Below are 57,671 nucleotides of genomic sequence, written 5' to 3' on the forward strand. Positions count from 1 at the left end.
CACCGATGACATGCATGGGGAAACCGATCACGTCATCAAAGACCATCGCCAGGATGGTGAGCACCAGCACACCCAACGCCAGGTACTGCTTCCAAAGCGGGGCCATGGTCGGTTGCTCGTCATACATCTCGACCCCATCGCCGCCGGGACGATCCGGCAGGAGCTTGTAGCCGATGGTCAGGAAGTACAGCAGGCCGAAGATCATCATCGGAATGCCGATCATCGCAAAGGAGAAGAAACCGAAGGACTGAGCGCCATCGGTCATCTTGCTCAAGGTGCTGTCGACGATCAGGTTGCCCGGTGCCCCGATCAAGGACAGATTACCGCCCATTGCCGAAGCGAAGGCGAGCGGCATCAGAAGCTTGGAGCGGCGAATCCCGGAGCGACTGGCGATGCCGACCACCGCAGGAATCAAGACGGCAGCCGTGCCGGTATTGGACAGAAAGCCGGACAGAATCGCTGTCACCAGCATGATGGCCAGCAGCAGCTGTCGCTCTGTCTTGGCGAAATGCGTCACGATGCCACCGATACGATTGGCCATGCCGGTTTCGAACAAGGCACCGCCGACGACGAACATCGCGCAGAAGAGAATCACGTTCTTGTTGATGAACCCGGAAAAGGCTTCCTCTGGCGTGAGGATGTCGCCCAGCACGAGACTGATCAGTACCAGCATGGCAGTCAGGGCAAGCGGAATCTTTTCCGAGACGAACAGTACGATCTCGACCATGAGAATGGCCAGCGTCAGAAGTTGCGCGTCCATTTTATTATCCTTGTGGTTGGAACCTTCACGCGCAGGGGGCAGGCATGGCGTTCCTGCCCCCTGGATGCTGCAAGGACTGCGTCAGGCGATGGCGGCGCTCTGACGAGTCGCGCGAACCCGTTCACAGACGGCATCGGTGATCTCGCGCGTGGTGGCGCTGCCGCCCAGATCTGGCGCATGCAGACCCGAAGCGACCACTTCTTCAATGGCGGTCATGAGGCGCTTGGCCAGAGCCGTCTCACCCAGATGCTCCAGCATCATGACGGCCGTCCAGAAGGCGCCCACCGGATTGGCGATGCCCTTGCCGGTGATATCGAAGGCAGAGCCGTGGATAGGCTCGAACATGGAGGGGAAGGTGCCTTCCGGATTGAGGTTGGCGGTCGGGGCAATCCCCAGGCTGCCGCTCAGAGCCGCAGCGAGATCGGAAATGATATCGGCATGCAGGTTGGTCGCGACGATGACGTCCAGCATGTGGGGCTTGAGGACCATGCGTGTCGTGATGGCGTCGACCAGTTCACGCGTGATCGTGACGTCCGGGTAGTCCTTGGCGACTTCGAAGAAGATCTCGTCCCACAACACCATACCGTGGCGCTGGGCATTGGACTTGGTCACCAGCGTGAGATGCTTGCGCGGACGGGACTGCGCCATTTCAAAGGCGAAGCGGTGAATGCGCTCGATGCCCTTGCGAGTGAAGATCGAGACTTCAGTCCCCACCTCCTCCGGAAGCCCCTGGTGGACACGGCCGCCATTCCCGGAGTATTCCCCTTCACTGTTTTCGCGAATGATGACCCAGTCGATATCCTCCGCCTGCTGAAGACGGCTGGTGATCCCCGGGAAAACACGGGCGGGGCGCACATTGGCGTACTGATCGAACCCCTGACAGATCTTGAGGCGCAGGTCCCACAGCGAGATGTGATCCGGCACCTTTTCGCTGCCTACGGCGCCGAAATAGATGGCATCGAAGGTCTTGAGCTCCTCGATGCCGCCATCCGGAATGTACTGGCCAGTCTTGAGGTACCGCTCGGAGCTCCAGTCGAAGTCGACGAAGTCGAAGGTGACGTCGGTATTGTCTTCCGCCAGCACTTCCAGCACACGCTTGCCGGCTTCGATGACTTCAAGACCGATACCATCGCCCGGGATGACTGCAATACGGTGGCTATTCATGATGTAGGCTCTCTTGTCATTGGGGTGGGTGAATCAAGGCGTGATCACACACTAGCCAGCGAGCAACCGAGCCGACAATGCACTAGCATTCACAACACCTTTAACCAGGAAGTTGAAAATGCAATCGCTCACAGAACTCGATTTCTTCCTGACGCTCTGTCGGGAAGGCAGCATGTCCAACGCCGCCCGCGTGCTGGACATCAGTCCGGCAGCCGTCAGCAAGCGACTGGCAAACATTGAAAAAAGACTCAAGATTCAATTATTTAACCGCAGCACGCGCTCCATGAGCCTCACGCCCGAAGGCCAGATATATCAGCGCCATGCGGAACAGACCTTGAGCCAGGTGCTGGAGATGGAAGAGCAGCTTTCCCGCCATGAGGGGCAGGTAAGAGGAAGACTAAAGGTGAACGCCCCGCTGGGCTTCGGGCGCAAGTACATGGCGCCCATCATCTCGGACTTCGTTCAGGCGTATCCGCAGGTCGAGGTGACATTGCATCTTTCCGACATCCCGCACGCCATGGTCGATGGTGCCTTTGACGTCGCCATTCGATTCGGCGAGCTGCCCGATTCCAATCTACATGCGCGCAAGATCGCCTCACACCGCCGCATCGTCTGTGCCTCTCCGCATTACCTTGCCCGCCATGGGTGCCCGCAGCATCCCGATGAACTGGCCAACCACGAATGCATCACCCTGCATCAGAATCGGGACTCATGGAGCATCTGGAAATTTCAGGGAAGTGAGGAAACCTGTAGCGTCAAGGTGGGCGGCAGCCTGTCCACCAATGATGGGGAAAGCGCCCTCCGCTGGGCCCTGGATGGCCGCGGAATCGTGCTGCGAGCGGAATGGGATGTGGCGCCTTATGTCGAGGCAGGAGAGCTCAAGATACTGTTCGAGGAGTATCAATTGCCCAATGCCGACATCCATCTGGTCTATCAACATCATGCCGTGCTGCCGCTTCGGATCCGCCATTTCATTGAGCACACCCAGGATTATCTGGCCCGCCATCCCTTCAAGTGACACCGCAATCCCTTCAAATGACGCACGGCTTTCTGCAGGGCCTGGGCTTCATTGCGACAACGAAATGCCCTGATGCAGGCGTGCATCAGGGCATTGGGGAAAAGCAGCTCATTCACTTGCTCAGGGACCTCAAGGCGATCACAGAGGTGGCGTGATCACGCTCCTTCCGCCTCTGCATCCTGCTGCTTGGCCAGCTTGTGGCCATCTTCTGACTGACCGATCTTCCAGTAACTGGACACATAGAAATGTGACTTGGGAATCTCGTAGGCCTGCTTGAGATGAGCACGTAGCGCACGCATGCTGCCGAATTCACAGGCCGCCCAGACAGAGATCTGACCTTCCAGTCTCGGCAACGAGGCAACCTTCTCCAGCAGCGGCCGGCCTTCCGGGTCTGGATGCGGGTTGAACAGCCAGTGCAGCTCGATTCCCGGCGGGTGCTCCAGCGCCTGGATGTCAGCCGCATCCGGCACTTCAATAATGGCGTGTCCTCGGGCATCCGCTGGCAGCTCGGCCAGATTGACACTGATCGCCGGCAACGCCGTCATGTCACCCGCCAGCAGGAAGCTGTCGGCCGCCATGTTGATCAACTTCCTAGGCCCCGGGCCGCCAATGGTGATGCTGTCACCCGGCCTGGCACTGGCCGCCCAGACAGACGCCGAGCCTGCCTCTTCATGCAGCACGAAATCGACATCGATCTCGGTCGCGCGCTGATGACGAATGGTGTAGGTGCGCATCATCGGTCGCTCACCTTCCCCACGCGCGAAGACCAGCTTGATGTAGGCACTCTCCTGGCCTTCGGGAAGGGAGCCGATATTCTCGCCCCCCAGCGTCACGCGCAACATGTGTTCGGTGACACGCTGGGTACGAATCACCTCGAGGTCTCGCATCGCGGGCTTGGCCATCTCACGCACTCCTGCCGTCATTGCCATTGGTCACATCAGTGCTGAAATCCCCGCATGCGGAGACGTTGTCCATCATGCGAGTCGCCGTGCTCAGAAAGGCCGCGATCTCCTCATCACCGAGATCACCGGCCATGCGCTGCGCCGTTTCCTGTTCCAACACCTTGACTCGCTCCAGCATGTCACTTCCCGCCGCGGATACCTGCAGCAGCTGACTGCGCCGGTCCTGCGGGTTCTGGTGTCGTGACACCAGCCCGCGGGCCTCCAGCTCGTTCAGGACGCGAGTGACACGCCCCTTGTCCTGCCCGAGCAGCTGCCCGACCTTGTGGGCGGTGCATTCGGGAACCCGGACGATGCTCTTCAACATCCGGATGTGCAGGACAGGCAAGTCGATGCCGTGCTGCTGGATGCCATCGCGGAGCTGCTTGCGATAGACGTGCATCAGACGATGCAGCACTTCATGCAAAGCGGTCGTTGCCATGGTCTTCCATCAGTTGGTTGCTAAAGGGCAACTATATGGGCAGTTGGTTGACACTGTCAACAAATATCCAAAGAAGACGCATTCTCATTGGCTCGCCCAACTCAGTCCCGCCTGGCAACTCCGCCACCAGGACGCATTTCGCGCGCCATGAGAGGCGTGAATTCAACGACTTGTCCCATGGCCGCCACCCTCAGGAAACTGCTAATGTCGTGACTATCACTTCCGACACTCCACGAGGCATCAATGGCCGAACTCTGCCTGCTGTTTGACTCCGACGGGACTCTGGTAGACAGCGAAGTCCTGCTGGCAGAAGCGCTTGCCAGCACGTTACCCGGCTACGGCCTGCCCTTCACGGCCGCCCGGTATCTGGATCATTTCCGGGGCGTACGTTTTCGCAGCATCGTCGCGGAACTCGAGGCACATCATGGCGCGCTGGCCCCCGAGCGGCTGGATGAGATGGAGGCCCACATGCGTGCCACCCTCGAGGACCTGATGACGGCTCGCCTCACGGCCATGCCCGGCATGCCTCAGGCACTGGCGGAGCTCTCCGGCTACCCCTGCGGCGTGGTCACCAACGGGCCGGAACGCAAGGTACGCCTGGCGCTGGATACCACCGGGCTGGCGCGCTTCTTTGACGGCCATATCTTCAGTGCCTACACCCTGGGCGTCTGGAAACCGGACCCACGCCTCTATCGCCTCGCCGCCGAGCAGATGGGGTTCGCGCCGCAGCGCTGTGTGGTGATCGATGACGCCGCCGTCGGCGTGAAAGCCGGGCTGGATGCCGGGATGCATGTCATCCACTTCGCCCACCACGACGACGGCCATGAAACGCCGCATGGTGCATTGCGCATGCATCACGCGCGCGAGCTGCCGAGGCTGGTAGCGCAGATCTCACAACGGCTCGCTGCGCAGACTTGATAGCGAGTGAATTGATAGAGAGTGGGCTGACAAAAGCGTTGGCGGCTTCAGTCCTCAAGTGAGGTAGCGAAAGACGACACAGACAGGACTGGGCGTCTCCAGTTGATGCACCTGCGTGAATTGAGAGACGCCCTGCTCCACGCCGGGTATCCCGCTGACCAGACAATCACTGTCTTCGTTGGCGATATGCAGATGACCATTGAGCGGATCCATACCGAGGTAACGCGGCGTCTTGCCTCCACTTGTCACACTTCCGCGCCACTGCAAGCGCCCCTCATCTTCCAGCAGCACATCATAGATACCGATGCTGTCATCGCCTCGATTGCTGACAAAGACATGTCGGCCAGTGACATCGACGATGACCGCTGCGGCACGATTGTCTCCACACCACGTCTCCTCGACACTGGAAAGCCGCTGGCAGGCCACCATCTCAAGTTCCTTGGCATCGCTTTCGGTGAAATGAAAACGCGTCAGGGTAGCGTCAAGCTCATTGATGACATAGGCCTGATCCAGCCACGGATGAAAGGCGATATGCCGAGGGCCAGCTCCTTCACGCAGGGCAACCCGCTTCATGGCTTCCTCATCGAGACGACCACGCTCTGCATCAAATGGAATCATAAACAGGCAGTCCAGTCCCTTGTCAGGCACCACGACATGACGCCCCTGACAGGTGAAAGGATTGGCATGAGGCTTGGATAACATCTGCTCGACCCGATGCGGGCCTGGAGTTCCCTGAAGCTCCACTAGTTGAACACGCTCCCCCAGCGAGCCATCCTCTTCCAGCGCCATGACGGCCAGTGAACTGGAGAGATGATTCGACACCACGATATAGCGTTGCGTCGGATCAATCGCCAGATGAACGGGATTTGCCCCACCGGTACTCCTTTGATTCAAGAGTGACAGCGTGCCGTCTTCCGCCGAGATGGCAAAGGCGCTGATGTCACTAAGGTCTCCGTGAATGCAATAGAGACGATCTCCCACTTCATTGATAGCCAGATAGGAGGGGTTAGTCAGATCGGTGAACGTCTGGACATGCGACCACTCCCGCCCCTCGCCACTGACGCGATAGACTTCGATTCCCCGGCCCCGTGCAGCGCGTCGTCGGGTAGTGCGACAACCGATATAGGCATACATCACGACTTGCTCCTTCTGCATGAATCCAGCAGTGATGAAAGCCGGGCATTTCTCGTATCAGGCCCGGCCGCATGATGGTCAAGGGCGACCAAAGGTGGCTTCCAGTTCCGCCACCTGCTCTGGTGACAAGCCGCGTGGATTCTTGCCTTGCATCAGCAGGAACAGCTTGGCGGTTTCCTCAAGCTCTTCCGTGGCATAGACCGCCGCCTCAAGCGTCTTACCAGCCACCACCGGGCCATGATTGGCCAGCAACACGGCACAATGCTTGCCGGCCAGGCCATGCACGGCATCGCCCAGCGCTGGGTCACCCGGCATGTAGTAAGGCACCAGCGGCAGCTTGCCGACCCGCATCACGTAATAGGCCGTCAGCGGAGGAATGCACTCGCAGGGATTCACGTCCGGCAGGCAGGACACCGCCACCGAGTGGGTCGAATGCAGGTGCACGATGGCACCGGACTGCGGGCGCTCGTCATACATGGCGCGATGCAGGAAATGCTCCTTGGTCGGGGCATCGCCATCGATCAACACGCCCTGGGCATCCAGCCGTGAGATACGTGCCGGATCCAGACGCCCCAGACAGGCATTGGTCGGTGTCATCAACCAGCCACCATCTTCCAGCCGCTGGCTGATGTTGCCGCTGGAGCCCATGGTCAGGCTACGGTCGAACAGTGACTTGCCGTAGGTGGCGATCTGCTCACGCAACACGTTGATGTCGTGCCGTGACTGACTCATGCGTGCTCCTTGACAGAATGAGGAGTGTCGAGAACCTCAAAGGCTCGGATGAAGAAATCCTCGTCGCCGAAATTTCCTGACTTGAGCGCCAATGACAGGCTGTCACCGGCACGCCACGGATGCGGACTCTGCGTCCAGGGGACGCCTGGTGCCACCTGCATACCGATGCACAATTGCTCGATACCAAGCGCCGATACCACGGCCCCGGAAGTTTCCCCGCCCGCGACCACCAAGCGACCCACTCCCTCGGACACCAGCTGGCAGGCCAATCTCGACAATGCCTGCTCGACAAGTTCTCCGGCCTGCTGAACACCCAGTACCTTCTGTGCTGCCGCGACACGCTCCGGGTCCGCCGAGGCATAGATCAGGAAAGGGCTTGCCGGTTGGCGGGACATCTGCTGACGAGCGAAGGTCAGAGCCTCTTCGAATTGCTCCTCGCTCTGATGCAACGACAGCGGGTCCAGTGCAAAACCGGCGTGATGGGTCAGGAAGTTCTCCACCTGGCGCAAGGTCATGCGTGAACAACTGCCTGACAGCACCATGGCCGCGCCACTCGCGGGCGCCAGACGTGTTGAATCCTTGCCTGCTGATAGCCATTGACGACGCCGGAAGGCAGCAGGCAATGCCTGCCCCAGACCTGAACCACCAGTGACCAACGGTTGATCGGCCAGCGCCTCAGCCAGCACGGCAAGATCATCCTCATCGATGCTGTCACACACCACATGCTTTACCTCGCGCATCGTGAGCGAAGACAACCGCTCCCTTGCCGCACTTTCTCCTCTCTTCAGGGTGGAATGAGGCAACAGCTCTACCCGTGGAGCATGCTCGCCCAGCTGCCGCGTCAGCACTCGAGCGATATCGGCATCAGTCATCGGCGTCAGTGGGTGATGCTGCATCCCGCTGTCATTGAGCAAGCGGTCACCGACGAACAGATGCCCCTGATAGACACTGCGACCATTGGCGGGAAACGCCGGTACATACGGACAGAGCTGCGCCCCGGTCACTTCCATGAGTGCCATGGCTACCGGGCCGATATTGCCGTCAACAGTGGAGTCGAACGTCGAGCAGTACTTGAAGTACAGCTGCCGGATGCCCAGGCACTGCAACCACTCAGCCGCTGCCAGTGACTGGCTCACCGCTTGCTCCGCAGGACATGAACGCGTCTTGAGTGCCACGATCACCGCATCCACACCCTCCAGGTTCGGCATGACGCTCGGCACGCCAATCACTTGCAGAGTGCGCATTCCGGAAAGTGCCAGATTGTTGGCAAGGTCCGTCGCACCGGTGAAATCATCGGCGATACCGCCCAGCAATGGACGATGGACGGGAGGTGAACTGTGCGTTGACGACTGGCGCATGGGGATACCCTCGACGTGTGATGTTGTTTGAATGCTGTCGCAATAGCTGTCACGAGAGATGTCATCGAGGCGGTCATAAGACCAATGGCGAGATCTCGATGTTTGACAGTCAAATCAGCATACGCCTAGATTGTACTTATGAAAACAAAAGAACAATATTGAGATCTTCACCTCAGTCAGGAGCTTTTGATGAGAATCGTGCTGGTACATGCCGTCAACATCGCCATGGCGCCCATCCACTCCGCCTTTGCTCGTCAATGGCCAGAAGCCGAGCTGGTCAATCTGCTTGACGATGCCTTGGGTCGTGATCGAGACAATCAGGACATTCCCCAACAGGCACTGGATGAGCGTATCGCCAGTCTTGGCCGTCATGCCCTGAGCTGTGGAGCGGATGCGGTGCTGTATACCTGCTCCGCTTTCGGCCCCGCCATCGAGCAGGTCGCGAGCCAAAGCCGCATTCCGGTCTACAAGCCCAACGAAGCCATGTTTGAAGCGGCACTGGAGTATGGCGATCGCATCGGCATGATCGGCACTTTTTCTCCCGCCATGCAAAGCATGCATGCCGAATTCGAGGCACTCAGCCGTGCTCGGAATCGTGGCGCCAGCCTCGAGATACGCTGCCTGCCGGAAGCCAACCAGGCACTGCGCGAGGGAGATGAGGTTAAGCACAACCATTTGATCTGTGATGCCCTTCCCAGCCTCGCGCACTGTGACGTCATTCTGCTGGCGCACTTCTCGACCGCGACGGCACTGGACAACGCGCGCCGCGACAGCGCTTGCCCGGTACTGAGCAGCCCGGAAGCTGCCGTCATCGCGCTCCGCCGCGTGCTGACACAGCTCGGCAGTGAATCTTCCGCTCGAGAGAACTCTCTCGAATTTCCCTCCCTCAGCAACACCCACTGAAAAGAGTCAGCCCATGAAATTTCTTGTACTCCCCTGTGATGGTATTGGCCCCGAAATCATCGCGGCCAGCATGTCAGCTCTCGAAGCCGTCAACGAGCAGCACGGACTCGGACTCGAATTCGATTACGAGGACGTCGGCTTCAAGAGCCTGGAATTGCACGGCACCACGCTAAGAGATGAGGTGCTGGAAAAGGCGCGCCACTATGACGGCGTGATTCTGGGCACCCAGTCACATGCCGATTATCCAGCTCCGGAAAAAGGTGGTCGTAATGTCTCGGCGGGTTTCCGCATCGGGCTGGATCTTTATGCCAATGTGCGCCCTGCGCGCACTCGCCCCTTCCTTGAGTCCAATCTCAAGCCTGGCAAGCAGATGGACCTGGTGATCATGCGCGAAGCCACCGAAGGCTTCTATCCGGACCGCAACATGACACGTGGCTGGGCCGAACTGATGCCCTCCCCGGACATGGCGCTTTCCGTGCGCAAGATCACCCGCCATTGCAGCGAGCGCATCGCACGCCGTGCCTTCGAACTGGCCATGACTCGTCGTCGCAAGGTGACGGCCATTCACAAGGCCAACAGCTTCCATATGACGGACGGACTCTTCCTCGATGTGGTCAGGGAAGTAGCCCGCGATTTCCCTGACGTCGCCCTCGATGATCTGCTGGTTGACGCATCGACCGCCCACCTGGTCCGCAACCCAGAGCAGTTCGATGTCGTCGTCGCCACCAACTTCTATGGCGACATCATCAGTGACCTTGCAAGCGAACTCTCGGGCAGCCTGGGGCTGGCAGGTTCCGTCATGGCCAGCGACACCATCTGCTGCGCGCAAGCCCAACATGGCTCCGCTCCTGGCATCCAGGGTCAGGACATCGCCAACCCTACCTCGATGATCCTCTCCATCGCGATGCTGCTGGACTGGATCGGCGATCACCATGCCAAACCTGAGTACACCGCTGCCGCCGCAAGCCTCACTCAGGCGGTTGACCGCTGCCTCGAGAACCCGGAAAGCCGTACGCCAGATCTCGGCGGCACGATGGGCTGTCGCGCCTTCGGTGAAGCTGTGGCACAGCAGCTGACCACCACCGCCTGAGTTCAGTATCGCCATACCCTGAAGCGGGCCCTTGGGCTCGATGATCGCCATCACCATAATTCCAACAAAGGTAGATCCTCATGACTCACGCTACACGCCATGCCAATTCGCGCCTCAAGAACTCTGCCACGACTCTTACAGGTGCTGCATCGAAAGCACTCTCCATCAGCCTGGTCAGCTTGCTATCAGTACCGATGATGGCGCTATCGACCTCCGCCAGCGCCGACGAGTATCCAGAGAAGACGCTCAACTACGTGATCGCCTTCGGCCCCGGCGGCGGCAATGATCTGATGTCACGCACCGTAGTGGAGATACTCAACAAGCACGACCTCTACGGCGACGAGAACATCATCGTCTCCAACCGTGAAGGCGGCAGTGGTGCCGTCGGCTTCAGCTACGTGAAGAACAAGTCCGGCTCGCCGTACTACCTGACGTCCACCAGTGGCAACTTCATTTCCACGCCGCTCGTGTCCAATACCGACTGGAGCTATCAGGACTTCACGCCCGTCGGCCTGCTCGCCAACGATGCCATGATGATGGTGGTACAGGCGGACTCACCGGTGACATCGCTGGATGACTTCGTCAAATTGGCACGCGAAAAACGCATAACCGTCGGCGGTATTGGCGCCGCCGGCCCTGACCGTGTGGTCGCTCGTCTACTCAAGCAGTCGGCGGACGTGGAGTTCGAGTACGTTCCCTCCCAGGATGGCGGCCAGGTCGTGACGTCACTGACCTCCGGCAGTGTCGATGCCATCATCTCCAACCCCTCCGAAGTATCCGGTCAGATCGCTGCGGGCAACTTCCGCGCACTCGCCTATTCCGAACCCCAGCGCAGCAGCGTCTACCCCGATATCCCGACATTCATCGAGCAAGGCTATGACGTGGCTTTCTCATTACCCCGCGGGGTGGTGATGCCGGCTGAAGTACCGAAGGATGTACAGCAGTGGTGGGTCAATACGCTGCAGAAGGTAGTGGAGACCGATGAATGGCAGCAGTACCTGACCACCAACAGCATGTCGGGCAATACCTTGTGGGGTGACGATTTCGGTCGCTACCTGGAAGACACCAACACCAAGTTCGCCGAATCCCTGAAATCCCTGAACTGAATCGGGCTCGGTCATCTCGACTGACAACACTGATGAGTCAAGGGTCACAGGTGGCTCGCGCCTCATCAGACTGCCCCATACTCAACCGTGCCGGGGGCTACCCGCTTCCGGCACTTCCAGGGCACTGCCATGAACATCGCCATGAAAAAAGATTCGCAGCAGGCCACACAAGGCTCTGCCAACACCTCAAGATCGTCCCCTGCGAGGCCCTCGATGATATCGGCCATGAAGTTCTCGATGAAATCAGTCTTCGGTCTCGCGCTGTTCTCACTTTCGGCCTTCTATCTAGGTTACGGACTATGGACGCTCGATATATTCACCAGCTCAGGCCGACCAGGGCCAGGCTTCTTCCCGCTTGTCGTCGGCGGGCTGCTTACCGTGATGACGGCGTATGACCTGCTGAAGGATCTATCGACCGGGGCAAGCCAAGTTTCCACCCCCAGCGTCACCTCAGACGCAGCGGCCGATGAAGAGGCACATGGAAATATCTTCGAGAAGTCGGATGCCAGCGCAACAGCTGCGCCTGCCACCTATACAAGAGATGCCGCCATTCTGTTGGTCTTGATCGCCGGGTTCATCCTGATACTCAAGGCCGTAGGCGCCATTCTTGCCATGATTCTCTTCATGCTGGCGCTCTTGCAGGTCTTCAATCCTGGCAAGCATGTGCAGAACGTGCTGTTCAGCGTGATATTCCCGCTATGTGTCTATGGCCTGTTCGAGTTGTGGTTACGCGCAGGCTTGCCACAAGGGTTGCTGGGCAATTGAGGTTCTTGCATGTGATAGGCAACGAGAGGAGACACGCGGACAGTAGCCAACTGACCATCCCAGCCTTTGATCGTACAAGCCGCCATCACACAAACAACTACGCCCCTTTAGCGTCTTGATAACAACAAGAGACCGGAGCATGCCACAATGATTCATGACCTGTTTGCGAATCTGGGTCTGGGGCTATCAGTAGCCTTCACCATGACCAACCTGTTATTCCTGCTCATCGGTGCCATGGTCGGCATGATCGTGGGCCTGTTCCCGGGGTTCGGCCCTGCTGCAGGTATCGCGATTCTGCTGCCTCTGACCTTCGGGCTGGACCCGACCACCGCCATCATCATGCTGGCAGGTATCTACTATGGCGCCATGTACGGTGGCACCATCACGTCCATTCTGATCAATACCCCCGGCGAGTCTGCCACTGTCGCATCGACACTGGACGGGTACCCGATGGCTCGCAATGGGCGAGCAGGCCCGGCACTGGTCATGCAGGCAGTGGCATCCTTTGTCGGTGGTACCCTCGGTGTACTGTTGATCAGTGCCTTGATTCCGACTCTGGCCAGTTTCGCCTCATCGTTCGGCCCTTCGGAGTACTTCCTGATCATCCTGTTCGGCTTGATCATGCTGACGGCAGTGATGGGTGACAACAAACTCAAGGGAGCCATTTCCGCACTGATCGGCTTCGCCATTGCCATGGTCGGGGTGGATGTCATCAGCGGATCACAGCGCTATACCTTCGGCTCCTCCGAGTTGATCGGCGGCATCTACTTCGTGCCGGTAGCCATCGGCTTGTTCGGTATCGGAGAGCTTCTGTATTGCGTCTACCAGGGGCAGCATCGTCAGGATGTGCAGAAGATGCGCCTGTCCTACAAGAGCGCCGACTTCTGGCCGACCAGAGAGGACTTCAAGAGCTCTCGATTCACCTTCATTCGTGGCTCGCTGATCGGCTTCATTTCCGGGCTGTTGCCGGGCTCCGGCGGCACCCTTGGCTCGATCATGGGCTACTCCGTCGAGAAGAAGATCGCCAAGGATCCCGAGAAATTCGGCAAGGGAGAAATGCGCGGCCTGGTCGCACCGGAATGCGCCAACAATGCCGCCTCGGCAGGCTCGATGGTGCCACTGTTGGCCCTTGGCATCCCCGGTTCAGGTGCCACCGCCGTGCTGCTGGGCGCCTTCATGATGTGGGGGCTGCGTCCGGGGCCACTGATGATCGTCAATGACCCGGAATTCGTCTGGGGGCTTATCGCCAGCATGTATCTGGGCAACATGGTATTGATTGCCCTGTGTATTCTGGCCATCCCGCTGTTCGTGAAGTTCCTCGACATTCCTTATCGTCTGATCGTGCCCATCATCGTGGTGCTGTGCGTCATCGGTACCTATGCGCTGCACTCCAGCATCATTGAAACCTGGATGCTGATCGCAGGCGGGCTATTGGGGCTGGGCATGAAGCTCTACGGCTACTCACCGGCGGCAACCGTTCTGGCACTGGTGCTGGGGTCGATGGCGGAAAACACCTTGCTGCAATCCCTGATTACTTCGGATGGCAGCCTGATGATATTCCTCGAGCGACCGATTTCGCTGGTTCTGACCTGCATGGTGCTGATCGCAGCTCTCGCCCCCATGCTGATTCGTCAGGTACGTCGCTTGTCGTTACGCCATGCCTGAGCCAGCATTGAGGTTGCTCCATTTGCGATGAGACTCTCTTACCACCAGGACGCGTATTCAATGCGGCCAATGCATCTCGCCCCGGGCCACAGTGCCCGGGGCGAGGCCTTTCAGTAGGCACCATATCAATGAGTCTCCCCCGGTAGGTGGCACACTCTCACTTCGATATACTCGACCCAACAGCACGTTCGTCATGAGGTGTCGCGCAAAGCGCTCGTGGACAAGCATTGCTATGCCACGTGTCACGACAGCAACTGACCGCTGTCGGTCTGACCACACTCCTGACCTGACGACACTACACTAGAGAGATTCTCGATGCCGGCTGCCAAATCCAAAGGCGCTTCCTCACGAACATTGGCACTCAAGGCCTGTCATTGCATGCAGCAGTTGGCATTGGCTCAGGAAGAACACCTGCCAGAAAGTCGACTATCCGACATGCTGAAAGTATCACGCACACCCATTCGTAGTGCCCTTGTGTTATTGAGTGAAGAAGGTGTGCTGGAACGCCGTCCCAACCGGGGCTTCTTTCTGAAGGACACGGCAGCCCTACAGCGCTTCATTGTCGAGCATGAAGCGGAAGAATATCGCGAGGCACTGCCGGAGTTGAGCTTCACGCTGGCACTGGATTACCTGAAGGGTGATCTTAATCCCGAACTGCAGGAAACCGAGCTGGCACGCGTTTATGACGTGACGCGAAGTCATGCCCAGCAGGTGTTGCAGGCCATGGAAGCTGAAGGCTGGATAACCCCGCGCCTGGGACATGGCTGGGAGTTCAACACCACCCTGACCTCGCCTCACAGTTATGATCAGTGTTACCGCTATCGCGCCCTGATCGAACCCGCTGCACTGCTGGAGCCTACCTTTCGAGCCGAACCTGGTGAACTCACGCGCCTGATAAGCGACCAGCAGGACCTGCTGGACGGTAAATCCCCACAGCACGCAGGCAGCATGTTCACCAGTGGTACCGACCTGCATGAGTCCCTGGTCGGTTTTGCCCATAACCCCTTCCTGCTGGATGGACTTCAGAAAGCCAATCGTCTTCGACGACTCATCGAATATACCCTGTCCCCCGTTCGCGATACTTCACGTCGTGAGTGTCATGAACACCTGCAATTGCTGGAAATGGTCTCAGCCGGCGAACTGGCGCGTGCCGCGGAGTTCATGGCCTTGCATCTACAACGAGCACGCGAGGAAAAGGTCGAGCTGGTACAGAATATGTTGCAGAAACGGTTCCAGCGTTGAGTCTTGGCGACAGTGCCCTGAAAGCAACCCCTGCCAAGCCCCCGGACTGATACGCAGCCCCTGTACTTTGGACAACTGTCCCTGAACCTTGGACAACAGTCCCAGGACGCTTCCCCCCCTCTTCACTTCACGACTCACTCCATACGTCTCAAAGGCACGAACAGCGGACGTACGACGCTTGTGCTCTCTACCAAGAGAAAACACAAACTCTAAAGAAGTAGCCCGTCGAGAACAGAGATGGCTCGTCGAGAACAGTGATGGCCCGACCAGATCAGCGGGGGGTGGCAGCACACTTCTCCCATGGAAGTCGTATTCGGACGCTGCCCCTTCAGATAACTCTCACCTCATTTCGCGTACCAGAACCGAGTTCAGCACACACTTCAGCTACATTCATCGTCAGTATAGTGGCTTGTGTGAACAGGATACCTGCCCTGTCATACGCCTCTTGCACCCGTGACGTGACAGCACCCTCTCCTCCCTTGATACAAATAGGCAATTTTTAGCGACTAAAGCGCCTATATATCAATCTTCCCGATACCTACAGTGCCTCTACAGCAAACCCGCGCAAGACACGCAAGGCTCGCAGGACACGACCGCACGGACAGCCAGACGCAGCTGTCATGCGCGTCCCTGACGTGATCAGGGCACAACCGCCGAACACCTGATATCAGGATCATGACCATGACTCGCAATACCCCCTTTGGCCCCAAGGGCTGGACCCCGGACAGAATCGGCTCGCTCGTCGGCAAGACCTATGTCATCACCGGCGCCAATAGCGGCGCAGGTTTTCAGGCGACGCGCATTTTGCTGAGCAAGGGGGCGGGCGTCGTGATGTTGAATCGCAACCCGACCAGATCAGAGGCCGCCATCGCGGCGCTGCAAGGGGAGTTTGGCTCCGCGGTGAATGTCAGGCATATCCACATGGATCTGGCGGAGCTGGCCTGCGTGCGCAGCGCGGCCGCGGAAGTGCTGGAGAATGTCCCGCAGATCGATGCTCTCATCTGCAATGGCGCCATCGCTCAGGTTTCCCGACAGCAACTCACCGTCGATGGTTTCGAAAGTCAGCTGGGCGTGAATCATTACGGGCATTTCCTGCTGTGCGGGCTGCTGTTCGAGCGCATCGATGTCTCCCACGGGCGGATCGTCGTGGTCTCCAGTGAAGGCCACAAGATGGGCCTCAAAACCATCCAGTTCGACGACATGAACTGGGAGCACAACTATCACCCGAACAAGGTCTATAGCCACAGCAAGCTGGCACAGATGATGTTCGCCTATGAATTGCAGGACAGGATTGAGGCGGCCGACCGCCAGGTAGAAGTCCTTGTCTGCCATCCAGGCGCGTCCAACACCTCATTGATTCGAGACAACGCCAATCTGGCGACTCGACTCAGCTGGGCATTGATGGTGAAGACAGGGATGGCGCAGACGGCAGAGAAAGGCGCTTACCCGGAAGTCATGTGCGCCACCGAGGAGCCCCTCAAGCAGCGAGCCTACTACGGCCCGACGGGACTCATGAATTTTGGCGGTCCGGTGGGCGAGTGTGAATTGGGGGAATTCGTTCTCGATAAGCGCACCATGACCCGGCTCTGGCAAGTCTCTGAGCAGGCAACGCGGTTTAGCTGGTCAATCTGATCTTTTGCCGACCACCGCCCTCCCCGCCCATCTTCAGGGACGCGTAGTCATAAGCTGTGTACCAATGGGAAGTGACACCCTGGGAGTCGAAACGATGACCGCGGCAATATTCTTGGCAGGAGCCCTCATGTTGCACACGAACCTCTCGCTTGCCGACAGCCTCTACGAGGAAATGCATGCCCCGGAGACGTCCATTCAGGACAGTGAAGGCAATCTCTATCGCACCGTGAAGATCGGCGATCAGACCTGGCTTGCCGACAACCTCAGAACGACTCGTTACCAGGATGGCTCTCTCATCAGGACGGCCTTCATCCCCGAGGATGATCCCGACAATCTGCTGCCATATGGCCGTCTATATGACTGGCACGATGTCAGTGATGAACGCAATCTTTGCCCGGTGGGCTGGAGAGTCGCCTCGGATGAAGACTGGAAGACACTGGAACGCGCCCTTGGCAGTGCGGAGAAGGATATCGAGTCGACGGGATGGCGTGGCGATGACGATATCGCCATCACGCTCAAGGCGGCTCAACCTGACTCCCTGTTGAGGTCCTTTGATCAGGCACGCATCAACCTCACCGGCTTTTCTGCCAGGCCGGCGGGCGTCAAGTGGAAGGGCTGGTATATCACCCAGGGGGCGTACACGGAATTCTGGACCCGCACGGAGGCCACACCGGCGAAAGCGTTTGCCAGAACATTGGCCTACTCCTGGTGGAATACCCACAAGGGCGAGATCCGCCGAGCGACACTGGGCAAGGATGGCATGTTCTCGGTGAGATGCGTAAAGGAGTGATCAGATCGCAGCACCGGGGGTAGGTGGAGGGGCACAGTCGGTAGCGAGATAGGCGCAAGGAGCGCTTGAGCAAGGACTCTGGGCCGCTGAGTCACGCTGATTGAAGACATTCGGGCATCAGCGATTGCAAGCGTGATTCAATGAAAGTCCTTGCTGAAGGGTTCCTGCCGGTTCCGGGCGCAAGATGACATCGTCGTGGTCAAGCGTCTTTCCGCAAATGGCGGGCTTCACGTTATTGTATCGTGCTGATCATTGCAGGCTGGCAGCTAGCGCTCAGAAAGACTCGACCAGGGTGTCACGCACATCCATCCCGGAGGTGATATCGGCTGTCAGGCGCTCTCGCTCAAGGCATGTTCGATGCGGGTAGCAGGGACACTCTTGCCGGCATCATTCACGAAATCCGTCGCGTGATTCTTGTCTTCAATGGCCCACTTGCGAGCATGTCCGCGGCTGCCTTCCTCACTCAAGGCATGCTGCACTCTGCCTGCCGCCACGCTCATGCCGCTTTCCACATAAAATTGCGTGCTACGCTCGGCTGGCTGCGCCTGCCCCATGATACGGCTCTCGCTCAATGCCTCACGGACACGGGTGTCGCTTTCGCCATTGTCGGCAAGCGCCGCATTGCTCGCAGCACACAGGGCAGCTGTCACACACAGTACTTTCATGGCTTTCATGATGTCACTTCTCGTCTTTTTGATGGGTAGGTCAGATCTATCAAACTTGCGATTTTCCAAACGTCAGATTGATGCAACGCCAGATTGATGCAACGCCAGATTGATAGAACGTAGAATTGGTAGAGCGTAAAATTGATGGAATGCGGAATTGATACGTCAGGTTCGTGGCACTAAAAGCCTGTGAGCCAGTTGCGTTGTCAGCCGATAGATTCCCCGAACAGTCTTCACCGGCCAGCCTTGGCCACGCCTTGCCTCACATATTGAACTTCACCAGCGTCACGATACGTGACAGGCCCTGGGCCGCTGCCAATGACTGCGCGGTATTGCCACGCGCATCCTTGATCGAGGGGTCCGCACCGGCCTGCAGCAGCTGCTTGATGATGTCTTCGTTGCCGAACAGGGACGCCATCATCAGTGCCGTCTGGCCACTGTAATTGCGATGATTCACATCACAGTCGGTATTGGCCAGCAGCCACTTGGCTGTCTCGTCAAAGCCGCGAAACGCTACGCCCATGAAGGCATTGCTGCCCTTCTCATCGAGTGCACAGGCATCAGCACCAGCGGTCTTCAGCAGCGCCAGGGTGTCGGTATGCCCGTAATAGGCCGCGAGAATGAACGGCGTATAGCTTCGCGAGTTGGTAACGGAAAGGTCACCGCCCTGCTGAACATATTCCTGGATCGCGGTATTGTCGCCGTCGCGTGCGGCATCAAAGATATCAATGTCGCCGGCCGCGACAGCCTGACCCGCCATGACCATCAGCAGCAGACTGGCCAACACCGCCAGCCATCTTCTGCCCAGGCCGTGTTGCGGCCCGCGGCGGTCTGTGGCTCGCATCGCATGGTGCATCTTGCGCTCCTCTTTGATAATGCTCTGATGTTGCTCTCGTGTTGCGGCCGGCAGAGGAGCGCAAGCTCCCCTGCCGGGTGAAACAGGCCCGGGACTTCCGGGCAGCGGTTGATCGCGATCGCATCACGCTTATCTTCCTGAGCTCTGCTTCCTGAGCTCTGCTTTCTGAGCTCTGCTTTCTGAGCTCTGCTTTCTGGGCTCAGCTTCCTGAGCTCTACCGTCAGCCCGCTGCCTCAGATGCCTCAGTCCTCGATCAGCTCTTCCACGTCGTCCATGTCGACGTCTGCCACCTTGGCCAGACGCTCACCATATTCGTGGTCGGCCTGGTAGAAGTGGCTGACCATGATCTCGCGGATCTCCTCGTTCTTGACCTTGCTCAGGTCAGTCCCCAGCGCCTGGATCAGAGCGTCCTGATCCTGCTCGGAGAAGGAGCGATACAGCTCACCGGCCTGAGCGAAGTTCTGCTGCTTGCCGATCGGCTGCTGCTGGGTGGTGCCATTCAGGGTGTAGCGCTTGTACTCGTACTGGCTGTCATCCACCAGCGAGTCGGCGTTGCGGCTCGGCTGATAGTTGATGGAGCCGGAACGCGGCTTGGAGTAACCCGCGCCGTCCTGGTGGTTGTTGTGCACCTCATTCTTGGGCGCATTCACCGGCAGCTGCATGAAGTTGGCCCCCAGGCGATAACGCTGGGCATCGGCGTAGGCGAACAGACGCCCCTGCAGCATGCGGTCTTCGGACGGCTCGACGCCCGGCACCAGGTTGGCCGGCGACATGGCCGCCTGCTCGGTTTCCTGGAAGAAGTTGTCCGGCGTACGATTCAGCGTCAGCTCACCGACCTTGCGCGCCGGGATCAGGTCTTCCGGCCACATCTTGGTGGTATCGAGCGGATTGAAATCGAAGCTGTTCAGCTTGCTCGGGTCGAGGGTCTGGATGTAGAGATCCCAGACAGGATCATCGCCGGCATCCAGATGGGTGTAGAGATCATCGGTCAGGTGGTTGAAGTCCGTGGACTGCACCTTGGCCGCCTCTTCCGGGGTCATGCCGTGGTTGCCCTGACGCGACTTCCAGGTGAACTTCACGTACTTCCAGTCGCCTTCGGCGTTGACGAACTTGAAGGCATGCACACCGGAACCATCCATCTCACGCAGGCTGGTCGGAATCCCCAGCGGCGAGTAGAGATAGGTCAGCATGTTGGTGCTTTCCGGGATGTGACTGAAGAAATCGAAGTAGCGATTCGGGTCCTGCAGGTTGGTACGCGGGTCCGGCTTCAGCGCATGGATCATGTCCGGGAACTTCATCGCATCGCGGATGAAGAACACCGGGAAGTTGATGCCCACGATGTCCCAGTTGCCCTGCTCGGTGTAGAACTTGACGGCGAAGCCACGCGGGTCGCGCAGGGTCTCGGGCGAGCCCTTGCTGTTGATCACGCTGGAGAAGCGCACGAAGACCGGCGTCACCTGGCCCTCGTCCTGGAAAGGTGCCGCGACGGTCAGGTCGGTCAGGTCCGCGGTGGCACGGAACTCACCGTAGGCACCGGTACCGCGAGCGTGGACGACACGCTCCGGTATGCGCTCGCGCTCGAAGTGCGCCAGCTTCTCCAGCAGGTGGTGGTCCTGCAGGAGTGTCGGCCCGTTCGGGCCGGCGGTCAGGGAGTTCTGGTTGTTGCCGACCGGCGCACCATTGGAGCGAGTCATCACTTCCTGCTGCGCCAGACTGCTTGCAGAAAGCCCCAACGCCATCACGGCTGTCAGGGTCTTCATGGGAAAACGTACGCTCAGCATCTCGGAAATTCCTCGTCAAATCAGGGAGTAACGAGGCGAGGAGTATTCGCGAGAAGTTCCCATAGCAAAAATAAATAATAGCTAACCCTGAAATAGCGAAAAACTAACATGATGCAGAATCAGCACCAATTACTTCCACTCTCAAGCAAGGACTGTGGCGTGGTTTCCTGTTCGCGGGCCAAGCTTGCCGCGTGTGCCTTGAGCCAGATGCCCCGATGACGAGGCTTTCACGCCAGAGGTAAGAATCGCCTGCCTTGAGCGAGAGCTTTCCCATGGCCTGAACGCCAGCAGAGCAGGTCACGATTGTTGCACCCAGCTATCCAATCCAGGCATACAATCCTGGCATACATTCCTGTCATACAAACCCGTCATGCAATCCAGGCATCGCGAAGCCTCAGGCCGTGGCCCACCGTCACCCTGGAGGCGCTCTGATTCGCTCCACTGCCAGAAACGACAACGGCCCCTCATGTTGAGGAGCCGTAAGTGAGGAGCCGTTGTCGTCAAGTCTTGCGACAGATCTTTCAGCGCATCCAGCCACTACGCCTGGCGCTTCGCCTTCTTCGACTTGCGCTGGAACGCCGGCATGTCATCGATGACCAGCACCGGATTCAGCTCTTCCTTGGGGAAGTCATTCTTGAGCCAGCGCAGCATGGAGAGTGCCAGAATCAGCATCACCGGAATCATCGGCAGCGCCACCACTATGGTCGAGGTCTGCACGGTCTGCAAGCCACCCAACTGGATCAGCGCAACCCCGACGGCCGCGATCAGGAAGGCCCAGATCAAGCGGAACGAGCGCTTGGGCTCCTGATACCCGGACAGCTTGCGTGAGGTCACCGAGGCCAGCACGTAGGCCGAGCTGTCCAGCGTGGTCGCCAGGAAGATGAAGCACAGCAGGATGAAGGCCACCGTGACCAGCTTGGCATACGGCAGGGTCTGCAGGATGCCTTCCACCGCCAGCGGGATACCGCCACTGTCCAAGAGCGCCTTGATGTCCAGCGCGCCACTGATCTGCAGGTCCAGCGCGTAACCGCCCCACACCGCGAAGAACACCCAGGTGCCCAGCGAGCCGAACACCAGCTCGGCGATGATCAGTTCACGGATGGTACGGCCGCGCGAGATACGCGCCACGAACAGCCCCACCATCGGCGCGTAGGCGATCCACCAGGCCCAATAGAAGACGGTCCAGTCCTTCCAGAAGGTGGAGTCACCCGCCGGGTCGGTCCACAGGCTCATCGGGATGAAGTTGCCCAGGGTCTTGCCGAGGCTGTTGACGAAGCCTTCGACCATGAACTGCGAGTCACCGACGATGAAGGTGAAGGCCAGCAGGAAGATCGCCAGAATCACGTTGATGTCCGACAGAATCTTGATGCCCTTGGCCAGGCCGAACCAGACACTGGCCGAGAACATCGCCGTCCAGATGCACAGTACCGCGACTTCCAATCCGAAGTTGGCCTCAACGCCCAGGATGCCGCTGACCAGCTGTGACACCAGCGGGACCGCCAGCCCCAGCGAGGTGCCGACGCCGCCGACGATCCCGAACACGACGATGGAATCCAGCAGCACGCCCCAGGCGCCATCCGCATGGCGGCCCAGCACGCCGCGCGAGGCGACGGACAGACGCACGCCATCACGCTTCTTGACGTACATGGAGTAGGCGATCGGCAGGCCCGGCAGGCAATAGAAGGCCCACGGCGTCAGCCCCCAGTGGAACTGACCGAAGGCCAACGCCCACTCCGCGGCCTCACGACTCTTGGCCGCCACGTGATAGGCCGGCGAGGTGTAATAGTAGATCGGCTCGACCCACGCCCAGTTGACGATCGCGATGCCCATCCCGCAGGTGAAGATCATCGCCACCCAGCTGAAGTAGGAGAAATCGGGCGTGTCCTCTGCCCCACCCAGACGGACGTTGCCGTAGCGGCTGAATGCCAGCCAGATGAGAAATCCGACGACGCTCAGACCTGCCACCAGATACAGCCAGCCGAACTTGCCGGTCGCGAAGGCGAAGGCGGCATTGATCAGCGCGGTGCTGGCCTCAGGGAACAGGATGACGGGGCCGATGAAGGCCAGGATGACCAATACGGCGGGAATGAAGACACGGGGGTCCAGATGATCGCCATCACTGGCGGGGGGAACGGCTTCTTGCACGACTACCACCTTAGTGAGAAAGCCCGAGCAAGAGGGGCGAGACGTCGCTCTTGCTCGGGCAGTTCGCTGTGTTCAATAATTTTTCGTAATGAAAAGAGCGCGGTATTATACATTTTTTATTCAACGCGCATTATCCTTTCCCGGCAACCGCGGGGAGCATGAATCACGACACGGTATTTTCTCATGCACACATGATTTCATTCATCAAGCTTGCGCTACACACTCCCCCCTCCTGCACTCTCCTCGCGCCTTCCTTGCGCCCTCTTCGACAAAGTTTCCGCCAGACGCGAACAGGCCGCCGACACGTCAATATAGGCGGCCTGTGGGCCTAAAACGCTCATGAACGGCGACTGTCCCGCAGAAGCCAATACCTGACGCGGCAGTCTTTCCGTACCTTGCATCGCGAGGATCACGCAAGCCGATGCGCCACTCTCATGAGCAGTATCATCAACGTTCACCCCGTGTCACAAGACGCCCAGCGCTTGAGCACTTCTCATGCGCCTGGCTCGAGCTGACCCATGCAAGTTCAGAGTCAGACGAGTCGGCCTTGAGCGATCAGCACTGGCTGACGCATTGGGGACATGCAGGGTCTCGTATCAGTCTCCGCCGACAGCTGACTCCAGAATCCAGCCGGCGGCCTTCTCCGCGATCATCAGCGTCGGCGAGTTGGTATTACCGCTGACGATGGTCGGCATGATGCCGGCATCCGCCACCCGCAATCCCTGGATGCCACGCACTCGCAGGCGGCTGTCGACTACGGCCATCGGGTCATCCGCACGCCCCATGCGCGTGGTGCCCACCGGATGGAAGATGGTGGTGCCGATATCCCCCGCCAGCCTGGCGAGTTCGTCATCACTCTGGTACTCGACCCCCGGCTTGATCTCTTCAGGCTGGTAGCGCGCGAAGGCCGGTTGAGAGGCGATGCGCCGCGTGACCCGCAGCGAGTCAGCCGCGACCTTGCGGTCTTCCTCTGTGCTCAGGTAGTTGGGCGCGATCGCTGGGGCCTGGCGCGGGTCAGCGCTCTGTAGCCGCACCGAGCCACGGCTGGTGGGGTTGAGATTACAGACACTCGCCGTGATCGCCGGGAAGGGATGCAAGGGCTGCCCAAAGGCCTCGAGACTCAGCGGCTGGACGTGATACTGGATATTGGGATGGGCGTAGTCCTCGCTGCTGCGCGTGAAGGCCCCCAATTGCGATGGCGCCATGCTCATGGGTCCGGAACGCTTGAACAGGTACTGCATGCCGATGCCCATCTTGCCCAGCAGCGTGCTGGCCATGGCGTTCAGGGTCTTGGCATTGGTGACCTTGTAGACCGAGCGGATCTGCAGGTGATCCTGCAGATTCTCGCCAACGCCGGGTAGGTCCTTCACCACCTCGATGCCATGTTGCTCCAACAATGTCCTGGGCCCGACACCCGAGACCTGCAGCAGATGCGGCGAGCCGATGGCGCCGGCACACAGCACGACCTCACGCTTCGCTGAGAGGTTGATGAGCTTGCCGTCACGCACCACCTGCAGCCCGGTGCAGTGCAGACTTGAGGCGTCCTTCGCTGCGTCCGCCCCTATGCCAGCTCCTGTGCCCTGCTCGCCGCCCGCGAACAGCAGACGATTGACCTGGGTGGAATGCCACAGCGTCAGGTTGCCGCGCTTGAGTGCCGGACGCAGAAAAGCCTTGGCCGTATTCCAGCGCCAGCCGGAACGCTGATTGACCTCGAAATAGGCCACACCCTCGTTGCTGCCACGATTGAAGTCCTCGGTGCGCGGGATGCCGGCCTGCTCGGCGGCACTGGCGAAATCGTCCAGCACTTCCCAGTTGAGGCGCTGCCGCTCGACTCGCCACTCGCCACCGTGACCATGGAACTGGCGATGCTCGGGGCCGGCATCCCCGCCCTCGTCGAGGCGCGCGTGATCCTCATGGCGCATGAAGGCCGGCAGACATTGCTCCCAGCGCCACTCGCTGTCGCCAGTCACCTCGGCCCAGTGGTCATAGTCCCGCGCCTGACCGCGCATGTAGATCATGCCGTTGATGCTGGAACATCCCCCCAGCGTCTTGCCTCGCGGATAGATCAGCGAACGTCCGTTGAGCCCCTTGTCCGGCTCGGTGCGGTACAGCCAGTCCGTGCGCGGATTGTTGATGCAGTACAGGTAGCCCACCGGAATGTGGATCCAGTGGTAGTTGTCGCGCCCACCCGCCTCGACCAGCAGCACGCGGTGGTCAGGGTTGGCGCTGAGGCGATTGGCCATCAGGCAGCCGGCGGAACCGGCCCCCACGATGATGTAATCGAATTCAGAGAGATCGTCTCCCGGTTTGGCAGGGCGAGCGTCCTGCTCGCCCCCTGGGGATCGATGCGGGTTGTTCTTGTTGTCTGACATGGCGCGTCCCTCTCCAGACAGCTGGCGTGTACTTTCCAATGGCAGGAATACAGATGGCGACGATGCTGATGACGCCGGTGCAGATGACCGAAAGCGTGAGCGACTTACTTGGCCGTCGGCATGGCGAACTCGGCACCGGCATCGATGGAATCCGACCAGCGCTGCATGATGGATTTCTGCTTGGTATAGAAACGCACCCCCTCTTCTCCGTAGGCGTGGGTATCCCCGAACAGGGAGCTCTTCCAGCCACCGAAACCGTGCCAGGCCATCGGGACCGGAATCGGCACGTTGATGCCGACCATGCCCACCTGAATGCGACGCCCGAATTCACGTGCGACACTGCCGCTCTCGGTGAAGCAGCTCACGCCGTTGCCGAATTCATGATCATTGATCAGCTGGATGGCGGTCGCGACGTCTGGCACGCGGACACAGGCCAGCACCGGGCCGAAGATTTCTTCCTTGTAGATCGTCATGTCCGGGGTGACGTGATCGAACAGCGTGCCGCCCATCCAGAAGCCTTCGCTGCTGTCGCCGCCGATGTCATTGCCGGTGAACTCACGCCCGTCGACGATCATCTCGGCGCCTTCCGCGACGCCCTTTTCGATGTAACCGCAGATACGCTCATGCGCCTGACGGGTGACGATCGGGCCCATCTCGGCGTCCAGATTCATGCCGTCCTTGATCTTGAGCTCGCGGGCACGCTCGGCCAGACGCGGCACCAGGGTGTCCGCCACATCGCCCACCATCACCGCGACGCTGATGGCCATGCAGCGCTCGCCGGCGGAGCCGTAGGCCGCGCCGATCAGGGCATCCACCGCCTTGTCGAGATTGGCGTCCGGCATCACCACCATGTGGTTCTTGGCGCCACCCAGTGCCTGGATGCGCTTGCCATGGCGTGCGCCGCGCTCATAGATCAGGTTGGCGATCGGGGTCGAGCCCACGAAGGACAGGGCGCGCACCTTGGGATGATCGATCAGCGTCTCGACGGAATCCTTGTCGCCCTGCACCACGTTGAAGACGCCATCCGGCAGGCCCGCCTGCTTGAGCAGGTCCGCCATCATCAGCGAGGCGCTGGGGTCCAGCGGGCTCGGCTTGAGCACGAAGCTGTTGCCTGCCGCGATGGCGACCGGGAACATCCACATCGGCACCATCACTGGGAAGTTGAACGGAGTGATGCCGGCGACGACGCCCAGCGGCTGGCGCATCGTCCAGTTGTCGATGCCGGTGCTGACCTGATCGGTGAAGTCACCCTTGAGCAGCTGCGGGATACCGCAGGCGAATTCGACGATATCGATGCCGCGTGCCACTTCGCCCTGGGCGTCGGTGAATACCTTGCCGTGCTCGCGGGTGATCGCCTCCGCCAGCTCGTCCTTGTGCTCGTTGAGCAATGCGAGGAACTTGAACATCACTCGGGCACGTCGAATCGGCGGCGTGTCGGCCCAGGCCGGGAAAGCGGCGTCGGCAGCAGCCACGGCGGCATCGACATCACTGTTGCGTGCCAGCGCGACCTGACCGGTCACCTTGCCGGTGGCCGGATTGAAGACATCCTGAGTGGCGCTGGAATCGCCTCGAGTCACCTGGCCGTTGATGAAATGCTGGATAGCGTTGGCTGCTGTCGTCATGGTGCTGATCTCCGCTGGCGGTGTTTTATAGGAATAAGCCTGTGTCATGCACATGTCTGGCGCTGAAGGTCCTTCGCCTGGTCAATGACGAACGAGGACATGCCATCAGCAGGTGTTCATGAAATTACGCCGCCACGCGCAGGGTGCAATTGAGTAATTCTTGGGTGAGATATAACGATTGCTGATATCCGATTGCGCTCAGAAATTTCTCCGCTTCCCTCGAGAACCAAAGCAAAAGTTAAGCGTCCATAATCAATTAGTTACAACGAAAAAGAAGGAAGGGGTTTCGACAGCGGTAGGCGCTTCGATCACGAGGCCTGACTCGGAGGAACACGGCTTACCGCGACCAATGGCCAATAGGTGGCAGAGAACGCATTCAGGCCACAATGCGTGATGTAGGGCCAGCAGCACGTCTCTCGCCGGCCAGAAAATGCCAAACACATGGATGTCACTGATGCAGGATCTGTCCCGACTCAATGCCTTTGTCACCGTGGCGCGCACCGGCAGCGTGTCGCGAGCGGCGCAGGCGTTGCACCTCAGCCAGCCCGCGATCAGCCTCAAGCTCAAGCAATTGCAGGAAGGCCTGGGATTGATCCTGTTCGAGCGTCACCCCCATGGCCTGTTGTTGACGGCCGATGGCCAGGCCTTGCTGCCCAGTGCCGAGAAGACCCTGGCCAGCGCACGTGGCTTCGAGCAGGCCGCCGCGGCACTACACAGCACAGTGCGCGGCAAGCTGCGCATCGGCACCATCGTCGACCCGGAATTCATTCGTCTGGGCAGCTTGCTGCGCCATCTACTGGAACGCGCGCCCAATCTGGAAACGGAACTCCACCACGGCATGAGCGGCTGCGTCCTCAAGGCGCTGCGCCAGAATGCGCTGGAAATCGGCTTCTACCTCGCCCCCCCCGGAGAAGGCCCGCGCGATGACTCACTCTGTTATCGCGAACTGGCATTCTTCGACTATTTCATTCTCGCCCCCACCGGCTGGTCAGCGCGCCTGACGGAGACTGACTGGCCTTCCCTGGCCGCCCTGCCGTGGATCGTGACGCCTGAGAATTCCGTCCACTCACGCCTGCTGGCGCATGCCATGCGTGACAGTCAGTGCACTCCCCATCGCGTCGCGCAGGTGGATCAGGAAGTCTGCATGCTAGATCTGGTACGCGCCGGCGTCGGACTGACACTGGCCCGCGATGTATTGGCGCTGGCCGAGCGCCAGGAACGTGGCCTCAATATCGTGCCAGACACCCGCCTGCCCTGCGCCTTGAGTGTGGTATGGCGTCACGACAAGCAACACGACCCCTGTGTCGAAGCTGCACTGCAAAGTCTCGAGGAGGTCTGGCCGTCTGAGTGAAGGGCAAGTGAATGAAGATGGCCTACGGGATCGAGCGGCTAGCTTCATGCTGACCAGAGCGGCAGGTGTGCATTCCGACGTTCTCCCTTCTTGCACTGCCATGCAGCACTCTTGATCGCCTCGGAGCTCTGGTGTCAGAGCACGGGGCTACTCCGTTGGCGCGGGATGGATTATTCTAGTCGTGATACCGAAAAAACCGCATGTCCCGCCAGAGGCCGAGGGATTGCCTCTGCTCATGCGTTATCGAAGTATCCCCAGATGGCAGCACTATCGAATCACAAGGTAACACAATGATAGATTTCAATAATAAAGGCTTTTTTAAACTCAAACAGAACGATGAATATGCCGAGCGCGTCAATGACCTGCTGATCGATGGCGAAGAAATCATTTCAGCCTATAAATCAATGCGTGACGGGGTCGTGTTTACCAACAAGCGTATTATCGCTGTCAATGTTCAAGGATTGACGGGCAGCAAGAAAGACTTCACCTCCCTCCCGTACAAGAAGATTGAAACCTATTCCATCGAAACTTCCGGCACCTTTGATCTTGATTCAGAGCTCACGATCTATTTCTCGGCACTCGGTACGGTGAGATTTGAATTTACCGGCAAGACACGCCTTACCGAAATCTCGCAAGTCATCACCACCTATGTGTGTTGACTCCCTGCTGCTTCAGATGTGAATTCCTTTGATCAAACGGGATTACCCAGAATGAGTGACATGTCAGTCGATCAATTCGAAGAAAGCATGAAACGCGAACTCGACAAGTTCGTGCGCAGTGCCAACAGAGCCGCCAGCTCAACCTCCCGAGAGTCCGCTCCTCGTGCGCGTCCTGAAGCACCACGCGCCAGAGAGACCACCACTCCCCTCAAGGGACTGCGAGTAACGCTTGGCGTCAAGCAGAAGCGATTGGCATTGGAAGTGCCCTTCACGGTGCAGACCGACAGCATCTCCAAGGTACAAGCTCGCATCCAGGCAGAGAAAGCAGCACGCAAGGCCGGCTGGAAGATCATCAGCCACGTGATCGACTGGAATGATACCGAGCGAGAACCCGACGTTCGCTGACACCTCGGCCACTAGGCCTGAAGGGGGGATGACATCGGCTGCGCCACTAGCCCATATCGAGAATATCGAAAGGCAATCACGCCTCGGGCGGCATAGGCTCTGTAGACACACTCACGGCCTAGAGGGGTATGCGCATGAAACACTTCGATTCATTGTTCTCTCTGTTCGCGGCGGTCCTGTTGTCAGCCCTCCTGCCCTTTACCATGGAAAGTGACGCGAGGTCTGCCTCTCACGACCCGCAACCTTTCTCATCCCCTCTGGCAAAAGGCTCGCTCAAGGAAGACGACAGTAACGAGATGCCCGACGCATAAGTCACTGACGTCGGGCTGGCTTGATGTGCGGCCTTTCGTGAAAAATTCTCCCGGAAACGTCTGCCTCGGTAAACGCCACCTTCCTCGACCCTGCCCGCTGCACTGCCTCCCAGGTCAGCGCGATCGCTTCCGCTGGCGTCTCCCCGTTGCACTCAGCCTACGCAAGCAGGATTTCCGATAGCATTCGCCGCGCAGCAGAAGGTCTGTAATATTCCCCGTTTGATGTCAGTCAGATTGGCAGCATAAATACTTACATAGAGAGATAGATAGCGGCCCTTATTGAACGTGAGTCGGGGATTCAAGCGCTTGCGCACTCCCGTGCAGCCGCATTTCCTTCGCCAAGACACGACAATGCCCCGACCTGGCGACAGGACGGGGCATTGTCGTAGTGAAGGGATCACAGGAGGTGAACCCACCCCCTCTGACGGCCCACTGGCCGCCAGCGCAAACGCTAACGCCGAAAGACCACACTCAGGTTGTTCGCCGGCATCTCGACCACCCTGTCGAGTCGCAAGGCGTTGCGCTCCGCTTCCTCGATGACCGCTTCCAGGTCACGCACACCCCATAGCGGGTTGCGGCTCTTGAGCTGCACATCAAAGCCTTCGTTGCTCGGCGCCGTGTGCTGCCCTCCCCGCTTGTAGGGACCGTAGAGATACAGCACGCCGTCCTTCGGGAGACGTCGACCGGCCTGCAACATCAGCTCGGACGTGACCCGCCACGGCGAGATATGGATCAGATTGATCGCCACCAGCGCATCGCAGGCCACCTCAGGCCACTCGGCCTGTACATCCAGCGTGATCGGCGCCTTGAGGTTGGGCAAGGCGGCCTCGGCGCGCCAGTCCGCGATGGACTCCAAGGCACGCGGGCTGGCATCGCTGGGCTGCCACTCCAGATGAGGCAACCCGTGGGCGAAATGTACCGCGTGCTCGCCGCTGCCACTGGCCAGTTCCAGCACCTGACGCCGCGCTGCCAGCACATCCCGCAGGACATCGAGAATCACATCACGATTGCGGGCGACCGCCGGGCTGGCGAGACGCTGACTGTGCGCCACCTCGACATCCTGCTGCGATGATTGCGACGTCGCGCTGGGCAAGTCATCGGGTAACTCGGGGGTGGCCATGCAGCACTCCTTTCAACAGGATAAATGACTCAGAACGAAAAGATGGCTAGATCATAACAAAGCGCCGCACCCCTGAGGGGCACGGCGCTCGAGCAAACAGTGGTTGGATCGGGGCATTTCGGTCAGGTTATCTCGTTCGGGCTATCTGAAGCAGGCCACATGAACGACTCTAGCGGGCACGCGCCACCGTGGAACGGGCGCGCCAGAAATCCAGCACCCGCAGCGGGTCGCCCACTTCATGGGCCTTGTGTTGCGCGTTGTGCGCCATGGCACGCGTCGCATCACGATTGCCCAGCAGGCGCTCGAGGGCGGCTGTCCATTCTGCCGGATCATCCCCCACCAACAGGCCATCGACGCCGTCCTCGATCAGATCGACATAGGGCGCCCGGCGACTGTAGATGCCCACCCCGCCCATGCAGGTGATATCGAGAAACCGCAACCAGGAGGCAGCACGGTTGTCGGAGTTTTCCATCAAGGGCGCCAGCCCGATGGCGATCCGACGCCGCGAGCAATAATCCTGAAAGGCCTCCCAGCTGACGGCCTCCATCGTCTTGAGGCGGGGAATATCGCTGAGCGCCAGCGGCAGATGGCGGCCCATCATCAGTTCCACCTCACTGTCCGAATGCCGCGTCTGGATATCGCGCAGCACTGGGGCCAGCGTGAGGATGTCCTCACGATGCGCCAGAGTGCCGTGAAAGCCGATGCACCAGTCGCTCTGCTCGAGATGATGCAGATCCGGCAGCATGCCAGTCAACGGCGGCGTCAACAGGCTGACTTTGGGATGCAGACTCGCCAGAGCGGCCTCCAGCTGCTCGCTGACCACGACGACCTCATCCGCCAGCGCGAACAATCGCTGCTGCAATTGAGCCGCTTCAGCCTCAGAGCCTGCTTCAGGGGTGGAGGTGTCCTGCTCCGATGGCAGCAACTCAGGCGAATACAGATGATCGACGAGGTAGCAGATACGACCGTGCTGCTCACGATGTGCTTCCAGCATCTCGATCCATTCCCGCCCCAGGCTACGCGCGATCAGCAGGCAAGCGCCGGTAAGGCGCGCCTGGGCAAGCTTGGGGGAGAACTTCCAGCGGCGGGTTTCAAAACGCTCGACACGTGTGCCTTCCTTGCGCAACGCGGCCATGGCAGGCAGGAAGAAATAGATATCTTCCAGCGCCTGGGCTTCATCACTGAGTACGATCCAACGAGGAGTGGTCGGGAAGGCGGTCATGTCAGTCTCCTTTACTCGAGGCATTCATGGTCCCGGCACGTTCAGCGTCACCGCCAAACAAGCGCGAGCGAGAGCACACACTGACTCTGGGACGCTTACTTTGAGCTTAATGATTTCTGGGCATCACACCACTCAAATTTTGCTGCTGTGTAGCGGATGTAATCAACGTGTTACCTGCGTTGGACACCAAATCGCCGCTGGCAGTGTCAGATTGGTCGTCCTCAGCTCCAGAAATGACAAGGCCCGCAGGGGTAGCTGCGGGCCTTGTGGGTTGATGAACTCGATGTCGAACCAGGTCATTTGCCTTGCGTAAAGCTGACTCTCATCACGCCACGCGTATCAGTTCGTGGCGGTCTTCACCGAGTGCCGTGGCACGGCGAACATCCTCCAGTCGCTTGAGCAGGTACTGGCCATAGCCAGTCTTACTGAGACGCTGGCCGAGCGCGAACATCTCATCGTCATCGATCCAGCCATTTCCCCAGGCGATCTCTTCCAGACAGGCGATCTTGAGTCCCTGACGATGCTCGATGGTCTGCACGTACTGCCCAGCCTCCAGCAGGCTGTCATGCGTGCCGGTGTCCAGCCAGGCGAAGCCACGCCCCAAGCGCTCGACATGCAGGTCGCCCCGCTCTAGATAGGCATTGTTGATGCAGGTGATTTCCAGCTCCCCCCGAGAGGAAGGCTTGACGCGCTTGGCGATCTCCACGACATCGTTGTCGTAGAAATAAAGGCCGGTCACCGCAAAGGGCGAACGAGGATGGGCAGGCTTTTCTTCGATGGAAAGCGCCTTGCCCTGCTCGTCGAACTCCACCACGCCAAAGCGCTCCGGGTCCTGCACCAGATAACCGAAGACGGTCGCCCCCGTGGCACGGGACGCGGCGTGCTTGAGCTGACCCGTAAAGTTGGGGCCATGGAAGATGTTGTCCCCCAGCACCAGGCAGACATCATCATCACCGATGAAGTCCTCGGCGATCAGGAAAGCCTGAGCCAGCCCGTCCGGGCTAGGCTGCACGGCATATTCAAAGCGAACGCCATATTGCTCACCACTGCCCAGCAGCTGCTGATACTGCGGCAAGTCCTCAGACGTCGAGATGATCATGATGTCCTGGATGCCGGCCAACATCAGGACCGAGGCGGGATAGAAGATCATCGGCTTGTCGTAGATAGGCAGCAACTGCTTTGAAACGCCTAACGTGATCGGGTGCAAGCGAGTGCCGGAGCCCCCCGCGAGAATGATGCCTTTCCGTGCCATGTTACGCTCCCTGTCCCTGCTGAATTTCCGCTGTCGTCGCGGATCAGTCAGTGCCTACGCTTCCTGGCCCAGTGAACTGACAAGCTCACCTGGCTCCCTGACGCAGCATCTGATTCAGCTCATAGCGTAAACAGCAAGAAGACCGCCTGCAGCATGGTTTTCGCCGCAAGATTGCGCATTTTACTGCTATTAATAAAGCTTATCAAAATATCACTAAATCAATATATATAGCTCAGGGCTGGGCAAGGCAGGAGCATGATGAGACTCATGCCAAGTCACCTCAGGCAGTTGAGTCACTTCATCTCCTGCACGGTGCCCGGATCAGATCTCGGCTCCCAGACGCTCTCCCTGATAGCGGCCATCACGAATCCGCTGCCACCACTCAGGATTATCCAGATACCACTGAACCGTCTTACGCAGGCCCGACTCGAAGGTCTCCTGCGGCCGCCACCCCAGATCACGCGCTATCTTGTCGGCATCAATGGCATAACGCAGATCGTGCCCGGGCCTGTCGGTCACGAAGGTGATCAGATCACGGTAATGCGCAAGACCTTTAGGCTTTTGCGGCACCAAGGCTTCCAACGTCTCACAGATCAGGCGTACCACGTCGATATTGCGCTGCTCGTTATGCCCGCCGATGTTGTAGCTCTCCCCCAGCGGCGCATCACACGCCACCTTGATCAAGGCACGCGCGTGGTCCTCGACATACAGCCAATCGCGCACCTGATGGCCATTGCCATACACCGGCAGTGGCTTGCCTGCCAGGGCATTGAGGATGGTCAGGGGAATCAACTTCTCGGGGAAGTGATAGGGGCCATAATTGTTCGAGCAGTTGGTCATCACTGTCGGTAGACCGAAGGTCCGCTGCCAGGCTCTTACCAGATGGTCCGACCCCGCCTTGCTGGCCGAATAGGGAGAACTCGGCGCATAGGGTGTCAGCTCCGTAAAGCCGGGGTCATCCACTGCAAGATCACCAAACACCTCATCGGTCGAGATGTGATGGAAGCGGAACGTCTCAGCCTTGGCAGGATTCACCAATGCCAATTGCTTCCAGTAACGGCGTGACGCCTCCAGCAACCGGCAGGTACCCATGACGTTGGTTTCGATGAAGGCCTCCGGCCCATCGATGGAGCGATCGACATGACTCTCGGCGGCGAGGTGCATGACGATATCCGGCTGATGCACACTGAAGATTCGTGCCAGTGCCTCAGCATCACAGATGTCCGCATGCTCGAAGACATACCGCGGATGATCACTGACGGACTCCAGCGAATCCAGATTGCCCGCATAGGTCAGCTTGTCCAGGTTGACCACTTCATGGGACGTCGAATCGATCAGCTCGCGCACCACGGCAGAGCCGATGAACCCGGCACCGCCGGTAATCAGGAACTTCATGCTTCACCTCAGCCACGCACTCGGCGCAGAAAGAAAATTGAGAGTGCAGAGAATCAAGGGTCAGAGTCATGGGGCTGCCACACAACATCCCTGGGCTCGTCCCTTGTTGTCTCCTGATGATACGCTACCGCCCCGCCCGCCCTTGGCCGATTAGCGTGCAGTATCACAGCTGAAATTCCTCGCCCGAATGGCATACCCACATAATGAGAACCAACTTATATAGAGAGCGAGATGACTCCGTCTCCAGTATGACAGGCACAAAAAAGCCCCGTACGCGTAGCGAACGGGGCTTTTCACTCTCTCGTCCATCATGAGGGAGGCCTGGCTTGCCAAGGTGGCTAAAGGATGAGCCTCAGGGCTTGATGACACGCAAAATCTGACGTCAGCAATAAAGCTCACTGACTCCTGGCGCTGTCACAACGCCCTGTCACAAGGCTCTGTCACATGAGCCCGGGTCAAAGATCCCCGTTGTCAGCAGGCACGAACCAGGAAGCCATCTCACCTCGCGCGGCGGCCTTGCGATCATCACGCTGCCGCTCCGCTTCCAGCACACGATATTGGAGCCGATTGATCCACTCGAAGCCAAGTCCCGGCAAGGGGGAAAAGGGAGTCGTGCGACTCATCCCCCACAGTGCAAAGCGTGTACTGCCCTGCTCTGCTTCACCACGCCCATGCATGCCGTAGGTATTGGCGATCAACAGTGTGTTGGCCTTGACGGCAAAGTGCTTGACCTCGCCTAGACCGAAGCGCTCGAGATCCCCTTCATCCACACGGAAAGACCCACGCTGCGTGTATCGATTGGGGTGGTCGCGTGCGATCAGGCTCATATGCTTTTCCCATGACAGACGCGCTGGCGACATGCGCGTGGAGCCCGGGACAAACATGAAAGGCCCCTGGGCAGGTGTCACATCCTGCAGATACAGCCAGAACTTCATGGTGGGCTGGAAGGTATCCACATGCAGGGACTTCTGGGGATCGCGCTCATGGCTTTCCAGCACGCCATTGTGAATACGCTCCAGATGCATGATGGGCTGTCGCGCATGGCCACTGCAGTAACGCATCAGGCGCCTGAACCGCTTGTCACGCATCAAGGCCTGCATTTCCGGTAAGGCTGCTACATTTTCCGGCGCCATTACACGACGACGGGTCAAGGTATCTGCCTGGCGACACTGACGAATCTCGCCACGTGCCCCCTCAGCCTCTCTGACCAATCGCTCGTACTGCTCCGCAGGCAGAAAATCCTCCAGCATCAGGTAGCCATCATGCTGAAAGGCCTTACGCTGCTCTCGCGGCACCCCATAGGCAAACCAGGCCTGACGTACACGCATCATCCAATGCGCGGCGCGCAAGCGCACCAGATGAAGCCCACGACGGTTCAGCCCGGGGTTCCCCAGCACAGGATTGGCCACGAAGGACTTGGCACCCGTAAATGCCCCTAGTGTATCCATGCATCTAGCAGCAAGAGACCGCATGCCTGACTCCTTCACCACATTTTCGGCAAGAAACTCAACCGATCTTCCGAGCATCCTGGAGCTTGAGAACTCCGGTCAAAGCACCATTGTCATCTACTACCAACAGAGAGGTGACGTTGGCTTTCAACATGGTGTTCTCGGCAGCCGAGAACATTTCGTTTTCATTGATCGTCATGGGGGTGCGGGTCATGATATCGCCCCCTGTCACGCCATCCAGCCCTTGATTATCGAAGAGTGAGCGACGCAAGTCACCGTCCGTGATCAAGCCTTGAATAATGCCATTGTCAGCAATGACGGTCAGCCCTAACCCGCCTTGCGTGATCGTCATGATCACTTCGCGCAAGGAATCTGTCGGGGTATTACAGGGGACTGGGGAGTGCATGACATCACGGACACGCGTCAGCAAACGACGACCAAGGCTGCCGCCGGGATGGAACGCCGCGAAATCCTGAGGCATGAAATGACGGCGCTCGATCAAGGCAACGGCAAGCGCATCCCCCATGGCCAAGGTCACAGTGGTCGAGGTAGTAGGTGCCAGATTGTTGGGGCACGCCTCACGATCAACACCGACATCCAGCACCAGATCACTGTTCTTGCCAAGGGTCGAACCGGGATTGCCTACCAAGGCAATGATTTTGACCCCGAAGTGTTTCAGTGACGGAATCAGGCGGATGACCTCTTCAGTTTCTCCACTGTAGGAAATCAAAATGGCCACATCCCCTTTGGTAAACATCCCCAGGTCGCCATGATAGGCCTCTGCTGGATGTACCGCGAAACTGGGCGTACCGGTCGAAGCCAAGGTGGCTGCAATCTTGTTGCCAATGATGCCTGACTTGCCCATCCCGGAGACGATCACCCGACCAGAAGTCGTCATGATCATGCGTACCGACTCTTCAAACTCATTTCCCAAACGCTCAGAAGTCGCTTGCAGTGCCTCCGCCTGAGTCACGAATACTTTCTTTCCAATCTCGACGCTTGGCATTTCCTTACCCTCTGTCCATGATGCCTGGCTGCCCAGCAGAGATGTGCTGAGCAGCTTCCTTCATTGTTTATTGTGCAACTTTAGCAACATTGCCCAGGAACCCCGAAGCAGTGCTATAAACCGCTTCCCTCCCCTGTGCCAAAAGGATTCGGTCGGCCAGTTCTCTGACAGCGCCCTTGCCCCCTGGCAGTGACAACACTTCATCGGCTTGTGCCTTGATATAGTCCGGTGCATCCGCGACAGCGTAGGCTCTACCACACGCATCGAAGGCTGGGAGGTCTATGACATCATCGCCAATGAATACTGTCTGCTCCGCAGTCGAACCCGCTGCCGCCATCAATTCCTGGCATGCAGCGTGTTTATCCTTCACGCCAAGCTTGGCATGAGAGATCCCGAGATCGGCAATGCGTTTGCGCAGCGTGGCAGAATCGCGCCCCGAAAGGACCGCCACCTGAATGCCTGACTCCTCCAGCAAGCGGATTCCCAGGCCATCCCGGACATGGAACTGCTTCAAGGATTCACCCGAGGCATCGTAATAGATACCACCATCAGTCAAGACGCCATCAACATCCGTAATCAGTAGCCGAGTCTGAGCCAATGGATCAGGCTTGCTCTGCGGTGTGCGGCCTTCTATCAGAGCACGTACCGTCTCCAGACACTCAGGGGTATCAACGCCGGGCCCGGTTTCCTCTACCTCAATGACATGGATCTTGATACCGGCATGCATGAGGCGAAGCTGTTCCAGCGATTCAGCACGTTCTGCCATGGACTGGGGTAGCCGTGAATATCCTTCCAAGACCTCGCGTCGATAGGCGTAGACTCCGACATGCTTACGATACCTGGCTTCTTCAACCTCGCGAGGGTAAGGAATCGGAGAGCGACTGAAGTACAAAGCATCATCGAATTGATCGCACAGAACCTTGACCGTGTTCGGATTCTTGGCTTCCTCCGATGAGATAGCATGACAAAGTGTTCCCACTTTTGCCTGGCTATTCTGCATGGACGCCACCAGCAACTCGAGGTCCTCCGGCCGCACCAATGGCTCATCGCCTTGCACGTTGAGGTAGATATCGGCGGAGACCTTCTGCATTACCTCAACCAGACGGTCCGTGCCAGAGGCATGCTCTGGTGAGGTCATGACTGCCTGCCCGCCAAAAGCCTCTACTGCGTCGAATACACGCTCGTCGTCCGTGGCAACCCATACCGCATCAATTCCTGCTACCTGAGTGGCACGCTCCACCACATGCTGCACCATCGGCTTGCCAGCAATGTCTGCCAGGGGCTTCCCTGGCAGACGGCTGGAGCCGTAACGGGCAGGAATGATGATGACCGTTTTCTGGTTCATCTCAATCGTCACGACGCTATTCCCTTTGCAGACTTATTCAATGACCAGCTCTGGAAGTGACTTCACTGCATCATCGATAGCCTTGACCTGTTGCAGGAAAGGTTCGAGTTGATGCAGCGGCAAAGCGCTGGGCCCATCGCACTTGGCATTGTCAGGGTCCGGGTGCGCTTCCAGGAACAAGCCTGCCAGGCCAGTGGCCATGCCAGCTCTCGCCAATGTCACTACCTGCTGACGACGACCACCAGAAGCGGCGCCGGTCGCTTCACGCTGCTGCAACGCATGGGTGACATCGAAGATGATCGGAAGATTCCCGGTCACGCGCTTCATGACATCGATGCCGAGCATGTCGACTACCAGATTGTCATAACCGAAGCTTGTACCACGATCACAGAGTATGAGATCGCTATTGCCCGCTTCCTTGAACTTCTCGACGATGTTCACCACCTGCCCCGGGCTCAGGAACTGCGGCTTCTTGATATTGATCGTCTTGCCAGTCTTGGCCATGGCCACGACCAGATCTGTCTGACGAGCCAGGAAAGCCGGCAGCTGCAGGATATCGGCCACTTCCGCCACAGGTTCACACTGCCAAGTCTCATGGACATCGGTGATGACCTTGACGCCGAACTCAGCCTTTACATCCTGGAAGATTCGCATGCCCTCTTCCAGCCCCGGGCCACGATACGAATGAATCGAGGACCGATTGGCCTTGTCGAAACTGGCCTTGAATACATAGGGAATACCAAGCCGGTTGGTAACCTCTACATAATGCTCACAAGCCCGCATCGCAAGATCGCGAGATTCAAGAACGTTGATGCCACCAAATAAACTAAAGCGGCTGTCATTACTGTAACTCATTACTATTCACCTAAATTAGAATTAAAGTTTTTCATGATAACGCGATGAAGTTTATCTGAAGTTTTAGATAAGAAACTCTTATATTTTTGTACATCGCCACCGTTCATATTTGCTTGTCGTTTAATAATCTTCTTTTTACGAAGCAAGTAGTCAGTTGATGTATCCTCAATCAGTACAGGGTGATATATTCCTTTGCTATCAGAAGACTTTAAATCCGACAAATAGTGAAAGTTATAGTATTGTCCAGATGATGACCATCTATACGATTCACAAAAACTCTCACCAAAATAATCTTCCAAGCTCTTGAGAACAAATCCCTCACTTTTCAGAAGATTGGCTACGAAGCCTTCATCACCAGGATATAAATCTTGGCTAGAATTCACTATAGTAAGCTCTTTACGCTTTTCAAACATCCGGCTTGCAAATTTGGAAGAAAAATAATTAATCGAGAAGCAGCATCCAAAGACATTGTCATCTGACAGCTTGTACGAGAATTTCGATGACGAATACCAAATCCACGAAGAGTCTCGCTTACCAAACTTAAGCGCCATGTAATCAACGTCGGGATCAACACCAGCCAGCAATTTATTTAATCTTTGATCACAAATTATTGCATCATCTTCTACAAGCCAATACCCATCATAGTTAGGGAATCTCTTAATAACGGGATACAATGCATAATCTCCACACTTCCAACCTATAGTTGGGAAATCATGTCTAAGATTATTTTCATCCAGCCATTCGCGGTTATACGAACACTTATTTACATACCCTGAGACAGAACTTGCTTTAGTCTCATCTACAGCGAATACTACATTTAGTCCAGAAGCGCGATAGTAATTAGCAAGGTAAAAAGCTTGTGAGTCAACATTATTAGTACGTATACAAACTAGAACGTTGGCCATTATTTTTCCTTAATAAAATTACGTAGGCTCTGATCAATATCATTTGCTCTTTCTGATATAATTTTTGAATCGGGTATATACAGGTTTTTCACTATATCAACGGGTGAGCTTAAAGACTCGTGTGTTATAAACTTATTATGATCACGATTTATCGATGAGAAATAGTCGTGAAATTTGAAATCACCACCTTTATGTAAGGCTTTAACTCTCAACCACACGTTTGGTATTAATAAAGCATCACAGAAAATAAGTCCATGTAAACTCTGACTCACAATGTATTTATATTTTCTTAACTCATCAACAAAATCTTGAATAGAATCAGTACGTATATCAATCAATTCAATATTCTTATCCTCTAGTACTTTTTCGACCCATTCATTATTCATTTGAGAGTGATGCGGAATTAAACCGACTTTAGCATTGTTATCTTCTTTGGTTTGATATACCGGACTAAACATGTTGTACAAAAGTAATCCTGGATCTCCCACGGAGCATGTACTTTGTACCGATATTGGTAGCAAGCTTTTTGTAAAATAGCCTCTCACGAACTTAAAATCAATTTTCTTAGCTTTAACTAGACTATCTACAAGCTCAATATCAACCTCTGGGTTCATAAAACCACTGCCTAGAACATAGGTTTTCTTGGTTTTTTTTGAAGCCACTGTTGGAAGCCAGTTCAGAATACTGCCTGTACTAATAAAATCACATCTTTCGATGGATACTTTCTTCAAATCAAACCCATAATATTCCTTAAAAATTATACGTGTAATTTCATCGCCTAGATTGTAACTTGAACTATTGGGATCACGCCACCAAAATGCTAAATTTTTCATTTTAAGAAACCTTGTAAAAATATTTAAAATTAGAGATTAGTTTATTGTTTGAGTCATTAAAAAAACTATATGGATCTTTAAGAAACTTATGATACTGCTTCTCTGTAGAAAACTTTCTCACAATTAAATTTACCAAATTAAAATTTAATTTTTGTTTGGGAGTATTATTAAACAGCACAATAGCGCCTTCTTTCCACAAGCTGTAAGCTAATGTAGAATCTTTATCACCAGGGTTCAAGTTAATTAATTTTTTTGACTTTCTACCGCTAAATATATTTTCAAATTCGATATCAGAAAACAACATTGCATCTTGTGGGCTAGGCTTTTCAAGCATATCTAAAAAAGGAGTGACAGCATATTTAGAGGATAGCCCAACATAATTAAAGTGGCTTGAAGTTTTACTAAGCACGTCACTATAGTCACTACTAAATTCAACGATAGAATTATGGACTTGTTCTATAAATTCTTTCCTAGCTTTATCAGTGTTATTGACTACAAATACGGGATTGAAATCTTCACCTACAATGTCTATTTTTTTAAAGGAGTCCTGATTGTTTAAGAATACATTCTCAAACATCAGTATATATTTTTGATATAACTTAAAACTTTCCTTGTCTATATCAAGCTCACTCGCGAAATATGAATAAGCGTGCATATTATTATCAAGCACATTTCTCTGAATGTCTTTCGATGTGACGAAATAAAATCCCGTTACGGGTCTATCTAAAAAAACAGATATCGACCTTTGCAGAGTTCCCCCATGGCCTATATCGACTATACCAACACTGTCAGCACTGAATAAACCTTTATGAGAGTAATATTTTACAAGATTCCTTCTCTCGTGGGCAGCGTTATCTAAGATATCATGCGAAAGATCAACGATAAGTCTTTGAAGTTTGTCCTTATCTTTCTTGTAATCAGCAAGATCGCAGAGAGATTCATACCCTGCCTCTTTGACGATAACTATATTAGGATCGCTCAATCCAAATCTTGTTTCGAGTAAGCTTCCGATCGATTGCGGCGTGAAATTCAAACTTAATAAGTCAATAAGGTCTTGAGTAGTTTTCAGAGCTGCTACGTTTACACTCCTTCTGGAGGCATATAGGTAGTGACTTTTAATCTTTTCACCACCAATTTTATGGTTATATTTATCGAAGGCCCTCTTAATAATCTCGCCATCTCTAGCAAGAAAGTAAAGATCTGTTAAACCCTGACTCACAGCTTGTTTATATAACCACTCTGCCATGCCACTAAATAACGGGCCAAGTACACAGTAACCTAGTAATTCTGCACTACCTGCAGTGAAGCTAGTATCAGATATACTAGCTTCACTCATGAATATTTTTTCAGACACAAGAGACTTAGTGATGCTCTTGCTAGTAAGAAATTCATTACTATCTTGTTTTTCTAAGGACTTTAGTACTGGATGTTTATTATGCAAATAATCATAGGACCGTTCTATATGTAGAGTATTTAAACCGTGATCTTTAGCTTTTTCGATATCAGATCTTAAGTTATCACCAATATGAAGCACATTCTTATTAGCTATGTCCAGATCTTTTTTTACATAACTAAACATATTACCTGTATGTTTCAGTAAATGTGTTTCACTCGAGACGTATAATTTATGGTAATGAGTTATATTGGCGTTAGATAAAAGCTCCTTAACAAAAGCACTACTATAGAATATGTCAGATATTATAATAATCTTTTTGTTTTTAGATACAGCATAATTATAAATATCCATGCCTGATTTTCTAGGCATGCAAAGATTAACATCTAAGCCGTGCTCTAAATTACTAAGCTCATACGTAGCGTCATTATTTAATTTAAATTTTTGTTGGAGTGCTGAATATCGCTCATCTATTGAGATCTCTTCGCCGCAGGTGCGCAGATCAGGTGTTATCAAATTCCTAGCTTTTTCCCTCTCAGATCTAAATATACCTTTTAACTCATGCTCATCAGGCAGTTTACTATCTAAGATATCAAAAGCATGATTAGGGTTAGAAAGAGGTCTTTCTATTAAAGTACCAAACACATCAAAAGAAACATATTCTGCTTTATCTACTAATTTTTTCCACTGATTAAGCCTAGCAGAATATTTTTCTAACAAAATTTTAGGAGGCTCAACTTTTTCAACTTTAGTTTTATTTATATTAGATATACTTTCAGTAATCGATTTTGGCGCAGATAGCTTTTGGACTCTTCGATCCACGGCTAACAGAGTCTGTCTAATATCTTCGACTTTATCAACAGTTTTATATCCCCAATAAAAAGCCAACATATCTCTAAGCTTATCTTTTGTATCGAGAAACATTACCCGATCACATTTTTTTGTTGACAAAATTGGTGATAAAATATCAGCCCAAAAGTGGGGGCTAATAAACTCTTGATAAATTGTTTGATAATTAGGGAAGCCTGCACCAACAGGAAATACAGGTTTATACCAGAACTCTGAGGATATACCAAAGCATGCAGCTTCATGGACTACTGAAGAGGATATCGAAGCTACTTTTTTGATTTTTCCACTAGCTAATAAAGAGTAAGTAGGTTTATCTATAAATGAAGCAGAGGGATGCTCATTAATATATTTTAATATTTCTTCATCACCCTTTTTCACATAGGGATGACGTGAATAGTAAACTTTATCGTATTTTTTAGCTAGCTCTTCGAACTTTTCTTTAAAATCCAAAAGATTTAACATTCTACCGTTTGAACAAATAGCCTTATCATTAAGTGTCTGGCCTATAAAAAGAGCAGAGTTATCAGGTATATTTATTGAAGGTCGACGATACCCCTTATAAAACTGTACTTTAAGCCTATTGGCATAAAGCTTAAATATTTCTTCGTCTATTCTAAATTCTGATATTTTATTATGTATATCTTCATTAGATGAAGAAAATCCGAATAAAATATCATCTAAGAAACGTACTGGATGTAGCCAAAAGTCTATCCAAGTGACGTTAATTTTATCAAGTAGATATCTAGTTTGTTCTGATAGTTCATAACCAATTATCACATCGCCTGGTGTCAGAAACTCACTTAAATAGCCTAAAGAATCATCTGAAATCTCATTAGCATCGTACCAGAATTGTACTTCGTGAATATTTAATTCGATACCAGATTTTTCAAAAAACTTAATACGGGAAAACTTATCATTATTACTCAAAGATGAACTAAATTCTACAACCTTAGACCCTGTAGCTTTACCAATAGGGTAAGATAATATATCGACCACCCATTTTCTATTCGAAAATTGCTCCTTTTCTTTTGTCATAATAAAATCAGAAGATAAATATACAGTCATTTTAGCGCCTCAATAAACTAATGCTAGCTATGATTTAAGTCAAGAGCCTTGCAGTTGCAACAAGCTCTTTTTATTAGTAATAACATCAATCGCTTTATCTATAGATATAAGTGTATCTTCATCATACAGGGTCATAGTTGTTTGTCGTTCTTTAAGTTTATTAAGTCCGGCCAAAGAAGCATTTAAACGATTCTTTTCTTGATTATAGCGCGCTTTGTCAAGAACATTGCACGTCAATGCAATTTTATTATATTCTAATTGTGCCGCTTTATATTCTTCCCACCAGTCTCGCAATATTTTTTCTAGCCTATTACTTTCTTTATCAGTTATTCCAGACCTTTTTAAACTTAAGTAAGCTTGTAGCAAACCATCATGTTTTAAAAGCTTTTGATTCATTATTTTTTGCTGCTCTATCAATTTTTCTAGATCATTTTTCTCACTATGATGAACTGTAACTTTTTTACTTGTTTTCCCTGGACTATTATTTATCTTATCAATATCGCTATGATACGCTAATATAGCATCCTTTATATCACTGAACCATAATGCTTTGCCATTCACTAAATATATGCCAGCTTCACATAATTCATGTAAAATCCTTTCTCCATGTGAAACCATTATCAGTGAAGCTTGTCCAATACGTCGCTGAAATAGTTGCTGAGCCTTCGCTTTAAAAGCCCTATCCCCTACCGCAGTAGCTTCATCAGATATATATACATCAAAATCAAACGCGAAGGAGAGACCAAAGGAAAGACGTGAACGCATTCCGGAAGAGTAGGTTCTGACTGGCTCATCGAAAGCCGCACCGATTTCCGCGAAGTCTTCCACAAAGTCGACTATTTTAGCAACGTCCTTCGCACGCCCCTGTGCACGTGCCACAAATTTGACATTCTGGCGCCCTGTCATGCTGCTTTGCATCCCGCCAGATAATCCGATTGGCCAAGACACACGACTATGCCGAATGACTTCACCACGCTCGGGAGTGTCCATTCCGGCAATTAATCTGAGCAAGGTCGACTTGCCAGCACCATTGGCACCGATGAGACCAACGCTCACACCGGATGGAATTGTCAGGTTGATATTGCGTAAAACCCAATCGCTACCATGATGATTGTGGTAACGCTTGTAGAGATTTTTGATCTCTATCATAGCTCAGTCCCGATGTTCTTTGATAATCAGCATCAACATGCTAGCAATAAATGCCAGAAAGATAGTGATCAACGCAAAAACTGTAATATTGTAAAGACGCTCAGGTTGAGTAGAATATTCTGGCATAAGAGGACTCTGTAACACACTAACTTGCTTCAACTTACGAGCTGCTTCAAGACGTGTATTTTCGAGCGCAGCGAGCGCACTGGAGTAGGTCTCCTGAGCAAACTTAGCCTTGAGTTCTAATGTTTCATACTTAGACGAAATGCTGTTAAGTGAACCGCCCGTCGCCTGTGCCAGGCGATCACGTTGCTTGGCAATCTGCTCGCGCATTGCCTCTATTTCGGCCTGTACGCGGCGCATGTCAGAAGCACGATTACTTTGATAGCTTCCTAGCGCCTTGCGCTGGGCCTGTAAAGTGGCTAACTGGCCTTCTAGGGTCGCCACTACCTGATTGATACTCTCAACTGTGCTCGTCGGTGAAACTAGGCCTTCCTTGTTTTGGAATGTCAACAAAGCTTCTCTGGCGTCATCCAAGCGTCCTTCCAATCGCCCAAGCTGTTTTTCCAAGAAAGTAACCTGCTCTTCTGCCAGTCTACGGCCCATTTCATTCATATGGTCTTCACCGGCCGAAAGCAAAAGCTCCGTCATACGGTGGGCGAATTCTGGTGTATAAGCTTGCACTTCGATTACTAGAACCCCTGAGTATTCATCCATTTCTATCTTGACTCGACGAAGATAATAATCATGTAACTCTTCGATTGGAGCATTCTGATCCATTAGTGATGAAAAGAAGTCACCATGTTGACTGTAGTGCTCTCTGAAGCTGAGCTTTGCATCAGCCAATCTCAACATATCAGTAGAAAGCAGATATTCACGCAGCAGCAGCAAGTCCTTATCAGAACTTCCCCCTGTCAGCAAGGAAGACACACTAAAGTCTGCTGAAGCTACCTGTGGGCTTTCGAGCACTACGGTTGCCTTCGACACATAACGATCCGATGCCCACAAGGACCAGTATAAAGTTACTAACACGATAGCGATCAATGCCAATGCCCAATGGGGCTGTCGAGTCATAAAGGCTTTCATAGATTACTTCGCCTTGAGTTTATGTGAGAAACGGATATGTAACATCAGTCCAAGTGCATTCAATGATAAGATGAAGAACCACAGATAGAGCAGGCTCGTCCCCTTGACTACATGATATCCCTCGAAGAATCCGAGTCGGAGCAACTCCAGTCCATGAGGGATTGGATTCCACATCAAATATTCCAAAAGCCAATGGGGTAGATGATTGATAGGAAATATGACACCAGAAATTATCAATAATGGCAGACTAATGATCTTGACTATTCTTTCCAGCTCTTCTACGAGCGTAGCGACTACTGACAGCGTCAGACCCAACCCCAAACCCAAACCCCAGAGGGATAACCAGCTGAAGAGAGCGTAAAGGGCATCGTCTGGGACAAGGGGTATTCCCAGCAGCAAACCTCCAGCGATGAATAGCAGGAAAACGAAGGTCCGCAGCATACCTTCCAGGAAATTACGCACCATGACAGGATCCGATGTCTGCACCTGACGATAGGTAAACAGCGCCTGGTTGGCATTGATAGCTCCCATGCCGCGCATCATTCCTTCTCTGACGAGATGAAACCCCATTAAGCCCACGATCAACCAAGGTATAAACTCTGCGTTGACAATTAATCTGTCATTTAATACAAAGGAGCGGATGAATATCATAATACCGATAAGTGCTATCGGCTCCGCTATCATCCAGAACCAGCCCATGCGGTCCGCCATGGTACGACCAATGGCTTCGCGGATGAACATCGCGTACCAGACGCTACGCGTCACGGCCCAGGTGGAGCGGGTCTTAGGCCCGCTCTTGTCGTCGCTTGAGGAGCGTTCAGTTGAAGTACTCATTTCAATGGCCATTATCAGAGGTCAATCGCAACTTTCGTAGCGACTGCAACTTGATAGAGGATCTGCGTGATGCTGGTGGCCAGCTGCAGGTTCTTGGTCGGCGGTTCCGGCAGTACCAGAATCTGATCACCCGAGCGCAGCTCGACTTCTTCAGCGCGACGCACGGCGCCGTTCTGACGCACAACGAGAATCTGGTCTTCATCCGCGTGCTGCGTGAAGCCACCGGCGCTGTTGATGTAATCCATCACCGTCATGCCCTGGGTGTAGACCATGGCCTGGGGCACCACGACTTCGCCGCTGATCAACAGGGAGTCGCTGATTTCCGGGATGGTGATGACATCGCCATCCTGCAGACGCACATCGGCGATGTTGCCGTCTTCACGCGCCACGACCAGTCGTCCAGTCGGTTCTTCCTTCTTCGCCTGCTCGACGAACTTCTCGATCATCTCGGCTTCCTGGACACGAAGCTCGGATTCTTCGGTGGTCGATGAAGACGCGCCGAGATAGGTGGCCTGAAGACGCTTGAGACTGTCCTGCAGTGCCTGCGCCTGCTGTTCCTTGACGCTCTCACGACGAATGGAAACGCTCTGGTAATCGGTCAGCCCTTTCGGCACCCCGACGGCATTGAGCAATTCCCCAAGGTGGGCATCGCGCGGCAGTGCATAACGTGACGGGCCATAGAAGCTGCCTTCCAGCTGCACGACGATGGTCTCGTCACGCTGGTCGGCACTGAACAGCACTTCATCACCAGCGCGCACGTCAGCAGCGCGGAATTCCGTCACCGGCAGATAGCGCGAGACGGGGCCGTCCGGACGAGAGCCCCGCAGCAGCACGTGAGAGACACCCGACTTGAGACGCGCCAGGTTCAGGACGTCTTCGCCACTCAGACGCGAGTCGGTGAGCTCATAGCGGTAATCACGCTCGACATCCCCGACCACGCTGATCGCCGGGCCACGTTCCTCGACGACGACGGTATCGCCATCGCGGAACTGCGGACGAGCGATCTCGCCGTTGATCAGGAAGTCATAGAGATCGACCGTATTGATGACGCGGCCATTGCGCTTGATCTTGATCTTGCGGTAGCTGCCCAGTGCCTGGTCGATGCCGCCGGCCTGATCAAGGAAATAGAGCATGGAATCATTCGGGGTCCCGGCGTAGCGTCCCGGATTCTTGACATACCCGGTGACGAAGACGCCCACCGGCTGCACGCCCTGCAGATTGGTGTAGACGCTGACGTTCTCGGGATACACCTCTTGAATGGCGCTGCGTACCTTGCCATCCAGCTGGGCATTGGTGGTGCCCTGCACCTTCACCGGACCGATGCCCGGCAGGAAGATGTTGCCCTGCGCATCGACAGGCAGCACGGACTCCATCTCGACCCCACCCCAGACACGCAGAGTGATCTGGTCACCCGGCTTGATGGTGTAGCTGCTGTTGAGGCCATCGGCCATCATGCCGCGGAAACCACCGGTAAAGAGGTTTTCGCCGAACGGCGGCAGGGAATCAGGGTCGGTCTGCGCACGGGAGGTCAGCGGCCCGTAGGTTCCGCTACGCCAATCGGCACGCGCCTTGTCTTCTACACTGTCCGTCTTTTGCGGGATGCTGGAGGCCTGGTCATTGCTGGACAGGATGGAGCCACTGTCCAGGCCGGCTGCCATGGCAGGGCTGGCGTTCAGGCACGCTACCGCCACCAGGCACCCGGCCCGGAGCAAGAATCTGGAAATCGTCATCGGGCTAGGCCCCTCGTAGTGCAAAGAAAATTGTGCAAAAAATAGTGCAGTGTCGGTCAGGGGTGACAGTGCCGGCCACACCAGCCTGCCTCCTGCAGTAGTCGCTTCGCGCTGATCCCGGTATGGGCCTTTCAGCGAGAAGTTGTTGAGAAACTCCTCAGCGGGCTTCTTCCAGCAGGCCAGTCACCAACCGCTGAGTCACCCAGGTGCCCTCGCCGGCCTTGCCGTCATTGCTGGTACGGCACGACAGTTCCTTGCTGGGTAGATCACGCTGATTAGAGACCGTCAGCTCGCGACAGATACGTCCGCTGGCTGCGAAATAGCGCTCATGGGCGACTACTTCGACATTGCTGCCCCAGGGGCTGGTCGGCACGGCAATCACGCTGCCAGGGGCGGCGCTGTCGAGAAATGACGAGACATCCGCCGGCAGCGACGCAGCGCCGGTCAAATTGGCCAGGTTGGTACTGCCGGCACCGGTGGATTCCGGATAGGAGGTCGCGCATCCCGAAATAGCCAAGGCAAGTCCTGCTGCACAGGCCAAGCGAACAATACGGACTGAAGCCTGACGATAAAATTTCTGGTTCATGAAAGTGTCCTGATGCTGCAAAGGGCCGCATAAGCTAGTAGAACCGGGTTCCACACGGTTCGCTGTGCGGCAAGAAGGTTCATACGCCTCAAAATAAGCATGGCTGCAAGCAGCAACCGATTCATGTGGAGGGGGCCCACGTGAGAAACTGGTATTGCCTGTACGTCCGGAGACTGGAGTTTCTGATGGTGCGCATGTCTTCCAGCTCTGCAATGAAATTGACTTGAGGTTGACACGCCGCTGGGTCACTTCGATGACTCCCCCTTGCACCATTTCTGATGATGACTCGGCAGCTAGCACGGCGAGGTGCTAACAACCCACGCCGAGCATCTCGCCTTGAAAGGAGCCAAGCCAGATGGCTTTCTCTTGAGCGACTTTGAAGAGGAAGGCGACACCCATGGGCTATGTCAGCAGTCAGCGGGTGTCGATATAGAGGAAGAGTCCGAACAGCAAGCAGGAAGACAGCCATGGCCAAAGCGTGCCCGAAAGGGGCAAATGCATTGACGCCCTGCAGAATCAACGACACGGCAGTGGCCATCATCAGCCACTCCGCCGGCCAACGATTCCAGACAAGCCCTGCCAACACTCCTACCGTCACCACCAGGGTGATAAAAGCATCCATGTGCTGCGCGATTTCCATCTACTAGCGTTCCCTTGGCGTCCTGCCGCTTCTTCTGGTCAAGCCCTGCGCTTCACGTTCATATGAAGCTCAAGCATTAATGAAAATGCATGGCAGAGCGTTGCACTTTAGCAGCAAAGCTATTACTGCTGAAGCATGCAGTGAAAAAGCTGACAAACAAAATAAAGCACCTGTTAATAATTTGCCTGCTACCAATATCGCGAGCAAAGACTTGATTGAATTCGTTCGTCACTTTGCGTACTTTCCCTATTTGCGGACCCTGAGTCAACGGTCTCCCACGACAGCCTCACCAGTCGTGCTGAGCATCACGAGTAAGCAGTCACTTTTCATATCTGAAACGGACACCCTGCATGCTGAAGGCGGCAATGAATCAAGGATGGGGGCTTCTCATGCGTGCTCTGCCCTGCGCCTCTCACGCTCGGCATGGATCAGCAGATGTCACGAATGACGCGACCTCTGGGGCATCGCTCTGTTTTTCTTCAGGTATTTATCGCCAACCACTTCTTGCTTGCTTCATTCCCGAGTTGCTGCCACTGACAAGAGGGCGTACACCCATTTCATGTCAGAAAAATTACGACTCTCTCGCCTACAAGAATTTATTCTTCGCTGCCGAGCGACGTGCCCCAACAGGTACACTGGGCGGAAAAAATGTAGGAAAAGAACGACATCCAGCAGCGAGCGAGACTGAATCTTTATCAGAGTTCGGGGCATCGGAAGGGCTAAATACCGCGCTAGAATTCGTAGGCCAGAAATCCTCGACAAGCATCGTTCGTGTCGTGGGTTGGGGGCATAAACCTACTGCGAAGCGCGCGCGCCAATATGCGCTTGAGCATGGATTGCCCTACGTCGCATTGGAGGATGGTTTCCTGCGCTCCCTGACCCTGGCAAGCGCCGGTTACCCTGGCATGGCGATGGTGGTCGATCATCAGGGCATCTATTACGATGCGCGCCAACCGAGCGATCTCGAGCAACTGATCAATGAAGCGCCGACGCGTCAGAGTGAGGCGTTGCTGGCGCGCGCGCGCGCGGCTCTCGAAAGCCTGCGCATGCATCGCTTGAGCAAGTACAACCATGCACCAGAGCGCAAGCTCCCTGCCCGAAAGCCTGGCATGCAGCGACTTCTCATCGTGGATCAGACCGCCGAGGATGCGTCTGTCGTGGGTGGCATGGCCAGCCCGGAGACTTTCCTTGCCATGCTGAGGGAGGCCTGTGCCATCGAGGGAACCGAGGTGTGGGTCAAGGTGCATCCGGATGTGATCGCTGGCAAGAAGCGCGGCTATCTACTGGAGGAGGCGCGCAAGCTTGGCTGCACGCTGCTGAGTGACGACATCAACCCCTGGAGCCTGTTCGAACAGGTCGATGGCGTCCATGTCGTGACCAGCCAGCTTGGATTCGAGGCCCTCATAGCAGGCCTGCCGGTGACCTGCCACGGCATGCCGTTCTATGCCGGCTGGGGTCTGACGGATGATCGGCAGCAATGTCCGCGCCGAGGGCAGTCACGCACGCTTGAACAGGTGTTTGCCGCGGCCTATCTCGAATACAGCCGCTATGCCAACCCCTATACCCAGCAGGTCGCGACGCTCGAAGAGATCATCCAGCTGCTTGCAGACCAGAAGCGAATGGCTACCAGACTTGCCGGGCGCTGGCAGGGGCTCGAGTTTTCTGGCTGGAAGCAGAAGTTCATCGGTTATTTCCTTGGCCCCTGGTCTCAGCTGCGTTTCGAGAAGAAGCCTGAACGCGCGCTGCAACGTCTTTCTCCGCAGGACACCGGCTCGCCCCCTCAGAGAATATTGAGCTGGGCTGGCCGTACGCCGCCAGAGCGCCAAGCGCAGGTGAGGAAGGCAGGCGGTGAACTCTGGATGATGGAAGATGGCTTTCTGCGCTCAGTCGGCCTGGGTGTCGACCTCACCCGCCCCCTGTCACTGGTGGTTGACGACAAGGCCATGCACTTCGATGCCAGCCGAGCCAGCACGCTAGAAGAGTGGCTGGAGCATCATGAGCCAAGTGATGCAGAGCTGGCCCGTGCACGCCGACTGAGAGAGCGCATCATTTCGCTGGGGTTGAGCAAGTACAACTATCAGGACGACACGCTGCCCGACTTGCGAGAGCTTGCTCAGGGTCGGGAGATTGTCCTTGTGGTGGGCCAGGTGGAATCGGACGCCTCCATTCGCCATGCCTGCCCCGGCATTCGTACCAACCAGGCTTTGCTTGAGGCGGCGCGAGAATTGCATCCTGAAGCTTACGTGATCTACAAGCCGCATCCTGACGTTGTATCAGGAGGCCGTGTGGGAGAAGTGTCGCAAACGCCCGGCACCTATGACCTCGAGCTTTCAAAGGGCAATATCAGCGATCTGTTCACACAGATCGACCGCCTGCATACGCTGTGCTCGTTGGCCGGCTTTGAAGCCCTGATACGAGGAGTGCCCGTCACGACCCATGGCCTGCCCTTCTATGCCGGTTGGGGGTTGACTAATGACCAAATCGACTGTCCAAGACGGACGCGCATCTTGAGCGTGGATGCCCTTGTCGCTGGTGCGCTGATCGAATATCCGATCTACGTGGATCCCGATCGGGGGGACTTATGCAATGCCGAAACAGTCGTCACAATACTTGAACGCCAACGAAGCATGCTCAGGAATGGCACCATGCGACTTTCATTACCCTGGAAAACCCGGCTATATCGCGGCTATCGAGCATTGTTCATCGGGAAGCACTGACTCATGGAACATGGACGTCTGACACCAACCCTCAGCCTCACGCCACCAACCGGTGCCGACATGCCTGTCAGCGCAAGGCTTGGGCAGGCGTTGGAGCGGATCATGGGCGATGGCGCTCTTGCAAAGCTGTCTGATGATGCCGTCTTGACGCCCCCGCTGAGTCAGCCTTCAGCCCCTCTCATCAGCGATGGCTGGGCAGCATCGAAGGCACCCGATATCCAGCTGCGCCCCCGTGAGGGGGGACGCCGGCGCGTCTTCATGTTGCTGCAGGGGGTGTGCTCGCCTTTCTTCCTGCAGCTGGCGAAAAAGCTCAAGCAGGGTGGCCATGAGGTCATCAAGGTCAACTTCAACAGCGGCGACAGTTTCTACTGGCGCCACGACAAGGCGTATGCCTATCGCGGCAAGCTTGAGGACCTCGGCGACTGGATCGCCGAACTCTGGCGCAAGCATCACGTCACCGATCAGGTATTGTTCGGCGACCGACGCCCGGTACATCGTGATGCCGTGCTCAAGGCGGAATATCTCGGCATCCGTACCCACGTGTTCGAGGAGGGCTACTTCCGCCCTTACTGGGTGACACTGGAGCGCGAAGGCGTCAATGGCCACTCCCTGCTGCCACGCGACCCTGACTGGTTCCGTGAGGCAGGCAGACATCTCGAAGATGCCCCCACGCCGCAGCGTTTCAAGTCCTCCTTCCGTGAGCGTGCGCGTCATGACATCACCTACCACCTGGCGGGAGCGGCCAATCCGCTGCTGTTCCCGCGCTACCGCCCGCACAGCATTCACGCCGTGCAGGAATATGCGGGCTATGCGACACGACTACCCTTGATGCGCTGGTACAAGCGGCGTGACGCCAAGCGTATCGATCAGCTGATGGGCAGTGGCGCGCCCTACTACATGCTGCCGCTGCAGCTGAATACCGATGCCCAGATACGCCACCATTCGCGCTTCGCCAACATGCAGGAAGTCATCCAGCGAGTGATGAAGAGCTTCGCCCTGAATGCGCCACGCAGTGCACGCCTGGTGATCAAGAACCATCCCCTCGACATGGGTCTGGTGGATTACCCGGGACTGATTCGCTCATTGGAGCGCCGCTACGATCTGATCGGGCGTATCGTCTATCTGGAGAGCGGCAATCTGGAGAAGCTGCTGCAGCAGGCCAAGGGCATGATCACGGTCAACAGCACGACCGGCAACGTGGCGCTGCAGTATCGCTGCCCGACCTTCTGCATGGGCGACCCGATCTTCAACTTGCCGGGCCTAACCTTCCAGGGTTCGCTGCATGATTTCTGGACCCAGGGCCAGCGCCCCGACACCACGCTCTTCCGACATTTCCGCAATACGGTGATTCATACCGTGCAGCTCAATGGCGGCTTCTACTGCAAGCCGGGTATGCAACTGGCCGTGTTGGGCGCCTCCAAGATACTGTGCGCCGAACGCTCGCCGCTGGAGAACATGTTGAGCCGCTGCTGAACATGCGAAAAGACTGCTGGACCACGCAACAACGGTGAGACACGCCAACGATGGCAGCCTCTCTCACCCGACCATAACGAGAAACGCAAGGGAACTGCCGACCTTCGGTGTCGGGATTCAAGGAGACCAAAGATGACGGCCATGCCCCCCCAGCAGCCAGAGCCTACCGACGCTGAACGCGCCGCTGGCACTCACCGAGCGGATAACCGACCTGCAGAGAGCGACGCCAGTGCGAAAGCCGCGCAGGATGCCAGCCGCCTGCGGCGCGTCCTGATCACCGGTGCCACGGGCGAGATAGGCGGCGCCCTGGCGCGCGCCTACGCCGAGACGGGCACCACGCTGATTCTCACCGGCCGCAAGCAGCGCAAGCTCGATGCGATCGCCAACGACTGCCGCAAGCTGGGCGCCGAGGTGGAATGCACGGTACTCAACCTGTGTGATGAAGAGACCCTGTTCACCTGGCTGGATGAAGTCTGCGCGCGTGGCGTGCCGGACATCGCCATCGCCAATGCCGGCATGAATACCGATATCGGCCCCCAGGGCAACGGAGAGCGCTGGGAGGATTCACGCCGCCTGCTGCAGACCAACGTGATCGGCACGCTGGGCATGGCTCACCATCTGGCCATGGCGATGAAACAGCGCGGCAGTGGTCAGCTGGTACTGCTCAGCTCCCTGGCGGCCTGGCATGGACTGGCATTGACGCCCAGCTACAGCGGCAGCAAGGCGGCGGTCAAGGCGTATGGCGAAGGCCTGCGCAGCTGGCTCAAACCCCATGGCGTGGGTGTCACCGTCGTCATGCCCGGCTATGTCACCTCGCCGATGTGCGAGGCCATGCCAGGGCCCAAGCCCTTCGAGATACCACCCGAGAAGGCCGCACGCCGCATCCTCAAGGGTGCAGCGCGCAACCGGGCGCGTATCAGCTTCCCCTTCCCGCTCAACTTCGGGTGCTGGTGGTTGAGTGTCCTGCCCGCCGGAATCTCCCAGCGCCTGCTCGGGTGGTTCAATTACACTCATTGATCGGGGCTTGCGTCTTCGTGAGCCTGAACCGTGAGCCGGGCCGTCATGAGCAGCAGGCGATGACTCAGCTTTTTCCATTGTCATGACAATGAGTTAGCGTAATACCCCAGCACCTGCCACTGGAGTACATCGTGCAGGATCGATTAAGGAAGACAGTGGCGGGAACGCCATAGCGTCAGTTGAATACGCTGGAACGATCAGGATCTGGACACCAGAGCGCCTGAAAATACTGCGGCGAGGGGCCGACTTGTCACTCCCCTCGTCGCCATGGATCTTGATCAGGGTCGAGTACTCGACCGGACACTACACAGCCCCTGCGACGGCAGAGGCTAACGAGGTCGGCATTACATGGAGTTTGTCATTGCGTTTGTGTCTTTCATGGCCGGGCCACTGCTGGTCGGCCTCGGGTTGACGCTGGGGCTTGAGCATCTGCTGCTGAAACAGATGACGACACCGCCAGCCGCATTCTGGCGTCGCCCCGTCAGCGCCAGGCTGGCACATGTCGGGTACTGGTGCGCCAGCTGGTCACTGTGCACCTTGATCACCCAGCGCCCCTGGTTCTCGCTGATCGTCGTCAATGCGCTATGGCTGGTGGTGCTGCAGGTCAGCCACACCAAGTACGTGTCGCTGCGCGAACCCTTCCTCAGCCAGGACTTCGAGTACTTCACCGACGCCATCAAGCATCCGCGCCTGTACATCCCCTTCTTCGGCATCGGGCTGACCATCGCCGCGACCACGGCCGGGGCGCTGGCGATCGGTCTGGGACTCTGGCTCGAGCCCGCGCTGGGCTTCTCCGCCGCCTACTCAGGCAATGCCGCTGTGTGGCTGGTGCCGTTGATCAGCGCACTGCTCGGCGCGAGCCTCCTGGTCTACGCCCTGGGCAACCGTCTGGCCAGCAAGGTAATGCTGGTCCCCGAGTTCGACCTCAGCGAGCTGGGCATGGTGGCCTACCTGCTGTCCTATGCGCGGCTGGCGCGTCGCCCGCTGACGCCGCTGCGCAACCCCTTGGAGGAGGCACAGCGCGAACTCGACGCCACCTTGCGCGAACTCGATGACGAGGCCGCCACCAAGGCACTGCCCCATGTGGTCAGCGTGCAGAGCGAATCATTCTTCGATGCCCGCCGCGTCTATCCCCGGGTACGTGACGACCTGCTGCCGAACCTGGACCGCTGCCACTTCACCGCCTTGGCCCAGGGCCTGCCATGTGGTCGCTTGGCCGTGCCGGCGTGGGGCGCCAATACCGTGCGCACCGAGACCGCCTTCCTGACGGGGCTGACCGCCGAGGAGCTCGGCGTGCACCAGTTCAATCCCTACCATCAGTTGGCGCGTCGCGCCGTGCCCAATCTGGCCGCCAGCTACAAGGCAATGGGCTATCGCACGCTGTGCATCCACCCCTACCCGGGCACCTTCTACCTGCGCAATCAGGTGCTGAAACAGCTCGGTTTCGATGAATTCCTCGACATCGCCCACTTCAGCGATGCCGACAGGAGTGGCCAGTACATCAGTGATGCCGCCGTGGCCGCCAAGGTGGAAGACTGCCTGCTGGAAGCCGGCGACACGCCGTTGTTCATCCAGGTGATCACCATGGAGAATCACGGCCCGCTGCACCTGGAAACCTTCGACAGTGCACGTCTGGCGGAGTGGTACGACGGAGACCTGCCGGAGAACTGTCAGGAACTGGGCATCTATCTGCGTCATCTGGTGAATGCCGACGCGATGATCGATCAGCTCACCACCGCGCTGGCGCGACTGCCGCGTGGCGGGCTGCTGTGTTTCTATGGAGACCATGTGCCGATCATGCCCGAGGTCTACACGACCCTGGGCGAGCCCAATGGCGTGACCGACAGCTTCATCTGGTCCAGCGCCCTGCCGGAGTCCGACGACACCGCCCGCCAGACCATGGCGGCCGTGCGCGACAAGGACCCGG

The 57,671-nt window shown here is 56.1% G+C and carries 46 protein-coding genes (2 of these 46 cut by a window edge); 17 read left to right on the forward strand and 29 right to left on the reverse strand.

The annotated features are described in order from the left end of the window. Nucleotides 1–760, reverse strand: the 5' portion of a protein-coding gene (locus AC5WNI_RS10130; protein ID WP_495928378.1) for an SLC13 family permease. 515 nt of this gene lie to the left of the window's left edge; 760 of the gene's 1,275 nt are visible here — the first part of the coding sequence; it begins with the start codon at nucleotides 758–760; the stop codon falls past the left edge of the window. A gap of 81 nt (nucleotides 761–841) precedes the next feature. Next, complete coding sequence (locus AC5WNI_RS10135; RefSeq protein ID WP_192839318.1) at nucleotides 842–1,924, reverse strand: tartrate dehydrogenase; 1,083 nt, start codon at nucleotides 1,922–1,924, stop codon at nucleotides 842–844. A 118-nt stretch (nucleotides 1,925–2,042) separates the two neighbouring features. Between AC5WNI_RS10135 and AC5WNI_RS10140 the strand changes: the two genes are divergently transcribed. After that, nucleotides 2,043–2,942 carry a LysR substrate-binding domain-containing protein gene (locus tag AC5WNI_RS10140; protein ID WP_495929189.1) on the forward strand — a complete coding sequence of 300 codons (900 nt, stop codon included), beginning with the start codon at nucleotides 2,043–2,045 and terminating at the stop codon, nucleotides 2,940–2,942. A gap of 155 nt (nucleotides 2,943–3,097) precedes the next feature. Here the strand turns inward: AC5WNI_RS10140 and AC5WNI_RS10145 are convergent, their stop codons facing one another. Continuing rightward, nucleotides 3,098–3,844 (reverse strand): siderophore-interacting protein, encoded by a 747-nt coding sequence (locus AC5WNI_RS10145; protein WP_495928379.1) that lies wholly within the window; start codon nucleotides 3,842–3,844, stop codon nucleotides 3,098–3,100. A gap of 1 nt (nucleotide 3,845) precedes the next feature. Then, on the reverse strand, nucleotides 3,846–4,322 hold the full coding sequence (locus AC5WNI_RS10150; protein ID WP_495928380.1) for a MarR family winged helix-turn-helix transcriptional regulator: 477 nt from the start codon (nucleotides 4,320–4,322) through the stop codon (nucleotides 3,846–3,848). Between the two features lie 243 nt (nucleotides 4,323–4,565). Between AC5WNI_RS10150 and AC5WNI_RS10155 the strand changes: the two genes are divergently transcribed. Next, nucleotides 4,566–5,240: an HAD family hydrolase gene (locus AC5WNI_RS10155; protein ID WP_495928381.1), complete on the forward strand. Its 675-nt coding sequence runs from the start codon at nucleotides 4,566–4,568 to the stop codon at nucleotides 5,238–5,240. 54 nt (nucleotides 5,241–5,294) lie between these two features. On the opposite strand, the gene AC5WNI_RS10160 is transcribed toward AC5WNI_RS10155, so the two are convergent. From AC5WNI_RS10160 to otnK, 3 genes are all read right to left on the reverse strand, one after another. Next, a complete protein-coding gene (locus AC5WNI_RS10160) occupies nucleotides 5,295–6,374 on the reverse strand; it encodes a lactonase family protein (protein WP_495929191.1) in 1,080 nt (359 codons plus the stop codon). Nucleotides 6,375–6,452: 78 nt separating this feature from the next. Further along, nucleotides 6,453–7,106 carry a 3-oxo-tetronate 4-phosphate decarboxylase gene (otnC, locus tag AC5WNI_RS10165; RefSeq protein WP_495928382.1) on the reverse strand — a complete coding sequence of 218 codons (654 nt, stop codon included), beginning with the start codon at nucleotides 7,104–7,106 and terminating at the stop codon, nucleotides 6,453–6,455. After that, nucleotides 7,103–8,464 carry a 3-oxo-tetronate kinase gene (gene otnK / locus AC5WNI_RS10170; protein WP_495928383.1) on the reverse strand — a complete coding sequence of 454 codons (1,362 nt, stop codon included), beginning with the start codon at nucleotides 8,462–8,464 and terminating at the stop codon, nucleotides 7,103–7,105. The genes otnC and otnK overlap by 4 nt, the downstream gene beginning before the upstream one ends. 189 nt (nucleotides 8,465–8,653) lie before the next feature. On the opposite strand from otnK, the gene AC5WNI_RS10175 reads away from it, so the two are divergent. The 8 genes from AC5WNI_RS10175 to AC5WNI_RS10210 all read left to right on the forward strand — a co-directional run bounded on the left by AC5WNI_RS10175 (nucleotide 8,654) and on the right by AC5WNI_RS10210 (nucleotide 17,657). Continuing rightward, entirely contained in the window at nucleotides 8,654–9,367 is a 714-nt protein-coding gene (locus AC5WNI_RS10175; RefSeq protein WP_324689827.1) for an aspartate/glutamate racemase family protein, read from the forward strand. A gap of 13 nt (nucleotides 9,368–9,380) precedes the next feature. Next, the gene (locus tag AC5WNI_RS10180; protein WP_495928384.1) at nucleotides 9,381–10,457 is read left to right on the forward strand and encodes an isocitrate/isopropylmalate dehydrogenase family protein; all 1,077 of its coding nucleotides are present in this window, start codon (nucleotides 9,381–9,383) and stop codon (nucleotides 10,455–10,457) included. An 80-nt stretch (nucleotides 10,458–10,537) separates the two neighbouring features. Then, a complete protein-coding gene (locus tag AC5WNI_RS10185; protein WP_495928385.1) occupies nucleotides 10,538–11,563 on the forward strand; it encodes a Bug family tripartite tricarboxylate transporter substrate binding protein in 1,026 nt (341 codons plus the stop codon). Between the two features lie 129 nt (nucleotides 11,564–11,692). After that, the gene (locus AC5WNI_RS10190) at nucleotides 11,693–12,328 is read left to right on the forward strand and encodes a tripartite tricarboxylate transporter TctB family protein (RefSeq protein WP_191237267.1); all 636 of its coding nucleotides are present in this window, start codon (nucleotides 11,693–11,695) and stop codon (nucleotides 12,326–12,328) included. A 201-nt stretch (nucleotides 12,329–12,529) separates the two neighbouring features. Further along, a complete protein-coding gene (locus AC5WNI_RS10195) occupies nucleotides 12,530–13,993 on the forward strand; it encodes a tripartite tricarboxylate transporter permease (protein ID WP_217622050.1) in 1,464 nt (487 codons plus the stop codon). A 315-nt stretch (nucleotides 13,994–14,308) separates the two neighbouring features. Beyond that, nucleotides 14,309–15,235, forward strand: coding sequence for a GntR family transcriptional regulator (locus AC5WNI_RS10200; protein WP_495928386.1), 927 nt, complete (start codon nucleotides 14,309–14,311; stop codon nucleotides 15,233–15,235). A 681-nt stretch (nucleotides 15,236–15,916) separates the two neighbouring features. Next, a complete protein-coding gene (locus AC5WNI_RS10205) occupies nucleotides 15,917–16,867 on the forward strand; it encodes an SDR family oxidoreductase (protein WP_495928387.1) in 951 nt (316 codons plus the stop codon). Between the two features lie 127 nt (nucleotides 16,868–16,994). After that, nucleotides 16,995–17,657, forward strand: coding sequence for a fibrobacter succinogenes major paralogous domain-containing protein (locus tag AC5WNI_RS10210; RefSeq protein ID WP_495928388.1), 663 nt, complete (start codon nucleotides 16,995–16,997; stop codon nucleotides 17,655–17,657). A 329-nt stretch (nucleotides 17,658–17,986) separates the two neighbouring features. On the opposite strand, the gene AC5WNI_RS10215 is transcribed toward AC5WNI_RS10210, so the two are convergent. From AC5WNI_RS10215 to AC5WNI_RS10240, 6 genes are all read right to left on the reverse strand, one after another. Then, nucleotides 17,987–18,331, reverse strand: a complete 345-nt coding sequence (locus tag AC5WNI_RS10215) for a hypothetical protein (protein WP_191237272.1) — start codon at nucleotides 18,329–18,331, stop codon at nucleotides 17,987–17,989. 253 nt (nucleotides 18,332–18,584) lie between these two features. Beyond that, nucleotides 18,585–19,178: an ankyrin repeat domain-containing protein gene (locus tag AC5WNI_RS10220; protein ID WP_495928389.1), complete on the reverse strand. Its 594-nt coding sequence runs from the start codon at nucleotides 19,176–19,178 to the stop codon at nucleotides 18,585–18,587. A gap of 242 nt (nucleotides 19,179–19,420) precedes the next feature. Further along, nucleotides 19,421–20,959 carry a catalase gene (locus tag AC5WNI_RS10225; protein WP_495928390.1) on the reverse strand — a complete coding sequence of 513 codons (1,539 nt, stop codon included), beginning with the start codon at nucleotides 20,957–20,959 and terminating at the stop codon, nucleotides 19,421–19,423. 537 nt (nucleotides 20,960–21,496) lie between these two features. Beyond that, a complete protein-coding gene (locus tag AC5WNI_RS10230) occupies nucleotides 21,497–23,104 on the reverse strand; it encodes a BCCT family transporter (RefSeq protein WP_084208362.1) in 1,608 nt (535 codons plus the stop codon). A 596-nt stretch (nucleotides 23,105–23,700) separates the two neighbouring features. Further along, nucleotides 23,701–25,347, reverse strand: coding sequence for a GMC family oxidoreductase (locus AC5WNI_RS10235; protein WP_495929193.1), 1,647 nt, complete (start codon nucleotides 25,345–25,347; stop codon nucleotides 23,701–23,703). A gap of 233 nt (nucleotides 25,348–25,580) precedes the next feature. Continuing rightward, the gene (locus tag AC5WNI_RS10240) at nucleotides 25,581–27,098 is read right to left on the reverse strand and encodes a CoA-acylating methylmalonate-semialdehyde dehydrogenase (RefSeq protein ID WP_495928391.1); all 1,518 of its coding nucleotides are present in this window, start codon (nucleotides 27,096–27,098) and stop codon (nucleotides 25,581–25,583) included. 454 nt (nucleotides 27,099–27,552) lie between these two features. Between AC5WNI_RS10240 and AC5WNI_RS10245 the strand changes: the two genes are divergently transcribed. From AC5WNI_RS10245 to AC5WNI_RS10255, 3 genes are all read left to right on the forward strand, one after another. Further along, complete coding sequence (locus AC5WNI_RS10245; RefSeq protein ID WP_495928392.1) at nucleotides 27,553–28,449, forward strand: LysR family transcriptional regulator; 897 nt, start codon at nucleotides 27,553–27,555, stop codon at nucleotides 28,447–28,449. A gap of 290 nt (nucleotides 28,450–28,739) precedes the next feature. Beyond that, complete coding sequence (locus AC5WNI_RS10250; RefSeq protein ID WP_054557116.1) at nucleotides 28,740–29,108, forward strand: PH domain-containing protein; 369 nt, start codon at nucleotides 28,740–28,742, stop codon at nucleotides 29,106–29,108. Nucleotides 29,109–29,168: 60 nt separating this feature from the next. Beyond that, nucleotides 29,169–29,513, forward strand: a complete 345-nt coding sequence (locus tag AC5WNI_RS10255) for a hypothetical protein (RefSeq protein ID WP_495928393.1) — start codon at nucleotides 29,169–29,171, stop codon at nucleotides 29,511–29,513. A 762-nt stretch (nucleotides 29,514–30,275) separates the two neighbouring features. On the opposite strand, the gene AC5WNI_RS10260 is transcribed toward AC5WNI_RS10255, so the two are convergent. The 16 genes from AC5WNI_RS10260 to AC5WNI_RS10335 all read right to left on the reverse strand — a co-directional run bounded on the left by AC5WNI_RS10260 (nucleotide 30,276) and on the right by AC5WNI_RS10335 (nucleotide 49,828). Beyond that, nucleotides 30,276–30,944, reverse strand: a complete 669-nt coding sequence (locus tag AC5WNI_RS10260; RefSeq protein ID WP_495928394.1) for a DUF938 domain-containing protein — start codon at nucleotides 30,942–30,944, stop codon at nucleotides 30,276–30,278. Nucleotides 30,945–31,113: 169 nt separating this feature from the next. Then, nucleotides 31,114–32,166: a glycosyltransferase family protein gene (locus tag AC5WNI_RS10265; RefSeq protein ID WP_317292097.1), complete on the reverse strand. Its 1,053-nt coding sequence runs from the start codon at nucleotides 32,164–32,166 to the stop codon at nucleotides 31,114–31,116. A 325-nt stretch (nucleotides 32,167–32,491) separates the two neighbouring features. After that, on the reverse strand, nucleotides 32,492–33,418 hold the full coding sequence (gene rfbA, locus AC5WNI_RS10270; RefSeq protein ID WP_317292098.1) for a glucose-1-phosphate thymidylyltransferase RfbA: 927 nt from the start codon (nucleotides 33,416–33,418) through the stop codon (nucleotides 32,492–32,494). A 321-nt stretch (nucleotides 33,419–33,739) separates the two neighbouring features. Continuing rightward, nucleotides 33,740–34,813, reverse strand: coding sequence for a dTDP-glucose 4,6-dehydratase (rfbB, locus tag AC5WNI_RS10275; protein WP_288388146.1), 1,074 nt, complete (start codon nucleotides 34,811–34,813; stop codon nucleotides 33,740–33,742). Nucleotides 34,814–35,268: 455 nt separating this feature from the next. Further along, a complete protein-coding gene (locus tag AC5WNI_RS10280; RefSeq protein WP_288388145.1) occupies nucleotides 35,269–36,285 on the reverse strand; it encodes a phytanoyl-CoA dioxygenase family protein in 1,017 nt (338 codons plus the stop codon). A 34-nt stretch (nucleotides 36,286–36,319) separates the two neighbouring features. Next, on the reverse strand, nucleotides 36,320–37,267 hold the full coding sequence (locus tag AC5WNI_RS10285; protein ID WP_288388144.1) for a KpsF/GutQ family sugar-phosphate isomerase: 948 nt from the start codon (nucleotides 37,265–37,267) through the stop codon (nucleotides 36,320–36,322). Between the two features lie 67 nt (nucleotides 37,268–37,334). Continuing rightward, nucleotides 37,335–38,624 carry a 3-deoxy-manno-octulosonate cytidylyltransferase gene (gene kdsB, locus AC5WNI_RS10290; protein ID WP_317292099.1) on the reverse strand — a complete coding sequence of 430 codons (1,290 nt, stop codon included), beginning with the start codon at nucleotides 38,622–38,624 and terminating at the stop codon, nucleotides 37,335–37,337. A gap of 21 nt (nucleotides 38,625–38,645) precedes the next feature. Then, nucleotides 38,646–39,467, reverse strand: a complete 822-nt coding sequence (kdsA, locus tag AC5WNI_RS10295) for a 3-deoxy-8-phosphooctulonate synthase (RefSeq protein ID WP_317292100.1) — start codon at nucleotides 39,465–39,467, stop codon at nucleotides 38,646–38,648. Nucleotides 39,468–39,469: 2 nt separating this feature from the next. Then, a complete protein-coding gene (locus AC5WNI_RS10300; protein WP_317292101.1) occupies nucleotides 39,470–40,372 on the reverse strand; it encodes a hypothetical protein in 903 nt (300 codons plus the stop codon). Further along, nucleotides 40,372–41,205: a polysaccharide pyruvyl transferase family protein gene (locus AC5WNI_RS10305; protein WP_317292102.1), complete on the reverse strand. Its 834-nt coding sequence runs from the start codon at nucleotides 41,203–41,205 to the stop codon at nucleotides 40,372–40,374. The genes AC5WNI_RS10300 and AC5WNI_RS10305 overlap by 1 nt, the downstream gene beginning before the upstream one ends. Before the next feature lies 1 nt (nucleotide 41,206). Then, nucleotides 41,207–44,512 carry an HAD-IA family hydrolase gene (locus AC5WNI_RS10310; protein WP_495928395.1) on the reverse strand — a complete coding sequence of 1,102 codons (3,306 nt, stop codon included), beginning with the start codon at nucleotides 44,510–44,512 and terminating at the stop codon, nucleotides 41,207–41,209. A 39-nt stretch (nucleotides 44,513–44,551) separates the two neighbouring features. Continuing rightward, on the reverse strand, nucleotides 44,552–45,661 hold the full coding sequence (locus tag AC5WNI_RS10315; RefSeq protein ID WP_317292104.1) for an ABC transporter ATP-binding protein: 1,110 nt from the start codon (nucleotides 45,659–45,661) through the stop codon (nucleotides 44,552–44,554). Between the two features lie 3 nt (nucleotides 45,662–45,664). Continuing rightward, nucleotides 45,665–46,747 (reverse strand): KpsE/RkpR family capsule polysaccharide export protein, encoded by a 1,083-nt coding sequence (locus AC5WNI_RS10320; RefSeq protein WP_317292105.1) that lies wholly within the window; start codon nucleotides 46,745–46,747, stop codon nucleotides 45,665–45,667. Nucleotides 46,748–46,750: 3 nt separating this feature from the next. After that, nucleotides 46,751–47,593, reverse strand: a complete 843-nt coding sequence (locus tag AC5WNI_RS10325) for an ABC transporter permease (protein WP_317292106.1) — start codon at nucleotides 47,591–47,593, stop codon at nucleotides 46,751–46,753. A gap of 2 nt (nucleotides 47,594–47,595) precedes the next feature. Further along, on the reverse strand, nucleotides 47,596–49,239 hold the full coding sequence (locus tag AC5WNI_RS10330) for a polysaccharide biosynthesis/export family protein (protein WP_317292107.1): 1,644 nt from the start codon (nucleotides 49,237–49,239) through the stop codon (nucleotides 47,596–47,598). A gap of 229 nt (nucleotides 49,240–49,468) precedes the next feature. Beyond that, nucleotides 49,469–49,828, reverse strand: coding sequence for an RT0821/Lpp0805 family surface protein (locus AC5WNI_RS10335; protein ID WP_288388067.1), 360 nt, complete (start codon nucleotides 49,826–49,828; stop codon nucleotides 49,469–49,471). A gap of 1,059 nt (nucleotides 49,829–50,887) precedes the next feature. On the opposite strand from AC5WNI_RS10335, the gene AC5WNI_RS10340 reads away from it, so the two are divergent. From AC5WNI_RS10340 to AC5WNI_RS10355, 4 genes are all read left to right on the forward strand, one after another. After that, nucleotides 50,888–53,254: a capsule polysaccharide biogenesis protein gene (locus tag AC5WNI_RS10340; protein WP_288388068.1), complete on the forward strand. Its 2,367-nt coding sequence runs from the start codon at nucleotides 50,888–50,890 to the stop codon at nucleotides 53,252–53,254. A gap of 3 nt (nucleotides 53,255–53,257) precedes the next feature. Continuing rightward, a complete protein-coding gene (locus tag AC5WNI_RS10345) occupies nucleotides 53,258–54,727 on the forward strand; it encodes a capsule polysaccharide biogenesis protein (RefSeq protein ID WP_317292108.1) in 1,470 nt (489 codons plus the stop codon). A 132-nt stretch (nucleotides 54,728–54,859) separates the two neighbouring features. After that, nucleotides 54,860–55,744 (forward strand): SDR family NAD(P)-dependent oxidoreductase, encoded by an 885-nt coding sequence (locus AC5WNI_RS10350; protein WP_288388070.1) that lies wholly within the window; start codon nucleotides 54,860–54,862, stop codon nucleotides 55,742–55,744. Nucleotides 55,745–56,092: 348 nt separating this feature from the next. Beyond that, on the forward strand, nucleotides 56,093–57,671 hold the 5' portion of the coding sequence (locus AC5WNI_RS10355; RefSeq protein ID WP_495928396.1) for an LTA synthase family protein. It continues 173 nt past the right edge of the window; 1,579 of the gene's 1,752 nt are visible here — the first part of the coding sequence; its start codon is at nucleotides 56,093–56,095; its stop codon lies off the right edge, out of view.

The sequence above is a fragment of the Cobetia sp. PDI-12MA genome (genome assembly GCF_059507695.1).

Coding starts and splice junctions, on each gene's coding strand:
- AC5WNI_RS10240 (WP_495928391.1), bottom strand. CDS start 27,098: ATGACGACAGCAGCCAACGCTATCCAGCATTTCATCAACGGCCAGGTG.
- AC5WNI_RS10220 (WP_495928389.1), bottom strand. CDS start 19,178: ATGCACCATGCGATGCGAGCCACAGACCGCCGCGGGCCGCAACACGGC.
- AC5WNI_RS10200 (WP_495928386.1), top strand. CDS start 14,309: ATGCCGGCTGCCAAATCCAAAGGCGCTTCCTCACGAACATTGGCACTC.
- AC5WNI_RS10140 (WP_495929189.1), top strand. CDS start 2,043: ATGCAATCGCTCACAGAACTCGATTTCTTCCTGACGCTCTGTCGGGAA.
- AC5WNI_RS10325 (WP_317292106.1), bottom strand. CDS start 47,593: ATGGCCATTGAAATGAGTACTTCAACTGAACGCTCCTCAAGCGACGAC.
- AC5WNI_RS10300 (WP_317292101.1), bottom strand. CDS start 40,372: ATGGCCAACGTTCTAGTTTGTATACGTACTAATAATGTTGACTCACAA.
- AC5WNI_RS10195 (WP_217622050.1), top strand. CDS start 12,530: ATGACCAACCTGTTATTCCTGCTCATCGGTGCCATGGTCGGCATGATC.
- AC5WNI_RS10315 (WP_317292104.1), bottom strand. CDS start 45,661: ATGATAGAGATCAAAAATCTCTACAAGCGTTACCACAATCATCATGGT.
- AC5WNI_RS10250 (WP_054557116.1), top strand. CDS start 28,740: ATGATAGATTTCAATAATAAAGGCTTTTTTAAACTCAAACAGAACGAT.
- AC5WNI_RS10320 (WP_317292105.1), bottom strand. CDS start 46,747: ATGAAAGCCTTTATGACTCGACAGCCCCATTGGGCATTGGCATTGATC.
- AC5WNI_RS10255 (WP_495928393.1), top strand. CDS start 29,169: ATGTCAGTCGATCAATTCGAAGAAAGCATGAAACGCGAACTCGACAAG.
- AC5WNI_RS10345 (WP_317292108.1), top strand. CDS start 53,258: ATGGAACATGGACGTCTGACACCAACCCTCAGCCTCACGCCACCAACC.
- rfbA (WP_317292098.1), bottom strand. CDS start 33,418: ATGGCACGGAAAGGCATCATTCTCGCGGGGGGCTCCGGCACTCGCTTG.
- AC5WNI_RS10245 (WP_495928392.1), top strand. CDS start 27,553: ATGCAGGATCTGTCCCGACTCAATGCCTTTGTCACCGTGGCGCGCACC.
- kdsA (WP_317292100.1), bottom strand. CDS start 39,467: ATGAGTTACAGTAATGACAGCCGCTTTAGTTTATTTGGTGGCATCAAC.
- AC5WNI_RS10175 (WP_324689827.1), top strand. CDS start 8,654: ATGAGAATCGTGCTGGTACATGCCGTCAACATCGCCATGGCGCCCATC.
- AC5WNI_RS10310 (WP_495928395.1), bottom strand. CDS start 44,512: ATGACTGTATATTTATCTTCTGATTTTATTATGACAAAAGAAAAGGAG.
- AC5WNI_RS10265 (WP_317292097.1), bottom strand. CDS start 32,166: ATGACCGCCTTCCCGACCACTCCTCGTTGGATCGTACTCAGTGATGAA.
- AC5WNI_RS10305 (WP_317292102.1), bottom strand. CDS start 41,205: ATGAAAAATTTAGCATTTTGGTGGCGTGATCCCAATAGTTCAAGTTAC.
- AC5WNI_RS10330 (WP_317292107.1), bottom strand. CDS start 49,239: ATGGCAGCCGGCCTGGACAGTGGCTCCATCCTGTCCAGCAATGACCAG.
- AC5WNI_RS10155 (WP_495928381.1), top strand. CDS start 4,566: ATGGCCGAACTCTGCCTGCTGTTTGACTCCGACGGGACTCTGGTAGAC.
- otnK (WP_495928383.1), bottom strand. CDS start 8,464: ATGCGCCAGTCGTCAACGCACAGTTCACCTCCCGTCCATCGTCCATTG.
- AC5WNI_RS10210 (WP_495928388.1), top strand. CDS start 16,995: ATGTTGCACACGAACCTCTCGCTTGCCGACAGCCTCTACGAGGAAATG.
- AC5WNI_RS10260 (WP_495928394.1), bottom strand. CDS start 30,944: ATGGCCACCCCCGAGTTACCCGATGACTTGCCCAGCGCGACGTCGCAA.
- AC5WNI_RS10350 (WP_288388070.1), top strand. CDS start 54,860: ATGACGGCCATGCCCCCCCAGCAGCCAGAGCCTACCGACGCTGAACGC.
- rfbB (WP_288388146.1), bottom strand. CDS start 34,813: ATGAAGTTCCTGATTACCGGCGGTGCCGGGTTCATCGGCTCTGCCGTG.
- AC5WNI_RS10205 (WP_495928387.1), top strand. CDS start 15,917: ATGACTCGCAATACCCCCTTTGGCCCCAAGGGCTGGACCCCGGACAGA.
- AC5WNI_RS10285 (WP_288388144.1), bottom strand. CDS start 37,267: ATGCCAAGCGTCGAGATTGGAAAGAAAGTATTCGTGACTCAGGCGGAG.
- AC5WNI_RS10225 (WP_495928390.1), bottom strand. CDS start 20,959: ATGCTGAGCGTACGTTTTCCCATGAAGACCCTGACAGCCGTGATGGCG.
- AC5WNI_RS10135 (WP_192839318.1), bottom strand. CDS start 1,924: ATGAATAGCCACCGTATTGCAGTCATCCCGGGCGATGGTATCGGTCTT.
- AC5WNI_RS10180 (WP_495928384.1), top strand. CDS start 9,381: ATGAAATTTCTTGTACTCCCCTGTGATGGTATTGGCCCCGAAATCATC.
- AC5WNI_RS10340 (WP_288388068.1), top strand. CDS start 50,888: ATGCTGAAGGCGGCAATGAATCAAGGATGGGGGCTTCTCATGCGTGCT.
- AC5WNI_RS10150 (WP_495928380.1), bottom strand. CDS start 4,322: ATGGCAACGACCGCTTTGCATGAAGTGCTGCATCGTCTGATGCACGTC.
- AC5WNI_RS10280 (WP_288388145.1), bottom strand. CDS start 36,285: ATGCGGTCTCTTGCTGCTAGATGCATGGATACACTAGGGGCATTTACG.
- AC5WNI_RS10235 (WP_495929193.1), bottom strand. CDS start 25,347: ATGGCCAATCGCCTCAGCGCCAACCCTGACCACCGCGTGCTGCTGGTC.
- AC5WNI_RS10215 (WP_191237272.1), bottom strand. CDS start 18,331: ATGAAAGCCATGAAAGTACTGTGTGTGACAGCTGCCCTGTGTGCTGCG.
- AC5WNI_RS10190 (WP_191237267.1), top strand. CDS start 11,693: ATGAACATCGCCATGAAAAAAGATTCGCAGCAGGCCACACAAGGCTCT.
- AC5WNI_RS10145 (WP_495928379.1), bottom strand. CDS start 3,844: ATGGCCAAGCCCGCGATGCGAGACCTCGAGGTGATTCGTACCCAGCGT.
- AC5WNI_RS10185 (WP_495928385.1), top strand. CDS start 10,538: ATGACTCACGCTACACGCCATGCCAATTCGCGCCTCAAGAACTCTGCC.
- AC5WNI_RS10160 (WP_495929191.1), bottom strand. CDS start 6,374: ATGTATGCCTATATCGGTTGTCGCACTACCCGACGACGCGCTGCACGG.
- otnC (WP_495928382.1), bottom strand. CDS start 7,106: ATGAGTCAGTCACGGCACGACATCAACGTGTTGCGTGAGCAGATCGCC.